We start from the raw sequence: 57,671 nt of genomic DNA on the forward strand, positions 1-57,671 counted from the left end.
TCACCACCTGCGTTACCACCAGCCCTTCCTGCCGATACTGCTGTTGCTGGCCGTGATCGGGATCCACGGGGCGAGCCGACTGCTGCGCGACCGGCGCAACCGGCGGTTCGTGCTGCACGCGGGCCTGGTCACCGCGCTGCTGTTCACCGTGGCGGAAATGCCGTCCTGGGCGATCCGGTTGGGACAGCAGTCGGCGGGCATCCGCGGCCAGCAGGTCTCGTTCACCGCGTTCCTGGAGCGGGAGCTGCCCCCGAACGCCGTGCTCGCGGTCAACGACGTGGGAGCACCCGCCTACCTCGGCAGTCACCGGATCGTCGACCTCGTCGGACTGACCACCAACCGGTTCACCAGCGCCAACAACCACGGCGCGGGAAGCATCTACGAGGTGCTGCGCGACATGCCCGCCGAGCGGCGCCCCGACTACTTCGCGGTGTTCACGGAGTGGAAGGTGCACGACCTCGACCACGGTGGCGTGTTCGCGGCGGAACCGCTGGCCACGTTCCACTCCAAGTCACCGACCTTCTCGTACCGAACGGTCGGGTCGGCGGGGGCGTGCCAGGCGTCGAAGCTCTGTGACGAGGTGGTGATCCACGAGGCCGACTGGAGTTCGCTGGGCTCCGGGGACCGGCCGGTGGAGAGCGAAGCGCCGGGGCGGATCCGCGACCACGTCAACGTGGCCGATCTGCGGAGCGAACAGCGGCACGACTACGACGTGCTGCCCGCGCACCGGGAGTTCCAGCCCTACACCGACCTGCGCACGGTGAACTCGCCGGACGGCGAGGTCGTCGACAGCGGCAGGCACGTGATCGGTGGTGAGGCCCTCACCGCCCGGAACCTGACCCCCGGTGAACCGGTCACGGTCACCGCACGCTACGCCCGCAACGAAGAATCACCCGATCCGACGAAAATGTCGGTCTTCGCCAACGGCCGGAAGTTGCGGGACCGAACCCTGCTACCGGGTGGGAACGGTTGGCACGAGGCCACGTTCACTGTTCCCGGTGAGCTGGTCACCGACTCGACGCTGCGAGTCGAGTTCCGTCCCCGCGCCGGTTATCTGGGCCCCTACCCGGACTACATGTCCTACGGCTACTGGTTCAGCCAGTGACGCACCGAGCCCGGTGGATTCGGCCGCTGGAACCGGGGCCGCTCGGATGGGGCCGTTCGATGCGGATCCGGTCCGGGGCCGCTCCGGGGCCGGCCTGAACGGCCCCCGAGCAGAACCGGCTCGCCCGGGAAACGAATCGGGCCGCCGCGAGAACGAACCGGGCCACCCCTCGGAGGGGTGGCCCGGTCGCGGATCACACGCTGAAGTCCCCGCGGCCCGAACGGCCGCGGGAACGGGCGGTCATGCCGCCGCTGTCTCGAGCATGTTGCGGGTCCGGTTCGCGTCCACCGCGATACCCGGGCCCATCGTGGTGGTGAAGCTGACCTTCTTGAGGTAGCGGCCCTTGGAGGTGGCGGGCTTGGAACGCAGCACCTCGTCCAGCGCGGTGGCGTAGTTCTCCAGCAGTGCCTCCGTGGAGAACGAGGCCTTGCCGATGACGAAGTGCAGGTTGGCCTGCTTGTCCACCCGGAAGCTGATCTTGCCGCCCTTGATGTCCTGCACGGCCTTGGCGATGTTCGGCGTCACCGTGCCGGTCTTCGGGTTGGGCATCAGGCCACGCGGGCCCAGCACGCGGGCGATCTTGCCGACCTTGGCCATCTGGTCCGGGGTGGCCACGGCCGCGTCGAAATCGAGCCAGCCGCCCTGGATACGCTCGATCAAGTCGTCGGAGCCGACAGCGTCGGCACCGGCGGACTCGGCCTCAGCGGCCTTGTCGCCGGAGGTGAAGACGACGACGCGGGCCGTCTTGCCGGTACCGTGCGGCAGGTTCACGGTCCCGCGGACCATCTGGTCCGCCTTGCGCGGATCGACGCCAAGCCGCAGGGCCACCTCGACGGTGGGGTCCATCTTGGTCTTGGAAGTCTTCTTCGCCAGCTCGACAGCTTCCTTGGGGGAGTAGATCCGGTTGCGGTCAACCAGTTCGGCTGCCTGCTGGTATGCCTTGCTGCGCTTTGCCATGTCTGTTCCTGTTCAACGGATCAGTTGTGGTCGGGGCCGCGCTGCGAGCCCTCCCACACTTTCGGTGGATCAAGGGGTACGACCCCGGCGCGGGGCCGGGCCGCACGGAGCGCCGTCAGTCCTGGATACGAAGACCCATGGAGCGGGCGGTACCGGCGATGATCTTCTCGGCCTCGTCCATCGAGTTGGAGTTGAGGTCGACCCACTTGGTCTGGGCGATCTCGCGAACCTGATCGCGGGAGACCGAACCCACCTTGGTCTTGTGCGGCTCGCCACTGCCCTTCTGCACGTTGGCTGCCTTCATCAGCAGCTTCGCGGCGGGCGGGGTCTTGAGCTTGAAGTCGAACGACCGGTCCTCGTACACGGAGATCTCGACCGGCACCACGTCACCGCGCTGGTTCTCGGTCGCGGCGTTGTAGGCCTTGCAGAACTCCATGATGTTGACGCCGTGCTGACCCAGCGCCGGACCGACCGGCGGCGCGGGGTTGGCCTGACCGGCCGAGATCTGCAGCTTGACGATCGCTGCGAGTCGCTTCTTCTTGGGCGGCATTTCGTTCTTCCTGTCCTCGTTACTGTGGTCCGTGCCGGGCGCGCGACGCACACCGACACGCGCACGGGCGGTCGGCAACACCGAACCGCCCGCCGAAGAGCCGCGGCGCGCCCCTGCCGGCGACCGCGGCAACCACACTCCCGAAAAACCGGGAGTGGGTCAGATCTTGGATACCTGGTCGAAGGACAACTCGACCGGCGTCTCGCGGCCGAAGATCGACACCAGTACCTTCAGCTTCTGGGCCTCGCCGTTGACCTCGCTGATGGTGGCGGGCAGCGTCGCGAACGGCCCGTCCATCACCGTCACCGACTCGCCTTCCTCGAAGTCCACCTCGACCGCGGCGCTCTTGCCCTGCTCCGGCTTGGCGGCGGCCTTCTTGGCGGCGGTCTCCTTGGCCTCGCGCTCGGCCTGCGGAGCGAGGAACTTGAGGACTTCCTCGGTGCTCAACGGCGAAGGCTGCGAGGTCGCCCCGACGAAGCCGGTGACGCCCGGAGTGTTGCGCACTGCCGACCAGGAGGCGTCGTTGAGCTCCATCCGGACGAGAACGTAGCTGGGAAGTACCTTGCGCTGCACGAACTTGCGCTGGTTGTTCTTGATCTCGGTGACCTCTTCGGTGGGCACCTCGACCTGGAAGATGTAGTCCTCGACATCCAGCGTCTGCGCACGGTGTTCGAGATTGTTCTTGACCTTGTTCTCGTAACCGGCGTAGGAGTGCACCACGTACCAGTCGCCCGGCGCGCGCTTGAGCATGGCGCGCAGCTCCTCGACCGGATCCGCTTCGGCTTCCTCGTCATCACTGGCCTCGGAAGCCGATGCACTGTCCCCGGATTCGGCACTGTCCTCGGAGTCGGCGGTGTCCGCGGAGCCGCTCGCCTCGGCATCTCCGCCGGAGTCCACCTCGGGACGCTCCTCGGCCGGGTCCGACGACCCCGTGGCGGAGTCCTCCGCGGTCACGGCGTCCTGCTCATCGGACAGGCCGGTCAACTCCTGGCCGTCATAGGAGGTCACAGTGGGTCTCGCTTCCTCTCGTGCGTTGCGTGCCCGGTGGATGGCATCCGCCACCGCACGAAGTCCGTGCGGGCGTCTAGCTGCCCACGGTCGGCATTCAGTTGCCGAACAACTGGAGCACACCCTGCGCGAAGAGCAGATCCAGACCGGCTATGAACGCGACCATGATGCTGACGAACACCAGCACCACCGCAGTATAAGTCAATAGCTGCTTGCGCGTCGGCCAGATGACCTTGCGGAGCTCCGCGACCACCTCTCGGAAGAAGCGGCCGATCCTGCGGAACAGCGAAACCCGTTCTCCGCGGCCGTCCCTGGCGGGAGTCGGCCTGCCCTTGGGAGCGGTCGCGTCCTTCGAATCACCACCCGCGCCCTTCCGGGCGCTGGAACGCCCGGAGGCCCGGCGGCTACGGCGTGCGGCGGCACTGGAAGGCTGGGACTCCTCGTCCCGGTTACCATCCTGGTCCTGCTCGCGGTCCTCGCTCACGCCTCCTCCTAGATGGCGCTCGTCGGACGCGTGAACTCGTCAGTGGTGGTCACCGAGACTCGCACGGCCGACACCGTCCACTTCCTCCGCTCACCGTCAACATCGACGCAGGGGTGACAGGACTTGAACCCGCAACCTGCGGTTTTGGAGACCGCTGCTCTGCCACTTGAGCTACACCCCTCCGCGATCGGTCGTCCCGACCACATCGGTACACCCTACGTCCCGACCGACACCGCACCGTGAGCGGGTCCGGCACGATCGATCCGTGCGGGCTTCCCGAGTACGAGAGTGTACGACATCACCGAAGTGGATTTCCAACCCCGTCCCAGAATCCGACATCCTCGGTGGGCACGGTTCGTACGACGCGGCACGCGTCTGCGACGATGCGGACATGGCCGCACCCGGAACACAGGCAAGCTCGACCACCGAATCCCGCGTCTCGGCCCGAGTCGGCGCGATCGCCGAATCGGCCACCCTCGCCGTGGACGCGAAGGCCAAAGCACTCAAGGCCGAGGGACGCCCGGTCATCGGATTCGGCGCCGGTGAACCGGACTTCCCCACCCCGGAGCCGATCGTGCGCGCGGCGACGGAGGCGTGCTCCGATCCGCGCAACCACCGCTACAGCCCGGCGTCGGGACTGCCCGAACTGCGTGAGGCGATCGTCACCAAGACCGCACGCGACTCGAACCACGTGATCCAGCCGAACCAGGTGCTGGTGACCAACGGCGGCAAGCAGGCCGTGTACCAGACGTTCGCCACCCTGCTCGATCCCGGCGACGAGGTGCTGCTCCCCGCGCCGTACTGGACCACCTACCCGGAGGCCATCAGGCTGGCGGGCGGGGTCCCCGTCGAGGTCCCCACGGACGAGTCCACCGGTTACCTCGCGACGCTGGAACAGCTCGAAGCCGCTCGCACCCCGCGCACCAGGATGCTGCTGTTCAACTCGCCCTCCAACCCGACCGGGGCGGTCTACCCGCCCGAGCGGGTCGCCGAGATCGGCCGGTGGGCGGTGGAGCACGATCTCTGGGTCGTCACCGACGAGATCTACGAACACCTGGTCTACGGCGACGCCAGGCACGTCTCCATGCCGGTGGAGGTACCGGAACTGGCCGACAGGTGCGTGGTGCTCAACGGGGTCGCCAAGACCTACGCGATGACCGGCTGGCGCGTCGGCTGGATGATCGGCCCGACCGACGTGATCAAGGCCGCGACCAACCTGCAGTCCCACCTGACGTCCAATGTGTCCAACGTCTCGCAGCGGGCCGCGCTGCGGGCCGTGAGCGGACCGCTGGACGCGGTGGCCGAGATGCGCGAGGCATTCGATCGACGCAGGCGCACCATCGTGGAGATGCTCGGTTCGATCCCCGGTGTGAGCTGCCCGGAGCCGAAGGGCGCGTTCTACGCCTACCCGTCCGTCAAGGAACTGCTCGGCAAGGAGATACGCGGGGTCCGGCCGCGGACCAGCACCGAACTCGCCGAGCTCGTCCTGGAGCAGGCCGAGGTGGCCGTGGTGCCGGGTGAGGCGTTCGGAACGCCCGGCTACTTCCGGATGTCCTACGCGCTCGGCGACGAGGATCTCGCCGAGGGTGTCCGCCGGATGGCCGCCCTCCTCTCCGAAGCCAAGTGAGGCATCAGAGCAGAGCCGCTCGGTCTACGTAGCCGGTTGCTCGGCGGAACCTCTGGCACGGCTCTCGCTCCGGGGAGGCCCGACATCGGGTAGCGACCTACACAACGTCGGGCCTTCCTCACGAGAGCCGCACCCGAGAACCCGCGGCGGCGCCGATCGCGTAAGTGGTGGGGGCTCGGCCTGCGGGAGTGGTGGGAATGTGGCTGATCGTCGGCTCTGTTGGCCCGGAGACCGCCATCGGGAAGCGACCATGAGCGACGCCGCGCGGGTGTCCCCGGTGCGTGAGTCGGATGCATTGCGAGGCCGGGCCGCTCGCCGCGTAGGTCGCTACTCAAGAGCCGGCCCAACACAGCAAGGCGCCGACTCACGTGCCGGCTAACCGACCACCACGCCAGAGCGGGTCACAGCCGCACCAGGGCGTAGGCGCCGCCGAGCACACCCTGGTCGGCGCACTTGGCGGTGATGTTGATCTTCGCGGTGCCGTCCTCGCCCACGTCGGCGACCTTGCCGGAGAGCTCAACCGTGGCCCCGTGCCCGTCGTCGGGAACTTCGACCGGACGAGTGAACCGGACCCCGTGTTCGATGATCCGCCCGGGATCGCCCGACCAGTCGGTGACCAACTTGGTGGCCAACGCCATGGTGAGCATGCCGTGCGCGATCACCTCCGGAAGACCTACCTCACGGGCGAACGAGTCGCTGTGGTGAATCGGGTTGAAGTCACCCGAGGCCCCCGCGTACCGCACCAGATCCGTCCTGGTGATCGAAACGCTGGACTCGGGCAGCCGGTCGCCCTTCGCGACCGGCGACAGCGTCGTCGTCACGCCTGATCTCCCTCCTCGGCCGTGCCACGAGCCACCAGCGTGGACGTGGCGGTACAAACCGGCTCCCCCTCGGCCGTGCCGATCTCGGCACGCACGGTGAGAAAGTCGTTGCCCGCACGTGCCTTGATGTCGTCCACGTGGGCCACGGCCACGAGCACGTCCCCGGCACGGATCGGCCGGTGGTGCCGGAACGCCTGGTGCCCGTGCACGACGCGGCTGTAGTCCAGCCCCAGCTGCTCGTCCTCGACCACGGCTTCCTGCGCCAGCACGGACAGCCGCATCGCGAACGTGGGCGGAGCGATCACGTCCGGGTAACCGGCGGCCTTGGCGGCCTCGGTGTCGCGGTACAGCGGCGAATCGTCCTTGATCGCCTCCGCGAATTCGCGAATCTTCTCCCGCCCGACCTCGTAGGGGTCGCTGGGCGGGTACTCACGTCCGATGAATCCTTCGTCGAGCGGCACAACCCGCAGGTTACCGCAGCACGAAAAGAAACCCGCCCCGGCGGGAGCCGGAGCGGGTTTCCCGAGTCCTCTCGACCCCTGGTCGAGACGCCCGATCACCGAAGCGGTCAGGAGGATTTCCGAGAAGGTCGTCGACCCGGGCACTACTCGACCGGCTCCGGTCGAGCGGTTCCGGGGACACCGTTCCGCGAGCGATCCCGGCCCGAACCCCGAAGGGCTCGGCGAGAACTCAGCGGGTCTCCTTGTGCTCACGGTGAGCATTGCAACGCGGGCAGTGCTTCTTCAGCGACATGCGATCCGGGTCGTTGCGACGATTCTTCTTGGTGATGTAGTTGCGCTCCTTGCACTCTTCACACGCAAGAGTGATTTTGGGGCGAATATCGGTGGGCGTCTTAGCCACGGGGAGACCTCTCTCTCGTGTCTGGAACCGGACGAGGATGCCGTCCGGTTCACTCCACGTGTATACCGCCCCGGGCCGGGCGGCATCTCAGCCGCAGGAGTAGCGGTGGCCGGATTCGAACCGGCGACACAACGATTATGAGCCGTTTGCTCTGCCCCTGAGCTACACCGCCTCGCGGACATCCGCTGGTACACAGTACCTTCACAAGACAGCCGCAGCACCCAGTTTAACCGAGTGCCGCGGCCATCCCACAGAGCCCCAATACGGACTCGAACCGTAGACCTTCGCCTTACCATGGCGACGCTCTGCCGACTGAGCTATTGGGGCGTGCCCTCGCGGAGCGATTACTACTCTACACAACATCCGCACCGCCGCCGCACCGGGGGTGGTTTTTGGTATATCCGCAGGTCAACAATGCTCTCGACGCCTAGGAGCGAACTCACCGCACGACCGGGAGCCACCGACCGAACGTTCGGACAGCTCATTCGGAGGAATCCGATCAGTTGACCCGAAGCACCGTCTCGCCCAACTCCGGAGCCCCCTTCGGGTATTCCCGCGTGGTCCGTGCCCACAGCCACGACTCGAACCGCTCCTCGGAGAGCGGACGGGATATGAGGTATCCCTGCGCGGTGTCGCACCCCATCCGCACGAGCTGGTCCCTGGCGGCGTCGTCCTCGACCCCTTCCGCGACCACGCTCAGCTCCAGCGAGTGCCCCAGCTCGACGATGGAACGCACCACCGCCATATCGCTGAGATCGGTCCCCATGCCGAGCACGAAACTCTTGTCGATCTTGACCTCGTCGACCGGGAGTTGTCGGAGATACGCCAGCGAGGAATAGCCGGTTCCGAAGTCGTCGACCGCCAGTACCACGCCCAGCGCCCGCAGTCTGCGCAGCACCGGCAACGAGCGGTCCGGATCGGCCATCACGCTGGACTCGGTCAGCTCGAAGGTCAACAACCCGGGCGGCACATCGTGCCGGTCGAACGCCTCCCGCACCCGCTCGGGAAACGTCTCGTCGGCGAGGTTGCGCACCGAGAGGTTGACCGCCACCGAAAGCCGCAACCCCCGGTCCAGCCAGTCCCGGATGCGGATCAGCGCGCGTTCCAGCACGAACTCGGTGAGCGCGTCCACCAGCCCGGTGGCCTCCACGACCGGCACGAACTCGTCCGGTGAGAGACGCCCGTACTCCGGGTGCGACCAACGCACCAACGCCTCGGCGCCGACGATGCGCTTACCGGGCAGCGCGACCTTGGGCTGGTAGTGCACCTCGATCTGACCGCTCTCCAGCGCCTGCCGGAACTGGGTCACCAGCTGGAAGCGTCGCAGGAAGATCTGTCCCATGCTCGGGACGTAGCCCCGCACACCGTCCTCGCCGGTGCGCGCGGCGCGCACCGCCACGTCGGCACGTTGCAGCAGCACGTCCACATCGCCCTCGGTGTCCTCCTCCGCGGGCACGGAGGAGACGTAGCCGGCCACGGCCGTGGCCTCCACCACCAGTTTGTCGAGCGGGTAGGGCTCGGCTATCAGCTCGCGCAGCGCACCCGCGATCTCCGCGGCCTGTACCTCGGTGTGCCCCCGCAGCAGTACCGCGAAGGAGTTCGCCTCCAGCCGTGCGACCGGCACGTGCGCCCCGAGATACTCGCGCATCCGCCTGCCCGCCGCGACGATCATCCGGTCGCCCCAGGCATAGCCGAGTGCCTCACTGACCGTGGTGAGCAGTTCGAGGTCGACGCGCAGCACCACGGCGGTGCTCTCCTGCAGCGCTTCCGCGGACATCTCGCGGAAACCGGTGCGGTTGAGCAGCCCGGTGAGCGGATCGTGATAGGCGTCGTGGCGCAACCGGGCCAACAACCTGCGGTTGTCCATCGCGGTGGCCAGATGGCTCGCCAGGGTGTGCAGCAGCCTGATGTCGGCGCGCCCGAATCCGCGCCACCGACTCACCCTGTCGTGCACCTCGATGGCGCCCAGCAGCTGGTTCGTACCGCGCAGCGGCACGACCAGAGCCTCGTGCGCCGCCCTGCGGTTCAGCGCCCCGCGGATGTCCTCCGGGGCGTCGACGCTGCGGAAGGAACGAACGTGCGTCCCCGGCAGTTGCAGCATCGAGCACTCGCGCAGCAGCGTTGCCCCGTCGGTGTTCATCTCCTCCGGCTGCGGACTGCCCGCCACCAGGGTGCTGACCTCTCCCCTGGGGTCCAACGAGAGGCGCAGCACCACACGGGTGGCATTGAGCTGTTCCCTGATCCGTTCGGCCACCGGTTCCCACTCGTCGACCGAGACCTGCTCACCGATGGCGCTCACGGCTGGTGCGTCCGAATCGGACAGTACTCGTGCCGCGTGCTGCCCGGAACGTGCGACCCGCAGACTCACGTCGCTGAGCGCCTCCAGGTCGCGCTGTTCGCGCAGCAACCCGGAGTAGGCGCGGTAGAGCGCCAGCACGCCGGCCATGAGCACCGTCACCAGCGCCCAGCCCCAACGGGTGTTGACCGCGAGTTCGTAACCGACGAGTCCGATGGAGGTGTTCAGCAGCCCGACGACGAGGGTACGGCCGCCGAGCAACAGCCCCGCGGACACGCGCATTCCGTTGCCCAGCGCGTACAGCGCGGCCACGGCGCAACCACAACTGATCAGCGAGGAGCTGGCGGCGCCGATCCCGGCACAGAGCCAGAGCGGCACCACCTCACCGAGCGCACCGCGACACGTGCCCGCGATCAGGAACGGGACGGCGATCTCCCAGCACAGCACCCCGGCGTTGTACGCGACATGACTGGCCGCGCGTTTGCGTACCTGCATCGCCAGTCCCGCGACGAGGTTGGCCGCCAGCACCACTTCGAACGGGGCGGTCAGCAGCCCGAGAATGAGCGGGATCTCGGTGAAGGAGATGGTCCAGCCGACCCGCTTGGCGTCCACGTCGATCGTGAGTTGCTCGGCCAGCAGGAACCCGACCGCGAGCAGCGGACCGATGAACAGCAGATCGGGGTCCCGGGGGAACGGCAGCCACAGTGCTACCAGCAGCGAGACGAGCATCCCGCTCAACAGCACGGAAAGTGAAAATCCCAGGAAGATGCGCCGCCTTCGCGGCGACACTTCGGAGCGAACCGGAGGGCGGGGAACATCGGCGGTCAACCCCGACTCCGAAGAGCGGTGATGCTCGATCATCCACGCTCCTCCCGCCAAGCGACCCGTTTCGTGGTCGCGTTACTCAGCGTCGATCGTGACGCACGACAACCCTGCTTGACCAGTCTTCGATTGGTGCCATCGTGGATGGACCATCGAGCAGATTACTAAACCCCACCACTAAATGTGGCCGCTTCTTCCTCCGAAGTACACGGAAAGATCAGCGAGGGACACACAGCGCACCGGGAAACAGAACCAGGAAGAGATCACGCACAGCAACCGAAAACCGCTGTGAACCTTGCCGCAGCAACCCATTCGAGCGGGCACGGTACGTGTCGATCGAACACTTTCGGTAATAATCGCTGTTTCGGGCACTCGACGTTGGTGTTACCCACTGGCCGGTCTTCGGCGAAGAACGGAGCGCACCGCCCCTTCTCCGCGCGGCCGGCTCCGGACTCGGGCCCGTCAGTGCGGTATCCGGAACTCCTCGAAGAAGTACCGCACCGCTCGGTCCAGTTCGGCCAGTGCGGGTTCCGCTCCGGGCAGGTGACCGGACTCGGGCAGGAGAACCGAGCGTTTCGGTGCGTTCAACCGCCCCAGGAAGCGTTCGGAATGCACACCCGGAGTCCAGCGGTCGGCCTCGGGAGAGGCGAGCAGCAACGGTGGCGCGGTGAAGTTCGCGGGCGAAACGGCGGGCGGCAGACGTAGGTAACTCCGGAACAGCCGCAACGGAATCGCGGCGGCACCGCCGAGTTCGTCGGCGGAGTAAGTGGCGGCGAGCCGCGCGTTGCCGGAAACCGCGGTGATGTCGAGCAGCCAGTGCAACGGAACCCGGTGCGGTGCGGGCAGCACCGGTATCCGTGCCAATGCCTCCGACAACAACCCCGCGCCGGGATTGGCGACCAGACCGTCACGCACTTCCGGACCGCGCGGATCGGCCAGGCTGGTGACGACCAACCCGACCACTCGGTCCGGCACCCTGGCGGCGACCTGATAGGCCAACCAGCCGCCCAGTCCCATCCCGAACAGCACCACCGGTCGAGGGTCCGCGACGCGCTCGGCCGCGATCAGGTCGATCACGCAGTCCACCCAGTGCCGATAAGTGAGGCGGGAACCGACCGCGGAACTCAAGCCGTGCCCCGGAAGATCCGGTGCCACGTACTCCAATTCGGCCAGCGAGGGCAACTTGGCGTAGGGCGCCAGCATCCTGCCGTAACCGCCGATACCGTGCAGCATCAGGAGTTTGGCCGCCGCGTCGTCCCGCCGGACGACGTCCAGGTGCAGCGGGACACCGCGCCAGGACCACCAGTGTTCGGTTGGCGAGTCCGTGGTGGTGCTGCGCAGCGCCCCGGGGAAGAATTCCTGGTAGCGCAGCCAGTACGTGTGCTCCAGATACCCGGGGACGGCTTCGACCGGACCGATGGGAGGCCTGGCTCGTGAACCCGAGAACACATTACGAACATACGGAGCGAATCGCCACATGCGCATCGACCGGGAGCAGGCAATCCGACTGTTCGACCGGGCGCGCGTCGCTCGGATGGGTACCGTGGGCCGTGACGAGCAGCCACATCTGGTTCCCGTGACATTCGCGCTGACCGATGAGGGGCGGATCGCCACGGCCGTGGACCACAAACCCAAGACCACCACCTCGCTGCGCAGACTGCGCAACATCGAACGGAACCCGTTGGTCTCGGTGCTGGCCGATCACTACTCGGAGAACTGGGACGAGCTCTGGTGGGTACGCGTGGACGGCACGGCTTCGATCCACTCGGCCGAAACCGTTCCGGAAGCCGTGCGAGCGCTGGGTGACAAGTACGAGCAGTACCGACGGCGGCCACCAGTCGCGAGCCTGATACTGATCGAGATACAACGGATCACCGGCTGGGCCGCCACGGCCGACTGACGGCGGATGCTCCGAGCCGCGGCGATTTCTCGCGAAATCGACACCCCCTCTAGGCGGTGCGGCCCCGGTTGCCGTCGATTTCTCGCGAAATCGCCGCGCCGCTGGGGTGGCACGGTGCCGCACTCCGACCACCCTGGCAGTCGGCACCGCCGCGGGTTCTCCCGTGCGGCTCTCGCGAGGACGCCGGAGACGTTGTGTAGTACCTACCCGATGTCGCCGGACCCGCGGCGAGAGCCGTGCGAGAGGTTCCGCCACAGCACCACCCACGATCACCGGGCCGAGGAATTCATCATTCGGGGTTACACAACGCGGGCGTCCCCGGTGCGTGAGTCGGATGCATCGCGAGGCCGGGCCGCTCGCCGCGTAGGTCGCTACTCAAGAGCCGGCCCAACACAGCAAGGCGCCGACTCACGTGCCGGCTACCCGAGCACCCCTACGGGGCCGAGCACTGCCGCGGATTCGAAGGCGTCCCGCGCTCAACCGGCCTGGGGGTCACCGGGAGCGCGGGACGCGTAATCGACACTACTGATCGGCCGCAGCTGCTGTCGAGTCACCGATGGGCCGGGTCACTCACTTTTCCGATTCCGAACCTGTGGCTTCGGACCTGCGACGCATCCGGACACGCCCGGAGTGAAGATCCAGCGGTCCCGCACCGCTCTCCCTGTCGTCCTCCTTGGCGACGGCCACCCATTCGGCCCGTTCCAGCCGGTACTTGCTGCCCGCCTCGAACAGCCCGTCCACGCCGGTGACGGTCTGTCCCGAGCCGTCGAAGCGACGCGCGTAGGAGTCGCGACGCGCCTGGCGCCGCCTGGCGCGACGCAACCGGTCTATGCTCACACCGCCACGCTAACGGCGCGTGCCGCGCTTGCGCGGAACGGTGAGAGACGGGCCACAGTATCCCGCCGTGCCACCGACGACTCCGCCATGCCACCGACGGCAGCGGCTGTGACGAGAAACACCGAACGACTCCGAGTGCGGAGCCACCCCGCGACCCGGTCGAAGAACTTCAATAGGGTTTCGGTGTGCAGCAGGATCCGTATCAACTCCGCGTGCGGACAGCGCGGTTGTCCCCGCTGGCCGAGGCGTTCGAGGTCGTGGATCGGTACGCCGAGATCAATCACCGGTACCGCAAGCTGATCCACGACTCACGAGAGATGCTGGCGGCCACGGATGTGCGACTCACTCAGGCGAGGGGGATGGGCAAGAAGCTCATGGTGCTGGTGCGGGCAGCCGGTTCGGACTTCAGGGAACGGCTTCCCCAGGAGCAGCGGCACCTGTTGGACGCGGGGCTGCGTCAGGCCGACGACCTGGTGTACGGCGACAGCACCGGGCAGGACTGAGCGAACCGTCGCGGGCCACCGAACGAGTCGGCGGCCCGCGAGACGGCGGCTGGTCCTCCGGGACCGGAAACGGCGCCGGGAGCTGCTCAAGCGCTGCGGCCCGAGGCCACCCACTTGCTCATGGCGTACTGGACCAGCGCGATCAGGGCCTCCTTGGTGGAGGACTGATCGCGCGCGTCGCAACTCAGCAACGGAACGTCCGAGCTGACTGCCAGTGCCTCACGCACTTCTTCGATGCTGTGCTGCAGCTTGCCGTCGAAACAGTTCACTCCGATGACGTAGGGAGTACCTCGGTCCTCGAAGAAATCGATCGCCGAGAAGCAGTCGGCCAGCCTGCGGGTGTCCACCAGCACGACGGCACCGATAGCACCGCGCACCAGGTCGTCCCACATGAACCAGAACCGTTGCTGTCCCGGCGTGCCGAACAGATAGAGAATCAGATCGGCATCCAGCGACAACCGGCCGAAGTCCATCGCCACGGTCGTGGAGTTCTTGCCCGGGGTGGCGGCCAGGTCGTCGATCCCTTGGCTGGCCTCCGTCATGACCGCTTCCGTGGTGAGCGGAACGATTTCGGAGACCGAACCGACGAAGGTCGTCTTACCCACGCCGAAACCACCGGCCACCACGATCTTGGCCGAGCTGGTGGAGGATTTTCCGGTCTGCTGGGGCGCCTTAAAGCCGGCGGAGTCCACTCAACACCCTTTCCATCAACATCATGTGCGGTTCACTGCCGCTGTCGGTCACGGTCTGGTGGATATCGACCAGACCCTGTTCGGCCATATCCGCCAGCAGGACCTTGGCCACACCGAACGGCACACCAAGCAGCGCCCCGATCTCGGCAACCGACCGGGGCTGACCGCACAGCTGTACCACTGACTGGTACTCCTGCCGCAAGGGTGTGCCCGGACGGTACTGCGCGCTGGTGGAAATAAGTGTCTCCAGCTCCAGTTCTACATTGGATTTGGTACGTCCCCCCGTCCACGCGTAGGAACGGATGCTGGCCGCTGGAGTGTCCTCCCCCTCTTCGGCCCGGTTCATCGGTTCGTTCTCCCAACCGACCGACTCCTCGGACCGGGCGCTGTCGGAACGCGTGCGCTCGGATCGCCGTGGACGCGGTGCGTCCTCCTGCTCCTCCGACCTCCGTTTGCTCCGGCCGCGCCCACTGCCGAAATTGAGCCCGTTGTAGACGTCGGCGAAAGTCGCCTCGTCGACGTCCTGCTCCTCATCCCGCCCGTACCACCGCCCGACCTCGTCGGAACGACGCTCGTTGTAGCCGGAATCCCTGCTCATGGTGGCCTCACACCAATTGCTCTGAAACGGAGTTGTCAGCACCCTGCAACTGCGAACGCAGCTCGGGCGTGAGAATTCGACCGACTCGCTCGACCAGCATCGCCATCTCGTAGGCGATCAGGCCCATGTCGCATTGCGGTGCCGCCAGTACGGTCAGGCAGGAACCGTCACTGATGGACATCTGCAGCATCATGCCGCGGTCCATCTCGACTATGGTCTCCTTGACCTGCCCCGCTTCGAAGCATCGAGCGGCGCCCTGGGTGAGGCTTAACAAGCCCGAAGCCACCGCGGCGAGCTGTTCGGCCCGGTCTCGCGGCAACTTGTCCGAAGACGTCAACAGCAGCCCGTCCGCCGAAACCACGATCGCGTGCGCTACTCCGCTGACGCGCTCCGTGAAATCGGTGACCAACCAATTGAACTGGTCGATCTTCGCCTGCTGAGATGACATGTCGCCTCCTTTTGCTTGGTTCGGCGGTGGCTGAGCGGGCGGAACTCGGCCCCACCTATCTATTCCCCAGCGCTGTGCCTGCCCCGACGCACACCCTGCTGGAAACTCGACAACCGGCCACGGGTCTCGTCCGGCGCCGGCGTGTTCTGGGCCCCGGAACTCTGACCGCTCGGTGGTGGGGCGCTTCCGGGGGCGAGATGCTGTTTGGGCACTCGCCTGGGTAAGCCCGCCGAGGTGTAGTCCGAGGGCTGTGGGTCCGCGGCCGCGTCCGCTTCCTGCTGTGCCTGGTCGGTTTCGAAGTTCCACGCGGAGGACTCGTTCACCGGAGACTCCGATCGAGTGATCCAACTCGACGAATCCCGCTGCTGTCGAGCTCGTCCGTCGAGCTGATGGTTGGCTTCGGCTCCGGGGGCATCGGCATGCTGTGCCGTCGAGGGCGACTGGTCGTGCCGCGGCCCCTGGTCGGGGAAACCGCCGCCGGGGATTCCGGAGGCGGCGCTGTCCGAGGACTTCTCGAACTCGGCTTCTTCCATCCAGCTGAGTCCTCTGCCACCGGCGGCTGAACCGGGGTTCCCACCGGCCCGCGGACCGTCGGGAGCGGCTCCGGACCGACCACCGGAAGCGTTCGACTGGCCGCGCGGCGTGCGACGCGGCAGACCGGAGGGGGTGAAACCGCCCGGGTCCGCACGGGACTCGGAGGTGGGTTCCTCCACCCGGGGATGTTGTGTGGTCTCCTCCGTGCTGCCCGGCGGAACCGGCGTCCCAGCGGGGACTCCCCCGTCACCGGGCCTGTCGCTGGAGGGCCTTTCGCCGGGGAGCCTTTCGCCGAGGGTCCCCCTCTCGTGCGGGACTCGCCGGTCGTTGTCGTCCTCGCCGGTGGGCCAGGACCACTCACCGGTGCCGGACTGCCCCGAGGAGGTCTGGTGATAGGCGTCCTCGGGTGACGGGTGGAACCACTGTGGTGCGGAGTCGGTGAACATCGCGGATGAACCGGTTCGGGGTGCTATCGCGTGAACAACGGTCGGCGCGCTGTCCGAGTAACGCTGTTCCGGCCCCTCTTCCGACGCGAAGTCGTCGAAGTGCAGCGATGCCCCGAACGACTCGTCCTCCTCGGCGTTTTCCACGTACTCCTGACCCTCCGGAGGTTCGAAGAGACCGCGGAACCTGTCCGACGGCTCCGGATCCCGCTGCTGGCTCGCGGAGCGGACCGGCTCGGCAGCGGCCGGGTGTTCCGGTTGGGAAACCGGCGTGGGGGGCGGTGTCGGAGCCTGCGGCCGCGGGTTCCCCTGTTCCGGAGGCCGGGAACGGTCACCGGTCTGGGACGGGGGCTGGGTGGGAGTCGCCGGGGAACCGCCACGCTGCTGGGTCGGCAGCGAGGGGGGCTCTCCCAGATCGAAACGGGGCAGACCACCTTCCAGGATCTGATGACGGTTGGCCCCGTTGGCATTGGCCCCGTTCGCACGGGGAGCGGAGGTCTGTTCGTCGCCACTGCGGTGCTGTTCATCGCCGCTGCGGGGCCGCTCGTCGCCCTGCTGTCCCGGCTGCTCGGTGGCGGTGCTGCCGGAGCTGTCCTGACCGGGGGCGGACAGCCGCTGTTCGATGGTGGAAGGGCTCGGCTCGGGCGTGGACCGCACTGCGGACTGCGCGGAACCGTCGGGAATGACCAGGTCGGGCGGAATCCGGACCGTGGCGCGAACTCCGTCGACGTCGTCCCCGCCGTGCAACCGCACCGTGATGCCGTGCCTGCCCGCCAGCCGTGCGATGACCAGCAGCCCCATTCGCCGGGAGGTTGACAGGTCGTACTCGTCGAAGGAGGCCAGTCGGTCGTTGGCCTCGGCGAGTTCCTGTTCCCCCATGCCGATCCCGTGGTCGAGCACGTCGATGGTCAACGAGGAGTCCTCGGACTGATGGCTGGAGACCGTGACCGAGGTCTCGGGGGAGGAGAAGTTCGCGGCGTTGTCGAGCAACTCGGCCATCAACCGCACCAGGTCGCTGCCCGCGTAGCCGACCAACCGGGCCGCCGGGGGCGACTGCACCACCACACGGGGATAGTGCTCGATCTCGGAGATCGCGGCACGGAGCACGTCGGACAGCTGCACCGGCTGGGTGAACCGGCGTGCCATGTCGCTACCGGACAGCACCATGAGGTTCTCGTTGTTGCGCCGCATCCTGGTGGCGAGATGGTCGAGCCGGAACAGCGTCGCCAGCTGGTCCGGGTCGTCCTCATCGTGCTCGAGTTGCTCGAACAGTCGCAGCTGACGCTCCAGCAGGCTCTGACTGCGCCGGGAGACGTTGACGAAGGAGTCACTGTAACCGCGCCGCAGGTTCGCCTGCTCCGAGGCGAGGTAAAGGGCCTGGCGGTTGACCTCGTCGAAGGCGCGGGCCACCTGACCGACCTCCTCGGTGGTCCGCACCGGCACCGCGTCGACCTCCACATCGGATTCGGAGGAGCCGTGCCGGATGCGGTCGACGGCACGGGGCAACTGCTCGTCAGCGGCGTGCAGCGCGCCGCGGCGCAGCTGATCCAGCGACCTGAGCAGATTGCGCCCCATCACGACGATGATGGCCGCTGCCACGATCAGCCCCGCGACCATGATCACGGTGGTCAGTCCGGCCCGGTCGCTGGCTTCGTCGTACAACGAGTAAGCGCGCTGGTTGAACTGCTTCGACAACTCGTAGCGCACCTGGGTGGTGCTGTTGATCAGCTTGTCGGAGAGCTGGTTCCACTGGTCCAGCGTCAGGGAGGAGCGCACTTCGTCGACCCGGATCGCCCGCATGAGCTGATCCTCGGTCTCCAGCCACCGCTGCATGACATCGCTGTTGACGACCTCCCTGGCCTGTCTCGGCTCGGAGTTGGCCACGGACTCGAAACTGGTTATCCGCGAGTCCAGCCGGGCCCTGGAGTCGTTGAGCGCGTCGGTCAGGTCGGGAGTGAAATCGCTCCGGGGCAGCGCGGCGTCCACCAGGGCACGTTGGATCCGGATCTCGTCCTCGGCCCTGGAGAGTTCGTGCAGCGCGCTGATCGTGCTGTAGAGCCTCGAGTCGTCGATGGTGTTGATGACCGCGCGCTCCATCGACAGCAGCGAGCTGACGATCTCGTTGTAGGTTCCGATCGCGTCGACGGGCCGCAGCGAACGGGTCATCACTCCCTCGCGCAGTTCGCGCAGTTTCCCGAGCTGCCCGCGGAGTTGGTCGAACTGCGCCGAGGTCACCGGGCTGAACTTCTGCACGTTGTGCAGCACCTGCGGCGCCTGCTCCACGAATTCGGTGACCTTCTCGTACTGCTTCTGGTACTCCTGGCGTGCGCCGGGGGCCTCACCGAGCAGCTCGGCGGCCCTGGTGCGCTCGGTCTGCAGTCCGGTCAGCAGCGGCTGGATGCTGTCCCGCGCCTCGGTGAGCCTGCTGATCTCCTTGTAACGATTCGCCTGGGAAACCTCGTCGTTGATCTGGAAGACACCGAGCGCGAGCACGAACACGACCGGAACGAGCACGACGGCCCCGAGCTTGACCGGGATCCGCCAGTTCCGCCAGTCGCGGAGTGAGGCTCGCCGCGCACCACCGGGCCTGTTCCGCGCGGCTCGGGTGTCTCGGACCTGTTCCCGGTTCGCCCGTCGTGCCGCCGCACTCACGAAAGCTCCCGAAAGTCAAGCTGTCGTTCGTCCTGCTCTGTCACGGTGCGGTCCCTTCCGAACGAACAAATCGTAGGAGAACGGCGCCTGTGCCACCCGGCCGAGTGAAGGCTTATCCCCGTGTTCCCCGAGTCGCTCCGAGCGCATCCCGGATCACTTCGGTACGCGATATTCTGGGCGGGCGTGATCCCCACAATACGCTCCGTCACCAATAGTCGCGTACCGCGAGGGTCACTTCACCAGCCTTTTCGAACGGGCGACGCGCGGCTTGTGGCCATCTCGGATTGTAAAGATAGCGGACAAGGTACCGATCGCGGGGCGACTTTTCCACCCCGCCCGCCTGAACAGGACATCCGGGCACATACAAGATCATGTTTTGGGTTTGCCCGGCAGCGTGACACACGAAGGACGGAGAAAGTTCGCACAAGGTGTCGAACCGCATTACCCTAGCGTGTTCGACCGACTGTGAAAACCGGGACAGGTGCGACGCCGTCGAGCCACTGTGGTACTCATCGGTAATGGCCCATGAGCTGCGACACGACAGAGCGAGACCCCTCGGCCATGCCCCGTAGTCCGGACTGTACATCCGTCCGACTACAGCGGGGGGAGCAACAGGATTCCCCCGATAGCGGGAACAAGGACGTAGTATGTTGCGCTGACCGGACAGGCTCCGGCGGGCCGACACCACGGCCGGGAGGCGTCGCGATTCGCGTCGGCTGTCGACGTGGTCGCGCCGAACACACCGAATCGGCACAACCCCACCGACACAGTTCACCTGCTTCGGAAGAAGGGCGCATGAGCAACACGACGCCACCATCACTGCGCGCGCGATACGGGGAGCGAAGCGAGAAAACGCATGCTTCCTTCGGCGGTATCGAGAAAAGCGCGGCACTCGGCGGAAAAACCGGCCCCGATTTCGCCGGAATTGCGGGATCGGCGGAATTCGGTGAACTGCGTTCACGGCTGAAGCGCTTCGTGTTGCCGATGACCGTGTTGTTTCTCGTCCTGTATCTCGGGTACGTACTACTGGCCGCCTACGCGCCGGACTTCATGGGCGAACCGGTCTTCGGCAACATCAATGTCGGCTTGTTGTTCGGGGTCGGACAGTTCGTTTCCACGCTCCTGATCACCACGCTCTACGTCAAGTTCGCCGAGCGGCGGGTGGATCCCGAGGTGGACAAGCTGCGGGAGACCGCCGGTGGTGGTCAGCCGTGAACACACTGGCGCAACAGCAGTCCCCGCTCGGCGACACCAGCCCCGTCGTCAACATCAGCGTGTTCGCCGGGTTGATTCTGCTCACACTGCTGATCGCCTACCGGGCCAGCAGCAGCGGGAACACCAACGACTACTTCGCGGCGGGGGGAACCTTCTCCGGTGCGCAGAACGGAGTCGCGCTTTCCGGTGACTTCCTGTCCGCTGCCTCGTTCCTCGGCATCGCCGGTGCCATCGCGGTACACGGCTACGACGGGTTCCTCTACTCGATCGGCTTTCTCGTGGCCTGGCTGGTGAACCTGCTGCTGGTCGCGGAGCGACTGCGCAACACCGGCCGGTTCACCATGGGCGACGTGCTCAGCTTCCGGATGCGCCGACGTCCGGTGCGTGCCGCGGCCGCCGTGTCCACCCTGTTCATCACGATCGCCTACATGGTCGCGCAGATGGCGGGAGCGGGCGATCTGGTGGCCCTGCTGCTGGACATTCACAGCGGCGCGGGACAAGCCCTGGTGATCGCCGTGGTCGGCGTGGTCATGGTTTTCTACGTGCTCATCGGCGGCATGAAGGGCACCACGTGGGTGCAGATACTGAAAGCGGTCATGCTGCTGCTGTCGGTGGCACTGATAACCCTTTTCCTGCTGGGCAAGTTCGGCTTCAACTTCAGCAGCCTGATGCAGCGCGCCGCCGAGAACAACCCGCTCGGTGAACGCCTGTTCGCCCCGGGCGCCCAGTACGGCGAAAGCGCGCTGACGAAGCTGGACTTCGTATCGCTGTCGATGGCCCTGGTGCTCGGCGTGGCCGGACTGCCCCACGTGCTGATGCGGTTCTACACGGTGCCGAACTCGCGGGAAGCGCGCCGATCGGTCGTGTGGGCCACCTGGTTGATGTCGCTGTTCTACCTCTGCACGCTGGTCATCGGATTCGGCGCGGCGGCACTGGTGGGCACCGAGACCATCAACAACGCACCGGGTGGCGAGAACTCCGCCGCTCCGCTGCTCGCCTACGAGATCGGTGGGACGGTACTGCTCGGTGTGATCTCCGCGGTGGCCTTCGCGACCATTCTCGCCGTGGTCGCGGGCCTGACCCTGACGGCATCCGCCTCGTTCGCGCACGACTTCTACGCCAACGTGATGCGCGGCGGTAAGGCCGATCCCGCCTCCGAGGTCAGGGTGGCGCGCATCACCGCGATGGTCATAGGTCTCGCGGCCATCCTGGGCGGGATCCTCGTCAACGGGCAGAACATCGCCTTCCTCGTGGGACTGGCCTTCGCGATCGCCGCCTCCGCGAACCTGTCCACTCTGGTGTTCACGCTGTTCTGGAAGCGGTTCAACACCAGCGGAACCCTGTGGGGGATGTACGGCGGGCTCGCGTCCTGCCTGCTGCTCATGCTGTTCTCACCGGTGTTCTCCGGGTCCGCCGACTCGGTCTTCCCCTCGGTGGACTTCAGTTTCTTCCCGCTGAGCAACCCGGGTCTCGTGTCGATCCCGATGTCGTTCCTGTGCGGTGTGATCGGCACCCTCGTACGGCCGCGTTCCGCCGATCCGGAGGACTTCGACGCGATGAAGGTGCGCTCGCTGACCGGTATCGGTTCGCGGGACGTGGTGCACTGACGAGTCGCCGTGGTCGACGGGATCTCGTCGGCCCGGTTTCCGCGGGGGTCGCTCGGTGCGGCCCCCGCCAGGCGTCGTTCCGCCACCTCTCGCGCCGGAACCGCACCGCCCTGTCCGCTTCCGGCACCGTCCGGTGCTGCCCGCGTTCGGCTCCGCCCGCGTTCAGCTCGAACGGCGGACGAACTCGGCCACCACGCGGCCCAGTTCGGCACCCGCGTCCTCCTGGAGGAAGTGACCGGCTTCGGCGATGGTCGCGTGTCGCTGTCCGGCAGCACCCGGCAGCAGTTTGCGCAGCACCGGCCCCATGTACGCGGTGATCGGATCACTGTCGCTGAACGCGGTCAGCACGGGTGTGTCGTCCGCCGCCAGCGCTCGCCACGCGGCACGGTTCGCCTCGGTGGCCGGATCGTCCGGGCTGGTCGGTACCAGGCCCGGCATGGCGCGCGGCCCGGCCTTGTAGGACTCGTCCGGGAACGGCGCGTCATAGGCGGCGCGCGCTTCCGGAGACATCGGCCGGGCGCAGCCGCTCGCCACCAGCCGTCCGACGTCGAGGGTTTCCGCCTGCTCCACGGCCCTGCGGAACCGCCACCACACCTCGGGCATGTCGTGATCGCCGGTGGGCATGCCGGTGTTGGCCGCGACAGCACCCGAGAACCTGTCCGGGTGCTCCGCGAGCAGCCGCAGTCCCAGCAACCCGCCCCAGTCCTGCCCCACCAGAGTGAGCTCACGCAGGTCGAGCACGTCGAAGGCGAACTGGCGCAGCCACTCGACGTGCCGCGCGTAGCTGTGGTCGCCGATCTCGGACGGCTTGTCCGAACGACCGAAACCGACGAGATCGGGAGCGATGGCCCTGATGCCCGCCTCCGCCAGCACCGACATGACGTCGCGGTAGAGGAAGGACCAGCTCGGCTCCCCGTGCAGCAGCAGCACCGTCGGGCCGTCCGCCGGACCGGCCGCGACGTAGGCCATGCGCAGCGTTCCGCCGTCCTGATCGGACAGCTCGACGTAGTGGGGACGGTGCTCGAAGCCGACGACGCCGGCGAAACCCTCTTCGGGGGTGGTCAGTACACGCATGCGGTGACGCTACAACCGCTTTCGTGACGGCGTCCACGGAACCGCTCCGTTCCGCAAGAGAACCGGAACCGGGAACACCCGGTGCTTCCGAACCGCCACACGAGGTGTCGGAGCGGTGCCAGTCTCGGGTACGGCTCGGTTCCGAGTTCTCGCCGGATCAGCAGGAGCGAGCGGCTCCGACGCCAGGTACGACGCCACCGAGCGGCACGCGGCACACCAGCCGGGCGCGGCGGCTGATCTGGTCACACCTCCGACCGGATCCGGACACGAGCGGGGAGCCGACCAGTCCGAAATTCTGGCACGACATCAGTCTCGACCTGACCACCGCGACCCTGCAGGACTGGAACCTGGTGGACTGCCGGACGCATCACGTGCGGCTGGACCGCACGGAGTTCCACGCCGAGGCCGATTTCGACCGGGCGGTGTTCGAGGAGTGGCTGAGCCTGACGGGGGGCGGTGTTCCACGGGTCGTCCTAGTTCCGGGACGTCCGGACGGCGGGTTCGGACCGGGAAGCGCCGTCGAAACCTTCCTCCGGGGAAGGTCCGCCACTTCCCGGCAGTGTGCCGGGAGAGTCGGATAGTCGCGACACGATCCGGCGGATGCGGGGCTGAACCCAACGAAACGACCCAACGAAATGCGTAGAAATGCACCTCGTTGCATCACTATGCTCAATCCGTGATCTCACTCGCCGAGCTGGAGACGCTCATGCGACGGGGATGGCCCGCGATTCGGGAGACGACGGTCGACGGTTGGATCGCGCGGCTTTCCGACGGAGTGACGCGGCGGGCCAACTCGGTCCTGCCGGTCCACTGCCCGAACGACCTCGCCGACGCCATCGGCCGCGTCGAGGAGCTGTACCGCGGCCTCGGACTGCCGCCCGTGTTCCAGCTCGGCCCAGCCGCGCGACCCTCCGGTCTGGACTCCGCACTGGCTCGGCGGGGATACGAAGTCCGAACGCCGACGATCGTTCAGGTCGCGCCGATCGCGGACGTGTTGCGCCGGACTCCACCGCCCCACCGCGAAGTACGGGTGTCGAACCGGCCGGACTCGTCCTGGCTGGATCTGTGGTGGGAGGTGGACGGCCGGGGCGGACACGAGTCGCGGGCGATCGCCCACGAGATACTCACCGGTGGTGAAGCGTTGTACGCGGCGAGCGAGGACCGGCACGGCACCGCCGCGGTGGGACGGCTCGCCCTGGTCGGTTCCTGGGCAGGGGTGTACTGCATGGCGGTCCGGCCCGACGCGCGACGTCGCGGCCACGCGAGCGCGATCCTTCACGGCCTGTTGGAACGTGCCGTCGAGCTGGGAAGCGAGCACGCCTGGCTGCAGGTGACGGCCGACAACGTCGCCGCACGCGACCTCTACGAGCGGTTGGGCTTCGTTACGAGATCGAGCTATCACTACCGCTGTTTCCGATGAAACGAGCGACCTCCTCCGCTGCGGAGCGGCCAGGCGCGGTCTCGTTCGAGCATGGGCGAAAGATCACCGCCCTCTGACCCGTCTTCGCGGGTCAGAGGGCGGTGTTCCCAGTGGTGCCGGGTAGAGGATTCGAACCTCTGAAGCTTGCGCGGCTGATTTACAGTCAGCTCCCTTTGGCCGCTCGGGCAACCCGGCTTTTGCCAGTCATCGCTGGCTCGTGCCGGACGATCATACCTACCGGTGATGCCGAGCGGCACACCCCCCGGCTGCCGAACGAGCACAGCGGTAATGCGCCCAGCGGCAACGAACACCGGGGCACGGCGGAGCAGCTGTGAAGACTCATCGGATCCGATGCGGCGAAGCCGCATACCGCACCGACGAGCGCTCGAACACCGCTGGGGTGGGAACAGGCGGGCCGAGCCGTGGCCAAAAGAAACCGCCCCCTGCCCGTCTTCGCGGGTCAGAGGGCGGTGTTCCCAGTGGTGCCGGGTAGAGGATTCGAACCTCTGAAGCTTGCGCGGCTGATTTACAGTCAGCTCCCTTTGGCCGCTCGGGCAACCCGGCATAGCAGCCATTCGCTGTTGGCTTGTACCAAAATCCTACATACCGGCACCCGCGCTCGTGTAAGGGGGCCGGGGTAGCGTATTCGCTCACCAAACCAGCGCTCGTGAGGAGTTGCCGACATGGCGGACCCGTCGTTCGACGTAGTGAGCAAGGTCGACCGGCAGGAGGTGGACAACGCACTCAACCAGGCTGCCAAGGAGCTCGCGAACCGGTTCGACTTCAGGGGAACCGGCACGAAGATCAGTTGGACCGGAGAGGAGGCCGTGACCCTGGAGTCCGAGACCGAGGAGCGCTGCAGGGCCGCGATCGAGGTTTTCAAGGAGAAACTGGTAAAGCGGGGAATCTCACTGAAGGCGGTAGAGCTGGGCGAACCGGTCAGCTCGGGCCAGGTGCACCGGGTCTCCGGAACCCTCAAGCAGGGGATCGCGCAGGAAACCGCCAAGAAGATCTCCAAGAAGATCCGCGACGAGGCCCCCAAGGGGGTGCAGGCGCAGATCCAGGGCGACCAGTTGCGGGTTTCGGGCAAGAAGAAAGACGATCTGCAGGCCGTGATCTCGCTACTGAAAAGCAGTGACTTCGACGTGGCGCTGCAGTTCGAGAACTACCGTTGAACGGGGTGCGGGACGAGCCCGCTCGCGGGGTAGTCACGCCGCACGCACAGCACTCGTAACCGTCGACGGGAGAGCTCGGTGAAGGGAATCGTGTTGGCCGGGGGAAACGGTACGCGGCTGCACCCGGTCACCCAGGTGGTGTCCAAGCAGCTTCTCCCGGTCTACGACAAACCGATGGTGTACTACCCGCTCTCGGTGCTGATGCTGGCCGGGATCCGTGACATCCTGCTGATCTCCACGCCCGAGGACCTTCCGCTGTTCCGTCGCCTGTTCGGCGACGGCAGCAGCCTCGGGCTGCGCATCGAGTACGCGACCCAGACCGAGCCCAACGGACTGGCCGAGGCGTTCCTGATCGGCGCGGACTTCATCGGCGATGACTCGGTGGCGCTCGTGCTCGGCGACAACATCTTCTACGGCCAGGGGTTCTCGAAACTGCTGCAGCACAGCACCGCCGAGCTGGAAGGCTGCACGCTGTTCGGCTACTCGGTGCGCAACCCGCAACGCTACGGCGTCGGCGAGACCGACGGCGCGGGCAAGCTGGTCTCACTGGAGGAGAAACCGGTCGCGCCCCGCTCCAACAAGGCGATCACCGGGCTCTACCTCTACGACAACGAGGTGGTCGACATAGCCCGTACGCTGCGTCCCTCGAGTCGTGGCGAGCTGGAGATCACCGACGTCAACACGACGTACCTCGAGCGGGGGCGCGCACACCTGATCGAGCTGAATCGTGGTTACGCCTGGCTGGACACGGGCACGCACGAGTCGCTGCTGGAAGCGGGGCAGTTCGTGCAGGTGCTGGAACACCGCCAGGGAGTGCGTATCGCCTGCCTGGAGGAGATCGCGCTGCGCATGGGTTACATCACACCCGAGGAGTGTCACGAGCTGGGGTGGCGGCTGTCCAAGTCCGGTTACGGCCAGTACGTCATGGAGATCGCCGAGGCCATCGCCGGGCGGGAGCTGGACGCCGGGGGCGAGTGAGTCGGCTCCGGTATCCCTGCGACATCGATTTCCGGGTGGCGTCGATTTCTCGCGAAATCGCCGCGCCAGTACGGCGTTGTGGCCCGGTGGCGTCGATTTCTCGCGAAATCACCGCGCCGTTACGACGCAGGGCCGAGCTCCCGCCACCCACGCAGCCCGACCACCCGTGGGTTCTCCGGTGCGGCTCTCGCGAGGACGGCCCCGACGTTGTGTAGGTCGCTACCCGATGTCGGGGCACCCGCAGCGAGAGCCGCACGAGAGGTTCCGCCAAGTAAGTGGGTCCGCCCGCTCGCGCCGGGAACCTCTGTCAGTAACGAGTGGGTAGCTTGCGCCCTGCCAGACCCTCCAACCGTCGAACCCTGTCGGAGATGGGCGGGTGGGTCGAGAACAACCGCGTCATCCGTTCCCCGGAGCGGAACGGGTTGGCGATCATCAGGTGGGACTCGCTGACCAGCTTCGGCTCGGCCGCGAGCGGGGCCTGCTTGGTCCCCCGTTCGAGTTTGCGCAGTGCCGAAGCCAGGGCCAGCGGATCTCCCGTCAGCTCGGCCCCCGATGAGTCCGCCTGGTACTCGCGGGAGCGGCTCACGGCCATCTGGACCACGGCTGCCGCCACCGGCCCGAGCAACGACACCAGCAGCAGCGCGATCAGATTGGGGCGTTCCTCGTCGTCCCCGCCGAAGCTGGCGAAGATCAGCCCGAAGTTCGCGATGAAGGTGACCGCGCTGGCCAGCGCGCCCGCGACGCTGGAGATCAGGATGTCGCGGTTGTAGACGTGGGAGAGCTCGTGCCCCAGCACGGCGCGCAGTTCCCGCTCGTCGAGCAGCTCCAGGATCCCGGCGGTGGCACAGACGGCCGCGTTGCGGGGGTTACGCCCCGTGGCGAACGCGTTGGGCGCCACGGTGGGACTGATGTAGAGCGCGGGCATCGGCTGCTTCGCGGATGTGGCGAGTTCACGCACGATGCGGTACATCGCGGGCTGCTCCGCCTCGGAAACCGGCCGAGCACGCATCGACCGCAACGCGAGGTTGGCCGAGTTGAAGTACGCGTAGCCGTTCATTCCGAGCGCGATCAGCAGCGCCACGACCATGCCGGACCGCCCGAACAGCGACCCGAGCAACACGATGAGTGCGCTCATGGCACCGAGCAAGAGCGCCGTTTTTACTCCGTTCCAATGCCTGTGCAAGGTACTCCCGCCTCCGCCCGGTTTCCGGACCAGTTTCCGGGGACCGGCCACCTTCGACGGTGACCGGGAACCACGCACGGTGAGCGGCGATTCACGCCGGCCGGGCGCCCCGTGAAGAACTCACTCGGACAACGTCGCGCGAGGACCGCCAGTTCCTTAACACGCCACGCCGAACACGTCACAGAATCGGTGGAGACCGAGCTCATAGCCCCACCGATCAACTTTCTCTCGCGAAGAAACTAAACTGAGGGACACTTGTAAACGACTCACGCGCTCGGCCCGTGCCGACACGCGAGGCCGCACCCGGCGGCGAAACGTTGTCGAACCGGCTGCTGTGGTGGCTACGCGGTGGAGCTCTCGGCCGCGCTCCCCGCCGGATGAGACATCGGGCGCGGTGAGGCTGCTCGTTCGGGCCCGTGGCCGGAGGACGGGCTCGGAGCGTACTGCCGCCACCGGCATCCGGGAGGCGGCGGAGAGGATTCGGATTGGTCTTGTCGAAACTGCTCGGCCGTGGTGCCGCGCGCAAACCCGCCCGAGAAGGCGCCAGCAACGCGCTGCCTCCCACCCCGCTGGACGGCGGGACGCTGAGCTGCCAGGTACACGACGAAGCCGATCGCCCGCTCCCCGAGGCCACCGTGACGGTGGTGAACCGACTGAATCAGCAGGTCGCCAGCGGAACCACCGACGGGTACGGCTTCTTCCTCGCCACGGTGCAGCCGGGCACCCACAAGGTCTCGATCACGGCGGGCGGCTACCAGCGGACGGGCACCAGGGCCGAGGTCCGCACGAACCGGCACACCGCGATCGGCTCGGTGCGCCTGGAGCGGGACCCGGAGAGCACGCTCCCCGAGCCCGGCGTCTGGACGTTCGATCCGGACCACACCGAGATCAGGTTCATCGCACAGCACATCGGTATGTCGAAGATCCACGGCGCCTTCCGCGAGCTGGAGGGGCGCGTCACGGTCCGGGAACCGTTCGAGAAGTCCGTGGTCGAGGTCGCCATCGACGCGTCCAGCATCGACACCGGAGTTCGCATGCGTGACGATCACCTGCGCTCCGCCGACTTTCTGGACGTGGCGAACCACCCGAGGCTGTACTTCCGCAGCGACAGGTTGACCCAACTGCGCGGTGACCGCTGGGTGGTCGGCGGCCAGCTGACGCTGCGCGGCAGGAGCAGTCCCGTGCAGCTGGACACCACCTACCTGGGGACGCGCTCCTGGAACGGCACCCGAACGGCGTGTCACTCCACCACGGAACTGCGCAGGGAGGACTACGCGGTCAACTGGCAGCAGCTGCTGAGCAAGGGAATCGGCGTGGTCGGTCCGACGGTACGGATCGAGCTGGACGTGCAAGCGGTGCTGGAGGAGTGACCCGAGCGGTCGCACCGGAACTCGCGTTCCCGCTCGGTCGTCGTCCCGCACCGAATCGGGCACGCGCCTCCGGTGGCGGAGACGCGGCGGCTGCGCCACCGCTCCGCCACCGTTACTCGTGCAGTTCCATGGTGCAGCACTTGGGACCGCCGCCGGACTTGCGCAGCTCCGAGATGTCGGTGAGCAGCGGCTCGTAGCCGTGCGCGCGCAGTCGTTCGGCGAGACCGGTGGCCTCGCTGGGCAGCACCACGTGCTTGCCGTCGGAAACCCCGTTGAGCCCGAGGCACTCCGCGTCGGCTGAGTCGGCGATCACCGCGTCGGGGAAGAGCCTGCGCAGTACCTGTCGGGAGCCCTCGGAGAACGCCTCGGGATAGTAGGCGACCTGCGGTCGATCGCCCTTGCGGAGGACGAACAGCGCGGTGTCCAGGTGGTAATAGCGGGGGTCGGTGAGCCGTAGCGATACCACCGGGACGCCGAGCACCTCCTGGGCCTCGGCGTGGGCCTGCGGATCGGTCCGGAAACCGCTGCCCGCCAACAGCAGCTGTCCGGTCCAGGCGAAGTCGCCCTCGGCCTCGTTGATCCGGGAGGGCATCACCAGATCACGATAGCCGCTCGTGGAGAACCACCTCCGGAAGTGCTCGGCCTCGGGAGCGCGTTCGGATGACCTGAACCGGGCACCGAGCACTCGGCCACCGATCACCGTGGCGGAGTTCGCGGAGAAGACCATGTCGGGCAGTCCCGGCTGCGGCGGCACGGTCTCGACGGTGTGACCGAGCCGACGGTAGATACCCGCGAGCTCACGCCACTGCGACATCGCCAGCTCGGTGTCGACGGGCTCGTCCGGGTCCATCCACGGATTGATGGAGTACTCCACCGTGAAGTGTTCCGGGGGACACATCACGTAGTGACGCCTCGTCGGCACGTTCCCGGCCGTGTCGTGCCGTTGAACGGGATCGGGCGCTGCCACAGTGGAGACCGACATATTACGTAATCTAATCCCTGCTTTTGCAGCATTCAATGCGCCTTCATTGCGGCGAATACGGCAGAATGTTGCACATGGACCCCCTGGATCAACGAATCGTTTCGCAACTGGTCACCGACGCCAGGGCCAGTTACGCGGAGATCGGCGAGGCGGTGGGACTCTCCGCGCCCGCTGTGAAACGACGTGTGGACAAACTGCTGGACAACGGCGTGCTGCAGGGCTTCACCGCCGTGGTCGACCCGGAAGCGCTCGGCTGGGGGACCGAGGCCTTCGTGGAAGTGCACTGCCACGGCAACGTGCCCACCGACCGGCTGCTCGCGGGGCTGGAACCGCTGCCGGAGGTGGTTCGCGCCTACACCGTCTCGGGAGAGGCGGACGCGATCGTGCACCTGCGTGCGGCCGACATCCACCACCTCGAAACCGCGCTGGAACGGCTGCGTGCGGTCGAGTTCATCAACCGGACCGTTTCCACCGTCGTGCTGTCCCGGTTACTCGACAGACCACCCCAGGCATAGAACTGTGCTCGGCGTGCGGGGCGTAGCTGGTTGAAGTGGCGGAACCTCTCGCACGGCTCTCGCTGCGGGTGCCCCGACATCGGGTAGCGACCTACACAACGTCGGGACCGTCCTCGCGAGAGCCGCACGGGAGAACCCGCGGGTGCTCGGGCTGCGTGGGTGGCGGTTCGGCCTCGCGATGCGTCCGACTCACGCACCGGGGACACCCGCGCTGCGCGAGCCGCATGGTCGCGTCCCGACGGCGGCTGCGGGATGGTTGGAGCGCGGCCCTGCCCGACGGCCTTCTCCCAGCGGCCCCGCGATTTCGCGAGAAATTTACGCAGCACGGGGCCACTCCACCGCACAGCCAATCGGACACCGCACGGGCCGTTCAGGAGCGCGAGCGGCCGTCCCAGGCGACGAAACCGGCCTGCTCGGCGTCCGCCGGACCGCGGAACCACACCTCCGCGACCACCCGATCGAAGTAGGGCGAATCGGCGGTGTGGTACTGCCGCGAGCCGAACTGCCCCTTGACCGTGTAGCTCTCGTCCGGCCTCGGTTGTTCCGGATACCTCTCGTCGGGGTACCACTCCTGCGGTTCGTTCCCGGCATCACTGCCGGGATCGCCTGCCGTCGCGTCCGAGGACCTCCCCCAGCTCGAGTTGTCGAGGACGTTTCCGCTCAGCACGGAGTGGGCGTTGGTGGCGGAGCCACCGCGCCGGGTGTTGGCCCCCGGAACTCTTCTGGGAAGCCCTTCGGGGGTCTCGTCGACACCCGCGGCACCCGGCGCGGAGTCGGTGGGCCCGGCGGGAGTGGTCCCACCCGTGGTTCCCTCGGGCTCCGGGGCGGAACCCGCACCGTCGGTCACCGGCGAGGACGAGCTGTCAGGCAGTTCGGCGCCGCTGCGGTCGGGGTCGATTCCGGGCGTCACCATCGGCTCGAACAGCGAACGCAGCCTGCCGGTGAGTTCCCCCTCGGAGGACTCGCCGGAGCGCTCCCCCGCCTGCTCACCGGCTGCCGTCCCCTGGTGCTGCTCGCCCGGTTCCGAACCCGAACCGGGAAGCTCGGAACCGTCGAACTGCCGCGTGGTCTCCGAGGCGACGTTGTCGGTGTCGTACATGTCGAACTCCGCGGCCGAGAACCACGCGCGGTCCCCGGCAGAGCCGGAGAGTTCCGCACCGGAGCTCACCTCGGCGGGTGCGGTGGGGGTCGCGGACCACTCGGCGTCGCCCGGCGCGGGGGCCGACTCGGGGGGTTGTCTGCGCGGATGTTCCTCGCGCAGCTCGCGTTCCCGCTCCAGCCGCAGCTCGGACTCGTCGAAGGAGGCGGTGTCGGCGCCGTGCGGTCTCTCCTGGACGGGCTCCCACTCGTCCGTCGGGGAGGTACGCGCGCCTTCCGGCCCGGGCGCGGCCGCGAAGACGGACCCGCCGAAGTCCTCGGAGGCGGCTTCCATCCAGCGCGCGCGCTGGCTCCCCAACGGCCGGGGCACGTGCTCGGTCGGCCATTCGGCGGCACCCGATCCGGAGGAGGTGGCCGCGTCCGAGCCCTCGGGGCTATGCGCGGCGGCTTCGGTGCCGGATTCCGGGACACGGTCGCGCAGTGTCCCGTTCTCCGGAACCGGCTGGACCGCGGTGTCGCGGGTCGTCCCGGTCTCCCGGTCGAGCTCGGGATAACGGTGGAACTCGCTGTCCGGGACCGATTCGGAGTCCCACAGCGGGATGTCGCCTTCGGCGGACGAACGGTCCCGCGACTCACGCAGCCGCTGGTGGGCGGGCCGCACGAACAGCAGCCAGGTGGCCGCCACACCTGCCGCGAACGCGGCCAGGCTCCACAGCCACACCTGGGTAAACAGCCACGTCACCGCTGCGGTCCTTTCTCTCGCGAAGTCAACCGGCGACGAGTGCGACCACGACCGACACCGGCACCGTGGCGAGCGACACGCCGGGGCATCTCATCGGGTGCGGGCCACGACGTAGTCGACCAACGCGAACAGCCCCTGTCGTGCCGGGCAGTCCGGCAGTCGGGCGAGCTCGACCCTCGCCTGTTCAGCGTAAGTATCGAGGGTTCGACGGGCACGAACCAGTCCGGACGAGTCGCGCAGCCGTCGCAACGCCTCCTGCACTTCGGCATCAGTCGTCAGTGATCCCGAAAGCAGCTCGCGTAACCGTGCGTCGGAGTCGGAAGCGGTCAACTCGTAGAGCATCGGCAGTGTACGAACTCCCTCGCGGAGATCGGTACCGGGCGTCTTGCCGGACTCGTCCGGCGGGGAGGCGATGTCGATGACGTCGTCCGAGATCTGGAAAGCGGTGCCGACGATCTTTCCCACCCGTTCCAGCACACCGATCTGCTCCTGCGGCGCGCCCGAGAACAAGGCACCGAACCGGCCGCAGGTGGCGATCAGCGATCCGGTCTTCTCGTCGATCACCTCGAGGTAGTGCGCCACGAGATCCTCACCGCCCTCGACGCCGACGGTCTCGCGCATCTGACCGGTCACCAGGGACTCGAAGGTACGAGCCAGCATGCGGACCGCATCGCTGCCCAGATCGGCCGCCAACTGGGACGCCTGCGCGAACAGGAAGTCGCCGGTGAGAATGGCGACCGAGTTGTCCCACCTGGCATTGGCGCTGCTCGCGCCCCGCCGCATGGTGGCCTCGTCCATCACGTCGTCGTGGTAGAGCGTGGCCAGGTGGACCATTTCGAGGATCACGGCCGCCTTGGTCACCTCTTCCCGCTCCGGCTCCCCGAACTCGGCGGCCAACAGCGTGAACAGCGGCCGGAACCTCTTGCCCCCCGCATCGACGAGATGTAGGGACGCGCGGGTGGCGAAGTCGAGATCGCTGTGCACCGATTCGTGCAGCAGTCGTTCCACCCGCGTCATCCCGGCCCGCACCGATTCGGCGAGCTTCGGATCGGCAATGTCGAAACCGCCGACCGCGGTGCCCGTGTCCCACGGCACACCGCCGGTCGGCTCACCAACTGGGCTGGTCACGTCACCGTCGCCTTCGTCTCCCCCGGAAATGCCCTGCGAGGGACACCTTACGACACGAAGCCACCGACACTCGCCCAGTCCAGCGCCAGCTGCGGTGCCAGCCCGAACAGCAACGTGACAACCACCCCGAGCGTGATGGCCGCGGTGGTGAAAGCCCCGGGCACGCTGACGGTGGGGCCGTCGGGTGCCGGATCGTTGAAGAACATCAGCACGATCAGGCGCAGGTACAGGAAGGCGGCCAGCGCGCTGGCCAACAGCGCTATGACCACCAGTGGCCCCATACCCGCGGAGAACGCGGCGGAGAACACCACGAACTTGCCCATGAAACCGCTGGTCGCGGGAATACCGGCCAACGCGAGCAGCAGGAAGGTGAACACCGTGGCCAGCAGCGGCGAACGCTTGGCCAACCCCGCCCAGTCCGAGAGGTGAGTTGCCTCACCCTCCGAGGTGCGGACCAGGCCGATGATGCCGAACACGGCCAGCGTGGTGAACCCGTAGGCGAACAGGTAGAACAACGTGGCGGACAGGCCGCGCTCGGTCAGCGTGATCGCCCCGACCATGAGAAATCCCGCATGCGCGATCGAGGAGTAGGCGATCATGCGTTTGACGTCCCGCTGCGTCAGACCGGACACCACTCCGATGACCATCGACAGCACCGCGACGGTCCACAGCACCCAGTGCCACTCCCAGCTGGAGGCGTCGAAGGCCACGTGCAGCAGGCGCAGCATCCCGCCGAAGGCGGCGACCTTGGTGCAGGCCGCCATGAAGCCGGTCACCGCGGTGGGCGCACCGTGGTAGACGTCCGGGGTCCAGAGGTGGAACGGCCCCACCGAGCCCTTGAACAACAGCCCCATGATCACCAGCCCGAGGCCGGCGAACAGCAGTGTGTCCGAACGCAGGCTCCCCGCCGTGGCGTCGGCGATGTCGGAGAACTTCACCGAGCCCGCGTAGCCGTACAGCAGGGCCAGCCCGTACAGGAAGAACGCGGAGGCGAAGGCGCCCAGCAGGAAGTACTTGACCGCGGCTTCCTGCGAGAGCAGCCTGCGCCGCTTGGCCAGCCCGCACAGCAGGTAGAGCGGCAGGCTCAGCACCTCGAGCGCGACGAACATCGTCAGCAGATCGTTGGCCGCGCAGAACACCATCATCCCGCCGAGGGAGAACAGCGTGAGCGGGAAGACCTCGGTACGCATCCCGGCCACCGAGGCGGTGGCCCGGTTCATCACCTCGGCGGAGGCGGCTCCCGGCGCGTCGGCGGGGCGCCGGGACGCCTCGGGATTGGTCTCGGCGACGAACGCACCGCCGGGTTCGATCGAACGATCGGCGATCAGCAGGATCGCCCCCAGCGCCAACGCCAGCAGCGTTCCCCACAGGAAGAGGGTCGCCGGTCCCACGGCGACCGTGTCCGACAGGGTGGTTCCGCCGGTGTTGATCTCCCTCGCGTGCCGGAGTACCTGCGCACCCGCGAGGATCACCGCCAGCAGGCTCAGCACCACCTGCGCGATCCAACGCTGCCGTCGGTGCACGAAGGCCTCGATCAGCACACCGAGACAAGCCGCGACCAGCACGATCAACACCGGCGCGATGGCGGCGTAGTCGATCGGCGGCATGTCGGTGGTCTGCTGGGCCAGCAGTTCGGAATGCCGGTCCGGGGCACCGGTTCGCGCTACCACTCCCACTTTCAGTTACCTCCCTGAGAGGTCACGGGATCGGTGACGCCGACCTCGCTCATCGTTGCTTCCACCGAGGGGGTGATCACGTCCAGCACCGGGGCGGGGTACAGCCCCAGCAGGACGATCAGCACCACGAGCGGAGCCAGGACGCCGATCTCCCTGCCGTCGAGATCGCGGAGGGTGAGCCGACTGGCCCCGGATCCGGAGCCGCTGTCCACCGCGACCTCCGGATCGGTCGCGGCTCCCGGGCCGCCGACCGAGTCGAGCAGCGCGGTTCCCGAGAGCGGCCCCTGCATCACCCGCTGGTAGAGGCGGAGCACGTAGACCGCCGCCAGCACCATCCCGATGGTGGCGAGTATCGCGAACACCGGTCGGGTGGCGAAGGAACCGATCAGCACGAGGAACTCGCTGATGAACGAGTTGGTTCCCGGCAGCGACAACGTGCTCAGTCCCGCGATCAGCAGCATCCCGGCCAGCACCGGGGTCACACGCGCCATGCCGCCGTAGTCGGCGATCCTGCTGGAACCGCCGCGCGCGATGATCATTCCGATCACCAGCACCAGCATCCCGGTGGCGATACTGTGGTTGACCATGTAGGAAGCCGCGCCGACCTGCGCCTGCGAGGTGAACGCGAAGATTCCCAGCGCGATGAATCCGAAGTGGGCGATCGAGACGTAGGCGATGAACCGTTTGAGGTCGGTCTGCCCGAACGCCTGCAGCGAGCCGTAGAGCACGCCGATCACGCCCAGCGTGAGCACCAGTGGTGCCAGCAGCTGGGACGCCTCGGGAGCCAGCGGCAGGCTGTAGCGCAGGAATCCGAAGGTCCCCACCTTGTCCAGTACTCCCACCACGATCACAGCCACTCCGATGGGGGCCTGTTCGGTGGCGTCGGGCAGCCAGGTGTGCAGCGGAACCAGTGGTGCCTTGATGGCGAACGCCGCGAAGAAACCGAGGAAGATCCACACCTGCACCGAGGTCGGCGCGTCGGCGAGCACTCCGCGCAGCGTGGCCCAGTCGAAGGTTCCCCGCCCGGTGACGCTCGCCGCGTAGGAGTAGGCCCCGATGGCCGAGGCCAGCATGATCAGTCCACCGAGGAAGGAGTACAGGAAGAACTTCACGGCCGCGTACTGCCGCCTGCTGCCGCCGTAGCCGCCGATCAGGAAGTACATCGGGATCAGCATGATCTCGAACAGCACGTAGAACACGAACAGGTCGGTGGTGGCGAACACCGCCACGGTCAGTGCCTGCTCGACGAGCAGCAACGCGAAGAAGCCACCCCGGCTGCGCTCGGCCGGGAGCCGTTCCCGCCAGCTGAATCCCAGCACCAGCGGCATCAACAGCGCGATCACCGCGACCATGACGAGCGCGATGCCGTCCAGCCCGAACGAGAGGCTTATGCCGTACTGGGGGATCCACTCGACGGAGCCGTTCAGTTGCAGCCTGGCCCCGCCGGGTTGGTAGCTCAGCCAGGCCACCGCCGCGAGCACCAGTTCGACCAGCGAGAAGCCCAGGGCTACCGGTTTGGCCACGCGTTCGTTGCCGCGCAGCAGCGCCACGACGATCGCGCCGAGCAGCGGCAACAGAATCAGCGCGAGGAGCAGGTTCATCGCGTCTCCTCTTCTCCGGCTATTTCGCGGGAATTCGCACAGCGGGTCGTCATGGGGTTCCCACCGAGAGCAGGGCGGCCACCAGCAGGACGCCGCCGACCAACATGGACATCGCGTAGGACCGGACGAAGCCGGTCTGCCAACGCCGCAGCACCTGCGAGGCGGCGCCGAGGGTCGTGGCGACCCCGTTGACCGCGCCGTCGACACCGACCCGGTCGAACCGCGCCAGCCCGTCGGCCAGCCCCACGGTCGGACGCACCGCCACCGCGCGGTTCAACGCGTTGCCGTAGAGATCCGCACGGGCCGCGCGCACCAGCGGCGAGACCCGGGACGGTGCGGTCTCGGGAACGGGACGGCGCCCCACGACCAGCCAGGCCACCAGCACACCGAGCGCGGAGAACCCGAGCGTGAACACCGGGATCACCGAGTGCGGCAGCACCGTGTGTCCCTCGTGGAGTTCACCGAGTGCGGGGCTCAGGAAGTGCACCAGCCGCTCGCCGCTGGTGAACAGGAAACCCGCTGCCACCGAGCCGACGCCGAGCACGATCATGGGACCGGTCATCACCGGCGGCGACTCGTGGGGGTGGAACTCCCCGCCGTCGGAGGCCGTCCGGTGTTGCCAGCGCCGTTCACCGAAGAAGGTAAGCAGCATCAGGCGGGTCATGTAGAAGGCGGTGAGCCCGGCACCGAGTACCGCCGCGCCACCGAGCGCCCAGCCCTGCCAACCGGGCTCGCCGAAGGCCGCCGCGATGATGGCTTCCTTGGAGTAGTAGCCGGAGAGGAAGGGGAAACCGATCAGCGCCAGGTAGCCGACCGCGAAGGTGGCGAAGGTGATCGGCATGTAGCGGTAGAGCCCGCCGAACTTGCGCATGTCGACCTCGTCGCGCATGCCGTGCATCACCGAGCCCGCGCCGAGGAACAGAGCCGCCTTGAAGAAACCGTGCGTGAGCAGGTGCATGATTCCCAGCGCGTAGCCCGCCGGCCCCAGCCCGACGGCGAGCATCATGTAGCCGATCTGGCTGACCGTGGAGTAGGCCAGCACCTTCTTGATGTCGTCGTAGGCGCAGCCGATCACGCAGCCGACCAGCAGGGTGGCCGCTCCGACGATCGCGACCACCAGCTGACCGGTCTCGGTCATGGTGTAGAGCGGGTTGGCCCGCGCGATCAGGTAGACCCCCGCGGTGACCATGGTGGCCGCGTGGATCAGCGCCGAGACCGGGGTGGGGCCTTCCATCGCGTCGGGCAACCACGCCTGCAGCGGCACCTGGCCGGACTTGCCGCAGGCTCCCAGCAGCAGCAGCAACGAGATGGCCAGCACCGTTCCAGTCGAGAGCTCCCCGGCGCGGGCGAACACCTCGGAGTACTGGGTGGTGCCGAGCCGGGCGTACAGCAGGAAGATCGCCAGCGCCAGTCCGACGTCGCCGACCCGGTTCATCACGAAGGCCTTGGTGGCCGCCCCCGCGGCGCTGGGACGCTGCTGCCAGAAACCGATGAGCAGGTAGGAGGCCAGCCCGACGCCCTCCCAGCCGAGGTAGAGGGTCACGAAGCTGTTGCCGAGCACCAGGATCAGCATCGCCGCCACGAACAGGTTCAGGTACCCGAAGAAGCGGCGCCGCTCGGTGTTGCCCCGCCCGACGCGTCCCTGCTGGTCGTGGGCCATGTAGCCGATCGAGTAGATGTGGATCAGCGCGCCGACCCCGGTGATCAGCAGTACGAAGACCAGCGACAGCGGGTCGATGCGCAGCCCGAAGTCGACCTGCAGGGAGTTGACGGGGATCCAGGAGAACAGGTGCAGCGAACGCGCGGCCTGTTCCGCCCCTCCCACCGAGGTGAACAGTGCCAGGGCGTAGCCGAAGGAGGCGATCACCGTGGCGCAGCCCAGCAGGTGTCCCCACCCGTTGGCGCGCCTGCCCGCCAACAGCAGCACCGCGGCACCGAGCAACGGAATCGCGATGATCAGCCACGCATTGTTCTGAATCGCTCCCTGAGCGGCCTGTACCGGCTCCGGAGCGGCCAGCATGGAGGTTGTCACGCCGTCTTCCAATCCGTTCCGTTGGTCCATTCGCTGTGCGTTTCGTTCCGTCGGGCTAGTACTTCAGGAGGTTGGCGTCGTCGACGGAGGCCGATCGGCGGGTGCGGTAGACGGACATGATGATGGCCAGCCCGACCACGACCTCGGCCGCGGCGACGACCATCACGAAGAAGGCCATGGCCTGCCCGTCGATCGATCCCTCGATACGCGCGAACGTCACCAGCGAAAGGTTGACCGCGTTGAGCATCAGCTCCACGCACATGAACAGCACGATCGCGTTGCGGCGTATGAGCACGCCGACCGTGCCGATGGTGAACAGCAGCGCCGAAAGCAGCAGGTAGTAGGTGGGGGTCACTGCCTGACCTCCTCGGGGGAACTCGAACCGGCGTCCGGGTGCGCGGTGTCGTCCGGGGACTGCGCGTCGTCCGGGGACCGCGGGTCGTTCCGGGACCCCGTGGAACCGTTGCTCCCGGTGTGACCGCCGGAGCCGTTCTTACCGCCACCCTCGCCCGGCGTGCCGTCACCGGAACCGCCGTCGGGGGTCTCCTCCCCGTTCGAGTCCGAAGTGGACTCAGACGTGCCCCGATCGGTCCCGTGCTCCCGGTGGCCGGTTCCGGTCAGCGCGTGCGCGTCGGGCGGCGGGGCACTGCCGGAGACCGCGTCCCGGTCGGGGCGCAGCCGTTCCACGGGAGTGTTGTCCAGGATCTCGGACAGCGAGTCCTCCGCGACGGAGCCGTCCGGCAGCAGTGCCGGGGTGGCGACCGAGTTGGCCGTGGCGTAGACACCGGGTCCCGGCAGCGGGGACGGCCTGGCGTACCTCCCCTGGAACCTGGCCTCCACGGTTTCCCGCTGCGTCATGCGCGGCTTGCGCCCCTTGCCGCCGTAGGCCAGCACCATCGCCCCGATCGAGGCGGTTATCAGCAGCGCCGAGGTGAGCTCGAACGGGAACAGGTAGTCGGTGAAGATCACCTGCCCCAGGCCGCCGGCGGCCCCGCCGCCGGGTGACCACGGGTTCAGCGGCGCGGCGGGCACCACCGCGTCGAGCGAACGCGCCAACCCGGACACCAGTAGCACGGCCAGCGCCACCCCGAGCACACCCGCTGCCAGCCGCTGGCCGCGCAGCACCTCGACCACGGAGTCGGACGCGTCCCTGCCGACCATCATGAGCACGAACAGGAACAGCATCATGATCGCGCCGGTGTAGACGATGATCTGGGTGAATCCGAGGAACTGCGCGCTCTGGGCCATGTACAGCACCCCGAGGCTGAGCATGGTGAGCACCAGCCACAGCGCCGAGTGCACCGCGCTGCGCGCGAAAACCATCCCGAGCGCGCCCAGCAGCGCCAGCGGCCCGAGAATCCAGAACACCACCGTCTCTCCGGTGCCCACGACGCCCTGCTGCGCGGTCTGCGCGAGCGGCGTCCGCACGAGCACCTCGGTGGTAGCCGTCATGGTCATCACCGAACGGCCTCCTCGCCACCGGTCTCGACCGTGGTGCCGTCGGGTACTCCCTGCCCGCGGGCGAGTTCCGGTCCGTTGACGTAGTAGTCCTGCTCGTCCTCACCCAGCCGCATGTCGTGCGGCGGCTGTTCCATACCGGGCAGCAGCGGCGCGAGCAGGTCCTCCTTGGTGTAGATCAGGTTCTGCCTGTTGTCATCGGCCGTTTCGTACTCGTTGGTCATCGTCAGCGCCCGTGTCGGGCACGCCTCGATGCACAACCCGCAGCCGATGCAGCGCAGGTAGTTGATCTGGTAGTCGAAGCCGTAGCGCTCACCGGGCGAGTACCGTTCGTCGTCGGTGTTGGTCCCGCCTTCCACGAAGATCGCGTCGGCTGGACACGCCCACGCGCACAGCTCGCACCCGACGCATTTCTCCAACCCGTCCGGATGCCGGTTCAACTGGTGCTTGCCGTGGAACCGGGGAGCCGGGATCTTCTTGACCTCGGGGTACTCCTCGGTCAGCACCGTTTTGAACATCTTGGACAGGGTGACGCCGAAGCCCTTCAGGGGATCAGTCATTCCCATCGGGTGCCTCCTTCGTTGAGCTGGTGGGCTCTTGCCCGGCTTCCGGCAGCCGGGATCGCGTACCCGTGGTGGCCGAAACCCTGGTCTCCCTGGGGGTTTCGGGGACCTTGAGGTCGAGCGGCGGCACGGGGTGGCCGCCGCCGGACAGCGGTGCCCGCGGTTCCTCCTGCTCCTCCTCCGGCGGTTTCCGGTCCGGCACGAGGAAGGCCACGATCAGCAGCAGCACCACGATGCCGCCACCGATGAACAGGAACTGCTGCGAGCCGAGCAGGTCGGCGTTGCGTATGCCCCGGATGGCGGTGACCGCGCAGATCCAGACCAGGCTGAGCGGCACCAGTATCTTCCAACCGAGGTTCATGAACTGGTCGTAGCGCAGCCTCGGCAGCGTGGCGCGCAGCCAGACGAACACGAACAGGAAGGCCAAGGTCTTGCCCAGGAACCACAGCACCGGCCACCAGCCGGTGTTGAGGACCCCGTCGCCGATCAGGTACAGCGGCCAGGGAGCGTGCCAGCCGCCGAGGAACAGCGTGGTCGCCAGGGCCGAGACGGTGACCATGTTGATGTACTCGGCCAGGAAGAACAGCGCGAACTTCAGCGAGGAGTACTCGGTGTGGAACCCGCCGACCAGCTCGGACTCGGCCTCCGGCAGGTCGAAGGGCGCCCGGTTGGTCTCGCCGACCATCGCGACGGCGTAGACCAGGAAGCTGAACGGCAGCAGCGCGAAGAACCAGCCGTTCTGCTGCGCGGCCACGATTCCCGAGGTGGAAAGCGTGCCCGAGTAGAGGATGACCGCGATGAACGAGAGTCCCATCGCGATCTCGTAGGAGATCACCTGCGCGGCGGAGCGCAGCGCGCCGAGCAGTGGGTAGGGGGATCCGGACGACCAGCCGGCCAGCACGATGCCGTAAACCCCGACGGCGGCGCAGGCCAGCACCACGAGCAGGCTGACCGGCAGTTCCACCAGCTGTAGCGCGGTGGGCTCGCCGAAGATGGTGACTTCGCCGCCGATCGGGATGACCGAGAACGCGACCAGTGCCGGGGTGGCCGAGATGACCGGCGCGAGGATGTAGATCCACTTGTCGGCCATCACCGGGCGGATGTCCTCTTTGAACGCGAGCTTGAGCCCGTCGGCCAGCGACTGCAGCATCCCGAAGGGCCCCGCGCGGTTCGGCCCGGGCCGCTGCTGCATCCTGCCGATGACCCTGCGCTCGGCCCAGATGGTCAGCAACGTCATGACCACCAGGAAGGCGAACGTGGCCACGACCTTGATCAGGATGAGCCAGATGGGGTCGTCGGAGATCAGCCGTGCCGTCTCGTTCATGCGACACCCCCATCGGTGCCGGTGTGGCCGTTGCCGTTCGGACCGTGCCCGGCGGCACCGAGACCGCCCGCGCCGTGACCGTTGGCAGCGTCGTTGTGACCGTTGGCAGCGTCGCTGTGACCATTGGCAGCGTCGTTGTGACCATTGGCGCCGTGGCCGTTGGTCACCGCCGCCGAGACCGCCTCCCCGGCCGCGGTTTCATCCGGTTCCGGGCTTTTCGGTCCACCACCGGGCGGGGGCAGTGGACCGGCCGCGAGGCCGACCACCGTGCCGTGCCCAGCCCCGAGCACGCTCCGGACCTTGGCCGGTCCCGAGTTGCCCGGCAACCAGACCACGCCGTCCGGCATCTCGACGATCTCGGACTCCAGCGCGACGGTCCCCCGCTCGGTGCTGACGCGGACCGGCTGGTGCGGTTCGATGCCGAGCCGCCGCGAGGTGTCCCGGGAGATCCGCGCCACGGGTGGCCGGGCCGTACCCGCGAGATTCGGTTCGTCGTGCTGCATCGAACCGTTGTCCAGCAGGTGCCGCCAGCTCGCCAGCAGCGCTTTGTCCCCGACCGGTTCGTCGACCGGCTCGGCCGGTATGTCCGGTGGCTTCGGCCGGGCTCCGGGATTCGCACCCAACCGTTGGATCTCGGCGGCCACCGCCGCCGGGGTCTGGGTGAACAGGTCCACGTCCATCTCCACCGCGAGGGTGTCCAGCACCCGGCAGTCCGGCAGCGCGCCGGTGCCCTCGATGGTGATCTCGAACTCGCGGGCACGGCCCTCCCAGTTGAGGAACGTCCCGGACTTCTCGACCGTGGGCGCGATGGGAAGCACCACGTCGGCGTGCTCGGTCACGCCGGAAGGGCGCAGTTCGAGGCTGACGACGAATCCGGCCGACCGGAGCGCGCGGCGCGCCTGCTCGGGATCCGGCAGATCGTCGGGATCGACCCCGCCGACCAGCAGGCCGGACAGCTCACCGGACTCCGCCGCGGCGAGGATGCCGTCGAGCTCCCGGCCGGGGATGCTGGGCAGGCTGCCCTCCGGGACACCCCATGCCCGCTCGATCCCCGAGCGCACCACCGAGTCGGAGACGGGTCGGCCGTTGGGAAGCAGCGTCGGGAGCGTCCCCGCCTCCACCGCACCGCGTTCCCCGGCACGGCGCGGGATCCAGGCGATGCCCGCGCCGGTGCGTTCGGCCACCCGCATCGCTGCGGTGTAGACCCCGGAAACCTGGGAGCACCGCTCGCCCAGCAGCAGGACGGCACCCGGTTCGGACAGCGCCTGTTCCACTTCGGGCGGAAGTTCGTACAGCGCGGCGGCCTCACCGCCCGGCAGGCAGGGCAGCAGTCCCCCGCTGTGGATGGGGCTGCCGGAGTCGACGATGTCGGTGGTCTTCTCCACACCGGGCGAGTCCCACTGTCCGAGGTGGAACACCCTGGTGCTCCCGTCGCGGGCGGCCTTGCGCAACCGGAGGAAGACGATGGGCGACTCCTCCTCGGGCTCGAAGGCCACGCACAGCACCGTGGGGGCCGCTTCCAGCGAGGAGTAGCTGACGCCGTCCTCCGGCCCGGTTCCGACCACCGAGGCACCCAGGAAGTCGAGCTCCTCGGTGGAGTGCGGCCTGGCGCGGTGATCGATGTCGTTGGTGCCCAGCGCCATCCGGGCGAACTTCCCGTAGGCGTAGGCGTCCTCACGGGTGAGCCTGCCTCCGGGCAGCACCCCGACGCCGCCCGAGTCGCGCGCGGTGAGCAGCCCGTCCGCCGCCCGGCGCAGCGCCTCGGTCCAGGAGGTCTCCCGCAGCTCACCCGACTCCGCGTCCCGCACCATCGGGCGGGTGAGCCGGTCGCTGGCGGTCGCGTACCGGAACGCGAAGCGCCCCTTGTCGCAGTTCCACTCCTCGTTGACCTCGGGGTCCTCACCCGCCAGCCTGCGCATCACCTTGCCGCGGCGCCAGTCGGTGCGCTGCGAGCAGCCCGAGGCGCAGTGCTCGCAGACACCCGGGGTGGACACGAGGTCGAACGGGCGGGAGCGGAATCGGTAAGCCGCGCTGGTGAGCGCTCCCACTGGGCAGATCTGAATGGTGTTGCCGGAGAAATAGGACTGGAACGGCTGCTGCTCGCCGATGCCGATCTGCTGCGTGGCGCCGCGTTCGAGCAGTTCGATGAACGGGTCACCGGCGATCTGCTTGGAGAACCTGGTGCAGCGCTGGCAGAGCACACAGCGCTCCCGATCCAGCAGGATCTGCGAGGAGATCGAGACGGGTTTGGCGAAGGTGCGCTTCTTGTCCACGAAACGCGACTCGCTGCGCCCGTGCTTGAGCGCCTGGTTCTGCAGCGGGCACTCCCCGCCCTTGTCGCAGACGGGGCAGTCCAGCGGGTGGTTGATCAGCAGCAGCTCCATCACACCCTGCTGGGCCTTGTCGGCCACCTGCGAGGTCTGCTGGGTGTTGACCACCATCCCGTCGGCCACCGCCGTGGTGCAGGAGGCCGCGGGTTTGGGCATCGGTTTGCCGTTGACCTCGACCTCGACCAGGCACTGCCTGCAGGCACCCGCCGGGTCGAGCAGCGGGTGGTCGCAGAACCGGGGAATCACGATGCCCAGCCGCTCGGCGGTACGGATCACCAGCTCGCCCTTCGGGGCGTCGACCTCGATACCGTCGATGGTCAGCCGGACGTGCCCTTCCGGTACCGGACGGGACTGCGCGGTGTCGTTTCCGGAAGCGGATGCCACCGTCATCGGGCCACTCCTGCCAGTGCGGGTTCCTCTGTCGTGTCCTGCCCGCGGTTGCTCTCGCACAGAGCGAGGAACTCTTCGCGGAAGTACTTGATGCCGCTGGTGATCGGGCTGACAGCGCCGTCACCCAGCGCGCAGAACGAACGGCCGAGCACGTTGTCGCAGACGTCGAGCAGCGTGTCGATGTCCTGCTCGGTGCCGTGCCCGTCCACCATTCGCTCCAGCACCTGCGCCAGCCAGAAACACCCCTCGCGACACGGGGTGCACTTGCCGCACGACTCGTGCTCGTAGAACTGGGTCCACTTCATCACCGCCCAGGGCACGGAGACCGTCTCGTTGAAGATCATCAACGCGGTGGTGCCCAGCATGGATCCGGCCTCGGTAGCCCCCTCGAAGTCGAGCGGCACGTCGAGGTGGTCGGCGGTGAACAGCGGGGTGGAGGAGCCGCCCGGAGTCCAGAACTTCAGCGGGATCCCGTCCTTCATGCCGCCCGCCAGTTCCAGCAGTTCCCGCAGCGTCGTGCCCAGCGGAGCCTCGTACTGCCCGGGACGTTCCACGTGCCCGGACAGCGAGAAGATCTTCGGCCCGGGGGACTTCTCCCGCCCCATGGCGCGGAACCAGTCCGAACCGCCGTTGACGATGTAGGGCACCGAGGCGATCGTCTCGACGTTGTTCACGGTGGTGGGAGACGAGTACAGCCCCGCCTGCGCGGGGAAGGGCGGCTTCAACCTGGGCTGGCCGCGCTTGCCCTCCAGCGAGTCGAGCAGCGCGGTCTCCTCGCCGCAGATGTAGGCACCGGCTCCGGCGTGCACCACCATGTCCAGGTCGAACCCGGAGTCCAGGATGTTCTTGCCGAGGTAGCCCGCGTCGTAGGCCTCGCGCACCGCGTGGTGCAGCCTGCGGATGCAGTGCAGCGCCTCACCGCGCACGTAGATCATGCAGGTGCTCGCCCGCATCGCGTAGGCGGCGATGACGCAGCCCTCGATCAGCGAGTGCGGGTCGGCCATCATCAGCGGGACGTCCTTGCACGTCCCCGGTTCACCCTCGTCGGCGTTGATCACCAGGTAGTGCGGCCGGGAACGGTCCTTGGGCATGAAGCCCCACTTCACCCCGGAGGGGAAACCCGCACCGCCCCTGCCGCGCAGTCCCGCGGTCTTGACCAGTTCGATGAGCCGGTCGGGCTCGGCCGAGAGCGCGGTGCGCAGCGCGGTGTAGCCCTCCAGCTGCTCGTAGGTGCGCAACGACCAGGACTCCGGGGACAACCAGCGCCGGGTGAGCACGGGAGTCAGCGGACTCACCGCGGCCCGTTCCGGGGCGCTGCCGTCTGATGCGTTCGCTTCGGTCATCGCCTGCCCTCACTTCTTCTCCGGGATGGGCGGAAATTCGACCTCGTCGGGCATCGGTGGTGCGTTCCAGCCCTGTTCACGGGCGAGCTCGGCACCGCGCACCGTCTCGGGGGCCGCGGCCGACGACTCGGCGGCCTCCTCCGCGCCGGGTCCGTCGAAGAACCCGGCGAGCTGGCGCTCGGTGTCCCGGAAGTCGGTCAGCGGCGCGCCGCGGCTGGGCAGTGGCCGTTCACCGCGCCGCAGCGCCCGAACCGTCTCCAGCGCGCTCTCGGCCGTCTGGTTGTCGAAGTACTCGTAGTTGACCTGCAGCACCGGCGCGAAGTCGCAGGCCGCCAGGCACTCGGCGTGTTCCAGCGTCACCGAGCCCTCGGCACCGGGGGTGCCCGCGGTCTCCTCGTGTCCGGCGCCCAGCTCCTCGGACAGCGCACGGTAGATGCCGTCGCCGCCCATCGCGGCGCACAGCGTGTTGGTGCACACGCTGACCAGGAACTGCCCGCACGGTTGCCGCTTGTACATCGTGTAGAACGTGGCGACCGCGTTGACCTCGGCGGTGGACAGCGCGAGCCGCTCGGCGCAGAACCGCATTCCCTCGGCGGTGACGTGCCCCTGCACCGACTGCACCAGGTGCAGCATCGGAAGCAGCGCCGAGCGGGCCTCGGGATAGCGCTCGATGATGCTTCGCGCCTCGGCCCGGACGCGTTCGCCGAACACCGCCTCCCCCGCCGCGGCTTGCTCCGCCGACTCGGCCGGGGACTGCCCACCAGGGGTGAGCACGTGCTCGGTGGTCGTGTAGTCGAACTGCTCGGTCATCTAGCGGTCCACCCCACCCATCACAGGATCGATCGAGGCCACGACGGCGATCACGTCGGCGACGAGCCCGCCTTCGGCCATCGCCGGGAACGCCTCCAGGTTCACGAAGCTGGGGTCACGGACGTGCACCCGCATCGGGCGGGTACCGCCGTCCGAAACGTGGTGGTAGCCCAGCTCGCCCCTGGGAGCCTCGACCGGCGTGTACGTCTGGCCCGGCGGGACGTCGAATCCCTCCGTGACCAGCTTGAAGTGGTGGATCAGCGACTCCATCGACTGACCCATGATCTTGCGGACGTGGTCCAGCGAGTTACCCATGCCGTCCGGCCCGATGCTCAGCTGGGCGGGCCAGGCGATCTTGGGATCGTCGACCATGACCGGCCCGGGCTCCAGTTTGTCCATGCACTGCCGGACGATCCGCAGCGACTGCCGGATCTCCTCCACCCGCAGCAGGAACCGCGAGTAGCAGTCGGCATCGGTGCTGGTGGGAACCTCGAAGTCGAACTGCTCGTAACCACAGTAGGGCTCGACCTTGCGCAGGTCCCAGGCCAGTCCGGCCGAACGCAGGATCGGACCGGTGGTGCCCAGCGCCAGGCAGGCGTCCAGCGGCAGGTAACCGACGCCCTTGAGGCGTTGTTTCCAGATCGGCTGGCCGCTGAACAGCTTGTCGTAGTCGGGCAGCCGGTTCTCCATGACCTTGCAGAACTCCAGGACCTTCTCCCTGGAGTTCTCCGGGATGTCCTGGGCGACCCCGCCCGGCCGGATGAAGGCGTGGTTCATCCGGAGCCCGGTGAGGAACTCCAGCAGGTGCAGCACCTCTTCGCGGTCGCGGAACCCGAAGGTCATGCCGGTGGTGGAACCGAGTTCCATCGCGCCGGTGGCCAGGAAGACCAGGTGCGAGGAGATCCGGTTGAGCTCCATCAGCAGCACCCGGATCGTCTCCGCGCGTTCCGGCGCGGACACCCGCAGCAGCTTCTCCACGCCCAGGGAGTAGGCGGTCTCGTTGTGCAGCGGGGCCAGATAGTCCATCCGCGTGACGAACGTGACGCCCTGGGTCCAGGTGCGGTACTCGGTGTTCTTCTCGATACCGGTGTGCAGATAGCCGATCACCGAGCGGGCCTTGGTGACGGTCTCGCCCTCGAGCTCCAGAACCAGCCGCAGCACGCCGTGGGTGGAGGGGTGCTGCGGCCCGAGGTTGATGACGACGCGCTCCTCCTGCTGCGTGTCGTCCAGGAAGTCCTCCCAGTCACCTCCGGTGACCGTGTAGACCCTGCCCTCCGTGGTCTCCCGGGCGGAGGCGGCGAACGGGTCGCCACCGGACCGATCACCGCCGGACCCGTCGCCACCCGGTCGGGAACCGGTGGGGGTTTCGGCGTCGATACTCATGCTGCCTCCTCGAACAGCGCGACCGCCCGGCTCCGAGTCCGGAGGCCGCACCCGATGGATCCAGGCCCGCTCACGTGTAGGACCTGCGCTGGTCGGGCGGTGGAACCTCGGCTCCCTTGTACTCCACCGGGATGCCACCGAGCGGGTAGTCCTTGCGCTGCGGGTGGCCGTCCCAGTCGTCCGGCATGAGGATCCGCGTCAGGGCCGGGTGGTCGTCGTAGACGATGCCGTACATGTCCCAGGCCTCCCGCTCCTGGAAGTCGGCCGTCGGATAGACGTCGACCACCGAGGGAACGTGCGGGTCGGCCACGTCCACGGCGACCTCGACGCGGATCCGACGCCGGTAGGTCAGCGAGGTGAGGTGACAGACCGAGTGCAGCCGCTGCGGCACGTCGGGACCGTAGTCCACCCCGGACAGACTGCTGCAGAGCTCGAACCGCAGCGCGGGCTCGTCGCGGAACGTCCGGCAGATCTCGACCAGATGCTCCCGGTCGACGTAGAAGGTGATCTCGCCGCGGTCCACGGTGATCCGCAGTACCGCCGAGTCCGGGATACCGCGCCGCTTCATGCCCTCGAACAGCTCGTCGGCCACCTCGTCGAACCAGCCCCCGTAGGGCCGTTCCGCCTCCGGTGGCACGTAGGCCGGCACCCGGAGACCGCCGTAGCCCGAGGTGTCCCCGCTGCCGGTCACACCGAACATGCCCTTCCGGGCGCGGCCCGCCACCATCCGCTCGGCGGCCACTTCCTCCGTGGGACCGGTGTGCTCGGCCGCCGTCTCCGGGAGTCCCCCGCTGGATTCGTCACCGCTCATCGCCGAATCACCTGCCCGCCGTCGTCTCGTTCGGTTCCGCGCGGCCGCGGGAGTCACCGGGTGGCAAACTCTCGATCCCGGCGGCGCCCAGCTCGCCCTCCGCGCCCATCTCGCGGCGCTGCGCGTCCTGCTGCCGCTCGGCCATGCGCCGCTTGGAGCCGCTGCGGGGTGCGTACTTCTCGGAGGAGGCGGGCAGTTCCGTGCGGTGCCCCTGCTCCACCTGCTCGGCCGCGCGCTTGCCGTTGATGGGCTCGTCCATGACCTTGGCGTGCAGCTTGAGGATCGCGTCGAGCAGCATCTCCGGGCGCGGCGGACAGCCGGGCAGATACATGTCCACCGGAACCACGTGGTCCACGCCCTGCACGACCGCGTAGTTGTTGAACATCCCGCCGCTGGAGGCGCAGACCCCCATCGCGAGCACCCAGCGGGGCTCGGGCATCTGGTCGTAGATCTGCCGCAGCACCGGGGCCATCTTGTTGGTGACCCGACCGGCGACGATCATCAGATCGGCCTGCCGGGGCGTGGCCGAGAACCGCTCCATCCCGAACCGGGCGATGTCGTAGCGGGAACCACCCACGGTCATCATCTCGATGGCGCAGCAGGCCAGCCCGAACGTGGCGGGCCACATCGAGGTCTTACGGGTCCAGTTGACGAGTTTTTCCACATTGGCCAGCAGGATGCCGTTGGGCAGGCTTTCCTCAAGCCCCATCTCGGCACTCCTTCCCACGAGTCGCCCCGGCGAACGGGGCACCACCGATCCCGACGCGCCCGCACCGGGCGGCTGTCGTACTCACTTCGCCGGTCAGTTCCAATCGAAACCACCACGCCGCCACACGTAGAGATCGGCGAAACCGAAGGTCAGGATGAACAGAATCACCGCGACCACGCCGTAGAGCCCGAGAGCGTCCGCGGAAACGGCGTAGGGGAACAGAAAGACCATCTCGATGTCGAAGAGGATGAACATCATGGCCGTCAGGTAGTAGGCGACCGGCATCCGGCCACCGCCACCGACCGGCTGCGGCGAGGGTTCGATCCCGCACTCGTAGGCGTCGAGCTTGGCCTTGTTGTACCGACGCGGACCGACCAGCGGCGCGATCGCGACGGAGAACGCGGCGAAGCCGAACGCCAACGCGAACATCAGCACCAGCGGGATGTAGGGATCCAGCACTGTGCCTGCCTCCTTAATCCAGTTCCCGCTACGCCCCGAGCGAACTCGGCGACCACACTCAGCACTTTATGCGCCCGGTTGTACGCACCTCGTATTGAGGTGAACCTAACTTTATGAATTACGGCACAAAGTCGCCGAAATCTGATCAGACGGGCGCCCTCAGGCGCTAGGTGTGAGCCGAGTAGTGGTACTTATCACACGGTCCACGGCGTCACCTCCCCTGCTGTCGTAGAGGTTGGCCAGCAGCTTGAGCACGAAGCGCATCAGCGACTCGCGGGGGAGTCCGTACTTGGTGGCGGTGCGCATCACCGTCGGATGACCGATGATCTTGCTGAACAGGTTTCCCATCCGGAAGTAGCCGCCCAGCGACTCGGCGACGGCACCGGGGTAGCGGGCCAGCGCGCGCTCCCTGGCCGCGGCGTCCGTACGAGACCTCGCCTGGATCACGCACTCGGCTGCCAACCGGGCCGCCTCCATCGCGTAGGCGATCCCCTCGCCGTTGAACGGGTTGACCATTCCGCCGGAGTCGCCGACCAACAACAGGCCGGAGCTGTAGTGCGGCATCCGGTTGAACCCCATCGGCAGCGCGGCACCGCCGATCCTGCCGGTGGCGTTGGCCTCCCGAAGTCCCCACTCCTCCGGGGTGCCGTCCAACCAGGTGCGGAGCAGCGCACGGTAGTCGGTCTTGCCGTACGCCTTCGAGGTGGACAGCACACCCAGCCCCACGTTGACGGTGCCGTCGCCCATGCCGAAGATCCAGCCGTAGCCGGGCAACAGCTCGGCGCCCTTCGGATTCGAGTTGTTCCAGAGCTCCACGTGCGACTCCAGGTAGTCGTCGTCGGCGCGTGGGCTCTCGTAGTAACGCCGGACGGCCACCCCCATCGGGCGGTCCTCCCTGCGCTGCAGGCCCATGGACAGCGCCAGCCTGCCGGAAACCCCCTCGCAGGAGATGACCAGCGGGGCCCGGTAGCTGACCTCGGCGCGCTCCGGTCCGGACTTGGCGTGCACGCCGGTGATACGACCGGTTCGCTCGTCGGTGATGGCCTCGGTCACCGAGGTCCGCTGCACCAGCCTCGCTCCCGCCCGCTGCGCGTGGCGTATCAGCAGGTCGTCGAAGTCGTTCCTGGGCCGGACGACGCCGTAGGGCGGGTACTCGGCCAGTTCCGGCCAGTCCATCTCCAGCCGCACGCCGCCCCCGACGACCCGGAGCCCCCGGTTGTGCAGCCAGCCCGCTTCCGGGCGGGTGTCCACCCCGAGGTCGATGAGTTCCTTGACCCCGCGCGGTGTGATTCCGTCGCCGCACACCTTCTCCCGGGGGAAGGCGCTCTTCTCCAGGACGAGAACGTCCAGCCCCGCCTTGGCGAGGTAGGTGGCTGCGGTGGCCCCCGCCGGTCCCGCTCCGACGACGATGACCTCGGCGTCGTCGGTGGCCCGGCCTCGGATGGGGGTGGTTGTCATGGTGCTCCTTGTCCAGCCTTGCTGTTCGGATCGACGTCGTTCCCCTCCGATGATCCCGGCGGAACACGCCGCCGCACCGCCCGAGCGACATCGGCGACCTTGTGAATAAGTTCACTAACGAGTCTAGGACGGACATCCCGCGCGATCGAGACATCGCGAGCGAAAGAAACTCACGGCCGCGGCGGAAGCAGCGCGGGAGGCACGAACGCGGGCAGGCACGGAACACGGCATCGTCCGCCCGAAACAGTGACGGTCACTGCTTCCTTCGGGGGATCCGAGTACGCCGTTCGGGGGTGTCGATTTCTCGCGAAATCGCCGCGCCGCTGGGGTGGCACGGTGCCGCACTCCGACCACCCTCGCAGGCCGAACTCCAGCCACCTACGCAATCGGCACCGCCGCGGGTTCTCCCGTGCGGCTCTCGCGAGGACGCCGGAGACGTTGTGTGGTACCTACCCGATGTCTCCGGCCCCGCGGCGAGAGCCGTGCGAGAGGTTCCGCCGAGTGAGCAGTCGAAGCAACCCGACCGGAAGAGTTCGATCAGTAAGGTTTGCGGGCGTGGTGCAGGGCTACGATTCCTCCGGTGAGATCCCGCCAGGCCACCTCGGACCAGCCGGAGCGGGCGATCGTAGCGGCGAGCTCCCGCTGATCGGGCCAGGCGAGGATCGACTCGGCCAGATAGACGTAGGCGTCCGGATTGCTGGCGACGGTCCGTGCGACCGGCGGGACCGCGCGCAACGCGAGGTTGCGATAGGCAGCGCGCAACGGCCTGTTGGTGGGGGTGGAGAACTCGCAGATCACCAGCCTGCCACCGGGACGGACCACGCGGGCCATCTCCCGCAGCCCGGCCTCGGTGTCGGCCAGGTTCCGCAGTCCGAACAACATGGCGACTCCGTCGAAAGCACCATCGGCGAACGGGAGCCGCAGCGCGTCGGCGGCCACCATCGACAGCTCCCGGTGCTCCCCGGCCGCGAGCATCCCCAGTGAGAAGTCGGCGGCCACGCAGTACGCACCACTCCGGGAGAACTCGGCGGTGGAGACGCCGGTGCCGGCGGCCAGATCCAGGATCCGCTCCTCGGGAGCCGGAGCGAGCGCCCGACGGGTGGCGTCCCGCCAGTGGCGGTCGAGCCCGAAGGAGAGCACCGTGTTGGTGCGGTCGTAGCCACGGGCGACGCCGTCGAACATCGCCGCTACCGCACGGGGATTCCTGTCCAGGCCGGCTCGAGACACACCCGCACTTTACTAGTAGGAGTCGGCGACCCGGTTTCCGCAGGTGTCCACTCGGCGGAACCTCTCGCACGGCGGTGCCGAGTGCGTGCATGGCTGGGATTCGGCACGCGTACGTGGTCGGAGTTCGGCTCTGCGTAACAACGGCCCGGCGATTTCGTGGGAAATCGACGGTAACCGGGCCGCGTGGTGGTGACCGCTATCCGACCCGGTGCCGCCGCACCGTGGGACCGGCGATTTCGTGGGAAATCGACGCCGTTGCCCCCGAAAGCGGTACCGCGTCCCGGGTTGAGCGATTAGAATCCCTCTCGGCCGATCGGGCGTGGCACGCACTGCGTGTGGGCCAGTCGGCCCGGACCACCCGCACCGCTCCGTACGCCACCCGGGATTCTTGACCGGAGCATCGCCGCGCGTCCACACGCAATTGGTCTGCCGGTTACCCATAGCGACCACAATGGTGCGGTATGAGTGTTTCGCCTCCCCCGAAGACCGGCCGTGCGGAACAGGCCCTGATCTCACGCGCCTTGGAGACCGCGGGGCGGCTGGCCAACGAAGCGGCCGATGTCATCACGGCAACGGCGGGACACGACACACCACCGTCGGAGCCGGACTCCCCCTTCGACTGGGTCACCGATGTGGGACGCACCCTGGAACGCCACACCCGGAGAATCCTGGCGGAGCACTTTCCGGGAATACCGGTGTACGGCGAGGAGTTCGACGCGGCCGCGTTGGGCGGGGGACAGGGCGGTTTCCGCTGGGTGGTCGACCCGGTGGACGGCACCGCGAACTACGTCGCCGGAGTGCCCTGGTGTGCCTACAGTCTGGCGATGCTCGACGCACAGGGGCCCGTGGTCGGTGTGGTGGCCGATCCCTACCGGGCGCAGATATACGCGGCCGCTCGCGACCGGGGGATGCGGGCGAACGGAAAACCGGTGCGGTTGACGGAAGCGCGTTCCCCCAGGGCGAGCATCGTCTGCACCGAGTTCACCAGGTACGGCCCCTGGCGGGGTATGGACAGGTTCATAACCAACGCCGCTGCCGATCACGTGGGGGTTCGGGTTCTCGGCTCACCCGCGCTGGCGATCACGCAGGTGGCGCTCGGGCAGGCGGTGGCCGCCGTGCTTCCCTCCTACGGGGAGTGGGATGTGGCGGGAGCGCTGGCCCTCGCCGTGGAGTCCGGGGCCAACGTGCTGGACAGCTACGGAAGGCCCGCCTCGCTGCCGCACGACGGTCTTCTGGTGGCCGCTCCCGGGATCACCGAGACCGCGTTCGGCTGGTGGTGGCACGCATCGGGAGCGGGCTGATCAACAGTCCACCGTTCAGACCCGCGCCCTCACCAGCGAGGGCGTCTCGGGCGTTCCGCCCGAACCGGCCCTTCCCTCCAGGATCGCCGACATCGCGGGCAGCAGGGGGAATCGCTCCCGCAACGCGGCGATTCGCCGCTGTGCGTGCTCCTGGTCGGCCCCCGCGGCCAGCTCGGCGACCACACCTGCCAACTGGTCTCCCAGTTCGGTGAACCGCGATACCGCCATCACGACACCGCCCTGGATCCTGCGGAGCGCGACGCGCCGTGTCGAATCGGCGGTGGCGACCGTGGAGTCACCGGCGTCGAGCTCACGGGCGAGCTGCACCAGCGTTCGTACCGTGGGCAGCTCGGCGTCCATGCGGTAAACGACCTGCCGCAACCCGCGACGCACCGGTAGCGAGGAGACCGTGTCGGCGGCTCGAACCGCCCGGTGCACGGCCTGCTCGCACCGGTTGAGTTCGCACAGCCACGCGTCGCGGTGCTCGGTCAGCGCGTGTTCGAGCCCGCCACGGGCGTCGGTGCTGGTGCCCGACGTGGTCTTCGGCGGCTCTTCGGGGACCGGAGGCGCGCTCGACGAACGTCGAGCCAACACCCCCAGGAGCACACCGAGCACGCCGGCGGCCAACGCCACGATCAGGTGCGTCCAGAATCCGCCCATTTCCCGCGGTGCCCTTCGCTCGAACTCCCCCTGGCCGTGTACCGGGGTTCCTCCTGATCGGAACGGATGGAACGCTCCGCTCCACGAGGACTCCCGAGGCGCGCACTACGCCACTCGAAGAGTGTGCCCGGAGAACGGTCCGGTTCGCTTGGGGGAAAGTACTCAAATATCGACCGGTGGAGTCCCCACCGGTTCTCGGATTCCCGACGGGCTCTCGGGTTCCGAACGGCCGCTCAGGCCTCGACCGTCTCGTACTGCCGCATCTCGGCGAGCAGGAACTCCAGCGCGGTGGTGTGCACACCGGTGCGTCCCAGCGGCTCCACGTCGTCGTGGAAGACCCGCGCGTCGGGCGGTTCCAGTCGCGCCACCGAGAGCACTTCGTCGAGCAACGCCGCCACTTCGGTGCGCAGCCCGGCCGGATCCACCGCGAAGCCGAGGTCGGCCAGCCTGCGCTCCACGGGGTGTGGGACGAACAGTTCGCCGGTCATCGGCCAGACCCGAGCCAGCCCGGTGCTCATCCGCTCCCGCGAGGCGGACGTGCCGTCGCCGAGGCGGATAACCCACTGCGCGGCGTGATCGCGATGTCCGCGCACTTCCGGCAGCGCCACCCGCGCCAGTTCCGAGAGCACCGGATCACGGCTGGCGACGAGCTTGCCGAACAGGGCTGTTCGCCAGGCCGCGCAGACCATCAGCCTGGCGATGGAGACGGCGAAGTCCCCACCCGCTCCGGGGCCGCAGTCGAGCTCGACGAGCCGGACGTTGCGGAACTCCTCCACGCCTCGTTCGTGCGCGAGCAGGTTCTCGTCGCGCCCGCTGTCCTCCACGGTCGCGGCGCGGTGCAACAGCTCCCTGGCGTGGCCGAGCGACTCCAGCAACATGCCGACCTGAACACAGTCCTCCTCCAGGTCGGGAGAGTGCTGGCACCAACCGACCTGACGTCGTGCCAGCACGAGAGCGTCGTCGCCGAGCATCATGCAGTAGACCGAGAGGTCGGCAGCGGAAACATCGTCCGGAACCCCGCGATCCGTCGACGTCAGTGGGGTGCCCGCGGCCCGCACGGTCCAACGCTGCTGTTCACCGAGGGGATTGGAAATGCTTTCGGGCGTGGCGGTGCCCCCGCCTTCACGAGCTCCCCGCCGTTCGGGGAACCACCTCGGTGCGTCGCCGATTCCGGAAGTAACCATGGCCGCCCCCGTTCCGCCCCGGTCCGCTCGGCTCCGGTCCACTCAGCCCGAACCGCGGGATGCCACTTCGGCCGTCAGCACTGGTTGGGCTGTCAGCGCCGGGTCACACCGCCATTCTCCCACCGCAACGCGATACCCCCAATAGAGTGAAGAACAGTGGGGCGCCTCAAGCGCGGACAGTGCGCCGCGTCAGCCAGTAAGCGGGCAGCACGATCGCCCACAGCACCGCCAGCGCGCTGCCGACGGGCAGCAGCGCCACCGACATGTTCCTGCCCGCCACGCGCACCAGATCCGGGTTCCCCCTGTCGAACTCGACGCTGACCAGCTGCCCCTCCTGCAACCCCACGGGATAGAGCACGCCGTTCGGCGGGGTGTACACCCGGCCACTGTCGGTGTTGAACCGGACCACGGTACGCAGGTAGGACTTCTCCACGACCTCGGCCGAGGCGGTTCCCATGTCCTGTTCGATGCTGCGGTCGTCGATGTGGCAGGCCAGCAACAACGCCAACCCGAGGGCGGTGAAGAAACCACCCACCGCCAGCACCAGCGACGGCGCGAGGCGCCGGAACCCGCGTGGAAACCACCGCGTTCCCGAACGGTTGTCGGCGCTGTTCGGTTCCGCGGTGCCGACCGTCCGCTCCGATTGCGTCTCGCCAGTCACGACCAGTGATTGTAGTGCGCCCGGCGAACCGGATCACGAGACGACCCGTTCGAAAACCCGGGGCGAGGCCCGCCCTCCCCGGTCCGAGGACTTTCCCCGCGGAGCTCCCGCTCGCTCGTGCGGGTATTCGAAGACACTGTTCCGAGCAGGTCACCGGCTCGCGCGACCAGGCGGTTCCGTGACGCGCTCCGCGCGTCAGGACCGACGTCACGTGCGCGCCACCCCGTTTCGCGTCGCGATGTACGGCGCGCGTTTCCCGTGACGGCCGACACCTCCGAGGTGGCGGCGGGCACGCGCGAGGCGGGTGTCACCCGACAGAGTCGCAGGACACCTACCCTCGAAACGTGGACCACTTCCAGCAGAATCTGACTGTCCGCACACGTAGGGTTCCGTCTCCAGAGGGACACTACGATCTTTTGGACCTGTTGCCCGAAGGGATATCACCCGATTCGGGGCCGCTTTGCTGGACGCGACACGGTGAAGGGGTGGTCGGCTGGGGAGAAGCGCTGCGCATCGAGACGGAGCGCGAGGAGCGGTTCGTGGCGGCGGACGAGCGGTGGCAACGGCTCGCGGCGCGGATGGAGGTCGACGACGAGGTGAGGCTGCCGGGGACGGGTCCGGTGGCCTTCGCCAGCATCGCCTTCGGCGACGATCCCGGTTCGTCGG

Annotated in this window: 52 protein-coding genes and 5 tRNA genes (2 of these 57 only partly in view); 14 read left to right on the plus strand and 43 right to left on the minus strand. The window is 67.8% G+C overall.

Translation table 11 applies throughout. The annotated features are described in order from the left end of the window. A protein-coding gene (locus BM394_RS08865; RefSeq protein ID WP_092976575.1) for a hypothetical protein crosses the window boundary here: on the plus strand, positions 1-1,105 show its final stretch. The gene continues 1,130 nt to the left of window position 1, outside the view; only the last 1,105 of its 2,235 coding nucleotides appear in the window; its start codon lies beyond the left edge, outside the window; the stop codon is at positions 1,103-1,105. Positions 1,106-1,345: 240 nt separating this feature from the next. On the opposite strand, the gene rplA is transcribed toward BM394_RS08865, so the two are convergent. The 5 genes from rplA to BM394_RS08890 all read right to left on the minus strand — a co-directional run bounded on the left by rplA (position 1,346) and on the right by BM394_RS08890 (position 4,285). Next, complete coding sequence (gene rplA / locus BM394_RS08870; protein ID WP_092976578.1) at positions 1,346-2,062, minus strand: 50S ribosomal protein L1; 717 nt, start codon at positions 2,060-2,062, stop codon at positions 1,346-1,348. A 115-nt stretch (positions 2,063-2,177) separates the two neighbouring features. Beyond that, entirely contained in the window at positions 2,178-2,612 is a 435-nt protein-coding gene (rplK, locus tag BM394_RS08875; RefSeq protein ID WP_092925910.1) for a 50S ribosomal protein L11, read from the minus strand. A 159-nt stretch (positions 2,613-2,771) separates the two neighbouring features. Continuing rightward, positions 2,772-3,620, minus strand: a complete 849-nt coding sequence (nusG, locus tag BM394_RS08880) for a transcription termination/antitermination protein NusG (protein WP_092976581.1) — start codon at positions 3,618-3,620, stop codon at positions 2,772-2,774. Between the two features lie 97 nt (positions 3,621-3,717). Beyond that, complete coding sequence (gene secE, locus BM394_RS08885) at positions 3,718-4,104, minus strand: preprotein translocase subunit SecE (RefSeq protein WP_092976584.1); 387 nt, start codon at positions 4,102-4,104, stop codon at positions 3,718-3,720. A 108-nt stretch (positions 4,105-4,212) separates the two neighbouring features. Further along, positions 4,213-4,285 (minus strand) — tRNA-Trp (locus BM394_RS08890). 210 nt (positions 4,286-4,495) lie between these two features. Between BM394_RS08890 and BM394_RS08895 the strand changes: the two genes are divergently transcribed. Next, positions 4,496-5,731 (plus strand): pyridoxal phosphate-dependent aminotransferase, encoded by a 1,236-nt coding sequence (locus tag BM394_RS08895; RefSeq protein ID WP_092976587.1) that lies wholly within the window; start codon positions 4,496-4,498, stop codon positions 5,729-5,731. A gap of 401 nt (positions 5,732-6,132) precedes the next feature. Here the strand turns inward: BM394_RS08895 and BM394_RS08900 are convergent, their stop codons facing one another. From BM394_RS08900 to BM394_RS08930, 7 genes are all read right to left on the minus strand, one after another. After that, a complete protein-coding gene (locus BM394_RS08900) occupies positions 6,133-6,552 on the minus strand; it encodes a MaoC family dehydratase (RefSeq protein ID WP_092976590.1) in 420 nt (139 codons plus the stop codon). Then, positions 6,549-7,013: a MaoC family dehydratase N-terminal domain-containing protein gene (locus BM394_RS08905; RefSeq protein ID WP_092926267.1), complete on the minus strand. Its 465-nt coding sequence runs from the start codon at positions 7,011-7,013 to the stop codon at positions 6,549-6,551. The genes BM394_RS08900 and BM394_RS08905 overlap by 4 nt, the downstream gene beginning before the upstream one ends. 229 nt (positions 7,014-7,242) lie before the next feature. After that, a complete protein-coding gene (rpmG, locus tag BM394_RS08910) occupies positions 7,243-7,413 on the minus strand; it encodes a 50S ribosomal protein L33 (RefSeq protein ID WP_084133824.1) in 171 nt (56 codons plus the stop codon). A gap of 100 nt (positions 7,414-7,513) precedes the next feature. Beyond that, positions 7,514-7,585, minus strand: a tRNA-Met gene (locus BM394_RS08915). Between the two features lie 82 nt (positions 7,586-7,667). Next, positions 7,668-7,740: transfer RNA gene (locus BM394_RS08920), tRNA-Thr, on the minus strand. Positions 7,741-7,912: 172 nt separating this feature from the next. After that, positions 7,913-10,570 carry a putative bifunctional diguanylate cyclase/phosphodiesterase gene (locus BM394_RS08925; protein ID WP_092976593.1) on the minus strand — a complete coding sequence of 886 codons (2,658 nt, stop codon included), beginning with the start codon at positions 10,568-10,570 and terminating at the stop codon, positions 7,913-7,915. A 423-nt stretch (positions 10,571-10,993) separates the two neighbouring features. Further along, positions 10,994-11,980 (minus strand): alpha/beta fold hydrolase, encoded by a 987-nt coding sequence (locus BM394_RS08930; RefSeq protein WP_245780064.1) that lies wholly within the window; start codon positions 11,978-11,980, stop codon positions 10,994-10,996. 28 nt (positions 11,981-12,008) lie between these two features. Between BM394_RS08930 and BM394_RS08935 the strand changes: the two genes are divergently transcribed. After that, positions 12,009-12,431 (plus strand): TIGR03668 family PPOX class F420-dependent oxidoreductase, encoded by a 423-nt coding sequence (locus BM394_RS08935; protein ID WP_092976599.1) that lies wholly within the window; start codon positions 12,009-12,011, stop codon positions 12,429-12,431. Positions 12,432-13,001: 570 nt separating this feature from the next. Here BM394_RS08935 and BM394_RS08940 read toward each other — a convergent pair. Beyond that, positions 13,002-13,268, minus strand: coding sequence for a hypothetical protein (locus tag BM394_RS08940; protein WP_092976602.1), 267 nt, complete (start codon positions 13,266-13,268; stop codon positions 13,002-13,004). A gap of 185 nt (positions 13,269-13,453) precedes the next feature. Between BM394_RS08940 and BM394_RS08945 the strand changes: the two genes are divergently transcribed. Next, a complete protein-coding gene (locus BM394_RS08945) occupies positions 13,454-13,771 on the plus strand; it encodes a hypothetical protein (protein WP_092976605.1) in 318 nt (105 codons plus the stop codon). A gap of 86 nt (positions 13,772-13,857) precedes the next feature. Here BM394_RS08945 and BM394_RS08950 read toward each other — a convergent pair whose 3' ends face one another. From BM394_RS08950 to BM394_RS08965, 4 genes are read right to left on the minus strand one after another with little or no spacing between them, the layout of a single operon-like run. After that, the gene (locus BM394_RS08950) at positions 13,858-14,463 is read right to left on the minus strand and encodes a GTP-binding protein (protein ID WP_092925931.1); all 606 of its coding nucleotides are present in this window, start codon (positions 14,461-14,463) and stop codon (positions 13,858-13,860) included. Beyond that, entirely contained in the window at positions 14,444-15,061 is a 618-nt protein-coding gene (locus BM394_RS08955; protein WP_092976608.1) for a DUF742 domain-containing protein, read from the minus strand. Before BM394_RS08955 ends, BM394_RS08950 begins: the two co-directional genes overlap by 20 nt. A 7-nt stretch (positions 15,062-15,068) precedes the next feature. Further along, positions 15,069-15,509 (minus strand): roadblock/LC7 domain-containing protein, encoded by a 441-nt coding sequence (locus BM394_RS08960; protein WP_092925935.1) that lies wholly within the window; start codon positions 15,507-15,509, stop codon positions 15,069-15,071. Between the two features lie 59 nt (positions 15,510-15,568). Then, a complete protein-coding gene (locus tag BM394_RS08965) occupies positions 15,569-19,138 on the minus strand; it encodes a nitrate- and nitrite sensing domain-containing protein (RefSeq protein WP_092976611.1) in 3,570 nt (1,189 codons plus the stop codon). Positions 19,139-19,933: 795 nt separating this feature from the next. Here BM394_RS08965 and BM394_RS08970 point away from each other — a divergent pair. Both BM394_RS08970 and BM394_RS08975 read left to right on the plus strand, forming a co-directional pair. Then, entirely contained in the window at positions 19,934-20,353 is a 420-nt protein-coding gene (locus tag BM394_RS08970; protein ID WP_092976614.1) for a DUF485 domain-containing protein, read from the plus strand. Continuing rightward, entirely contained in the window at positions 20,350-21,960 is a 1,611-nt protein-coding gene (locus BM394_RS08975; protein WP_092976617.1) for a solute symporter family protein, read from the plus strand. The genes BM394_RS08970 and BM394_RS08975 overlap by 4 nt, the downstream gene beginning before the upstream one ends. A 162-nt stretch (positions 21,961-22,122) precedes the next feature. Here BM394_RS08975 and BM394_RS08980 read toward each other — a convergent pair whose 3' ends face one another. Continuing rightward, positions 22,123-23,034 (minus strand): haloalkane dehalogenase, encoded by a 912-nt coding sequence (locus tag BM394_RS08980; RefSeq protein ID WP_092976620.1) that lies wholly within the window; start codon positions 23,032-23,034, stop codon positions 22,123-22,125. 23 nt (positions 23,035-23,057) lie between these two features. On the opposite strand from BM394_RS08980, the gene BM394_RS08985 reads away from it, so the two are divergent. Next, positions 23,058-23,615 carry a hypothetical protein gene (locus BM394_RS08985; protein WP_139235179.1) on the plus strand — a complete coding sequence of 186 codons (558 nt, stop codon included), beginning with the start codon at positions 23,058-23,060 and terminating at the stop codon, positions 23,613-23,615. A 95-nt stretch (positions 23,616-23,710) separates the two neighbouring features. After that, positions 23,711-24,454 carry a GNAT family N-acetyltransferase gene (locus tag BM394_RS08990; protein WP_217643418.1) on the plus strand — a complete coding sequence of 248 codons (744 nt, stop codon included), beginning with the start codon at positions 23,711-23,713 and terminating at the stop codon, positions 24,452-24,454. Positions 24,455-24,565: 111 nt separating this feature from the next. Here BM394_RS08990 and BM394_RS08995 read toward each other — a convergent pair. Both BM394_RS08995 and BM394_RS09000 read right to left on the minus strand, forming a co-directional pair. Continuing rightward, positions 24,566-24,649: transfer RNA gene (locus BM394_RS08995), tRNA-Tyr, on the minus strand. Positions 24,650-24,934: 285 nt separating this feature from the next. Next, positions 24,935-25,018 (minus strand) — tRNA-Tyr (locus BM394_RS09000). Positions 25,019-25,137: 119 nt separating this feature from the next. On the opposite strand from BM394_RS09000, the gene BM394_RS09005 reads away from it, so the two are divergent. Both BM394_RS09005 and rfbA read left to right on the plus strand, forming a co-directional pair. Beyond that, positions 25,138-25,629 carry a YajQ family cyclic di-GMP-binding protein gene (locus tag BM394_RS09005; RefSeq protein WP_092976626.1) on the plus strand — a complete coding sequence of 164 codons (492 nt, stop codon included), beginning with the start codon at positions 25,138-25,140 and terminating at the stop codon, positions 25,627-25,629. A gap of 78 nt (positions 25,630-25,707) precedes the next feature. Continuing rightward, positions 25,708-26,607 (plus strand): glucose-1-phosphate thymidylyltransferase RfbA, encoded by a 900-nt coding sequence (rfbA, locus tag BM394_RS09010; RefSeq protein WP_092976630.1) that lies wholly within the window; start codon positions 25,708-25,710, stop codon positions 26,605-26,607. A gap of 307 nt (positions 26,608-26,914) precedes the next feature. Here the strand turns inward: rfbA and htpX are convergent, their stop codons facing one another. Continuing rightward, positions 26,915-27,790, minus strand: a complete 876-nt coding sequence (gene htpX, locus BM394_RS09015; RefSeq protein ID WP_092976633.1) for a zinc metalloprotease HtpX — start codon at positions 27,788-27,790, stop codon at positions 26,915-26,917. 485 nt (positions 27,791-28,275) lie between these two features. On the opposite strand from htpX, the gene BM394_RS09020 reads away from it, so the two are divergent. Further along, positions 28,276-29,160: a YceI family protein gene (locus BM394_RS09020; protein ID WP_092976636.1), complete on the plus strand. Its 885-nt coding sequence runs from the start codon at positions 28,276-28,278 to the stop codon at positions 29,158-29,160. Positions 29,161-29,272: 112 nt separating this feature from the next. On the opposite strand, the gene ddaH is transcribed toward BM394_RS09020, so the two are convergent. Then, positions 29,273-30,142 carry a dimethylargininase gene (gene ddaH, locus BM394_RS09025; protein WP_092976638.1) on the minus strand — a complete coding sequence of 290 codons (870 nt, stop codon included), beginning with the start codon at positions 30,140-30,142 and terminating at the stop codon, positions 29,273-29,275. 74 nt (positions 30,143-30,216) lie between these two features. Here ddaH and BM394_RS09030 point away from each other — a divergent pair, with 74 nt between their 5' ends. Continuing rightward, positions 30,217-30,657: an Lrp/AsnC family transcriptional regulator gene (locus BM394_RS09030; protein WP_165400710.1), complete on the plus strand. Its 441-nt coding sequence runs from the start codon at positions 30,217-30,219 to the stop codon at positions 30,655-30,657. 370 nt (positions 30,658-31,027) lie between these two features. Here the strand turns inward: BM394_RS09030 and BM394_RS09035 are convergent, their stop codons facing one another. From BM394_RS09035 to BM394_RS09120, 18 genes are all read right to left on the minus strand, one after another. Next, complete coding sequence (locus BM394_RS09035; RefSeq protein WP_092976641.1) at positions 31,028-32,497, minus strand: sunset domain-containing protein; 1,470 nt, start codon at positions 32,495-32,497, stop codon at positions 31,028-31,030. 90 nt (positions 32,498-32,587) lie between these two features. Next, positions 32,588-33,625 (minus strand): polyprenyl synthetase family protein, encoded by a 1,038-nt coding sequence (locus BM394_RS09040; RefSeq protein WP_281246429.1) that lies wholly within the window; start codon positions 33,623-33,625, stop codon positions 32,588-32,590. Between the two features lie 47 nt (positions 33,626-33,672). Then, positions 33,673-35,232 carry an NADH-quinone oxidoreductase subunit NuoN gene (nuoN, locus tag BM394_RS09045; RefSeq protein ID WP_092977198.1) on the minus strand — a complete coding sequence of 520 codons (1,560 nt, stop codon included), beginning with the start codon at positions 35,230-35,232 and terminating at the stop codon, positions 33,673-33,675. A gap of 71 nt (positions 35,233-35,303) precedes the next feature. Further along, a complete protein-coding gene (locus BM394_RS09050; RefSeq protein WP_092976644.1) occupies positions 35,304-36,902 on the minus strand; it encodes an NADH-quinone oxidoreductase subunit M in 1,599 nt (532 codons plus the stop codon). 49 nt (positions 36,903-36,951) lie between these two features. Beyond that, complete coding sequence (gene nuoL / locus BM394_RS09055; protein ID WP_217643434.1) at positions 36,952-38,922, minus strand: NADH-quinone oxidoreductase subunit L; 1,971 nt, start codon at positions 38,920-38,922, stop codon at positions 36,952-36,954. A 67-nt stretch (positions 38,923-38,989) separates the two neighbouring features. Continuing rightward, positions 38,990-39,289 (minus strand): NADH-quinone oxidoreductase subunit NuoK, encoded by a 300-nt coding sequence (gene nuoK / locus BM394_RS09060; protein ID WP_092976647.1) that lies wholly within the window; start codon positions 39,287-39,289, stop codon positions 38,990-38,992. Continuing rightward, on the minus strand, positions 39,286-40,386 hold the full coding sequence (locus BM394_RS09065) for an NADH-quinone oxidoreductase subunit J (protein ID WP_092977200.1): 1,101 nt from the start codon (positions 40,384-40,386) through the stop codon (positions 39,286-39,288). Before BM394_RS09065 ends, nuoK begins: the two co-directional genes overlap by 4 nt. 5 nt (positions 40,387-40,391) lie before the next feature. Next, positions 40,392-40,958 carry an NADH-quinone oxidoreductase subunit NuoI gene (gene nuoI / locus BM394_RS09070; protein WP_092626359.1) on the minus strand — a complete coding sequence of 189 codons (567 nt, stop codon included), beginning with the start codon at positions 40,956-40,958 and terminating at the stop codon, positions 40,392-40,394. Beyond that, positions 40,945-42,279, minus strand: coding sequence for an NADH-quinone oxidoreductase subunit NuoH (gene nuoH / locus BM394_RS09075; protein ID WP_092976650.1), 1,335 nt, complete (start codon positions 42,277-42,279; stop codon positions 40,945-40,947). The genes nuoI and nuoH overlap by 14 nt, the downstream gene beginning before the upstream one ends. After that, a complete protein-coding gene (locus BM394_RS09080; protein WP_092976653.1) occupies positions 42,276-44,999 on the minus strand; it encodes an NADH-quinone oxidoreductase subunit G in 2,724 nt (907 codons plus the stop codon). Before BM394_RS09080 ends, nuoH begins: the two co-directional genes overlap by 4 nt. Continuing rightward, positions 44,996-46,342, minus strand: a complete 1,347-nt coding sequence (gene nuoF, locus BM394_RS09085; RefSeq protein WP_092976656.1) for an NADH-quinone oxidoreductase subunit NuoF — start codon at positions 46,340-46,342, stop codon at positions 44,996-44,998. Before nuoF ends, BM394_RS09080 begins: the two co-directional genes overlap by 4 nt. A 9-nt stretch (positions 46,343-46,351) precedes the next feature. Next, positions 46,352-47,152, minus strand: coding sequence for an NADH-quinone oxidoreductase subunit NuoE (gene nuoE, locus BM394_RS09090; protein ID WP_092976659.1), 801 nt, complete (start codon positions 47,150-47,152; stop codon positions 46,352-46,354). Further along, complete coding sequence (locus BM394_RS09095; protein WP_175530030.1) at positions 47,153-48,535, minus strand: NADH-quinone oxidoreductase subunit D; 1,383 nt, start codon at positions 48,533-48,535, stop codon at positions 47,153-47,155. It lies immediately after the preceding gene. Between the two features lie 70 nt (positions 48,536-48,605). Further along, on the minus strand, positions 48,606-49,346 hold the full coding sequence (locus BM394_RS09100; protein ID WP_092976662.1) for an NADH-quinone oxidoreductase subunit C: 741 nt from the start codon (positions 49,344-49,346) through the stop codon (positions 48,606-48,608). A 7-nt stretch (positions 49,347-49,353) separates the two neighbouring features. Beyond that, complete coding sequence (locus tag BM394_RS23310) at positions 49,354-50,055, minus strand: NuoB/complex I 20 kDa subunit family protein (protein ID WP_092976665.1); 702 nt, start codon at positions 50,053-50,055, stop codon at positions 49,354-49,356. A 93-nt stretch (positions 50,056-50,148) separates the two neighbouring features. After that, on the minus strand, positions 50,149-50,514 hold the full coding sequence (locus BM394_RS09110; RefSeq protein ID WP_092626373.1) for an NADH-quinone oxidoreductase subunit A: 366 nt from the start codon (positions 50,512-50,514) through the stop codon (positions 50,149-50,151). Between the two features lie 159 nt (positions 50,515-50,673). Beyond that, complete coding sequence (locus BM394_RS09115) at positions 50,674-51,972, minus strand: geranylgeranyl reductase family protein (RefSeq protein ID WP_092976668.1); 1,299 nt, start codon at positions 51,970-51,972, stop codon at positions 50,674-50,676. Between the two features lie 537 nt (positions 51,973-52,509). After that, complete coding sequence (locus BM394_RS09120; protein WP_092976671.1) at positions 52,510-53,199, minus strand: demethylmenaquinone methyltransferase; 690 nt, start codon at positions 53,197-53,199, stop codon at positions 52,510-52,512. A gap of 461 nt (positions 53,200-53,660) precedes the next feature. Between BM394_RS09120 and BM394_RS09125 the strand changes: the two genes are divergently transcribed. Further along, a complete protein-coding gene (locus BM394_RS09125; protein ID WP_092976674.1) occupies positions 53,661-54,500 on the plus strand; it encodes an inositol monophosphatase family protein in 840 nt (279 codons plus the stop codon). Positions 54,501-54,515: 15 nt separating this feature from the next. On the opposite strand, the gene BM394_RS09130 is transcribed toward BM394_RS09125, so the two are convergent. The 3 genes from BM394_RS09130 to BM394_RS09140 form a co-directional block, all read right to left on the minus strand. Next, complete coding sequence (locus BM394_RS09130; RefSeq protein ID WP_092976676.1) at positions 54,516-55,160, minus strand: hypothetical protein; 645 nt, start codon at positions 55,158-55,160, stop codon at positions 54,516-54,518. A gap of 233 nt (positions 55,161-55,393) precedes the next feature. Then, positions 55,394-56,344 (minus strand): 1,2-phenylacetyl-CoA epoxidase subunit PaaC, encoded by a 951-nt coding sequence (paaC, locus tag BM394_RS09135; RefSeq protein WP_092976679.1) that lies wholly within the window; start codon positions 56,342-56,344, stop codon positions 55,394-55,396. Positions 56,345-56,510: 166 nt separating this feature from the next. After that, positions 56,511-57,005: a DUF3592 domain-containing protein gene (locus BM394_RS09140; protein WP_245780068.1), complete on the minus strand. Its 495-nt coding sequence runs from the start codon at positions 57,003-57,005 to the stop codon at positions 56,511-56,513. A 425-nt stretch (positions 57,006-57,430) separates the two neighbouring features. Between BM394_RS09140 and BM394_RS09145 the strand changes: the two genes are divergently transcribed. Continuing rightward, positions 57,431-57,671, plus strand: the start of a protein-coding gene (locus tag BM394_RS09145) for an isochorismate synthase (RefSeq protein ID WP_425427652.1). The gene runs 965 nt beyond the window's last position; the window shows 241 of its 1,206 coding nt (coding positions 1-241); its start codon is at positions 57,431-57,433; its stop codon lies beyond the right edge, outside the window.

Source organism: Actinopolyspora lacussalsi subsp. righensis, from assembly GCF_900116555.1.
Lineage (GTDB): Bacteria > Actinomycetota > Actinomycetes > Mycobacteriales > Pseudonocardiaceae > Actinopolyspora > Actinopolyspora lacussalsi.

Excerpts from the sequence above, each read along its gene's own strand:
- ddaH (WP_092976638.1), bottom strand. The coding sequence starts at position 30,142 with ATGTCGGTCTCCACTGTGGCAGCGCCCGATCCCGTTCAACGGCACGAC.
- BM394_RS08970 (WP_092976614.1), top strand. The coding sequence starts at position 19,934 with ATGAGCAACACGACGCCACCATCACTGCGCGCGCGATACGGGGAGCGA.
- paaC (WP_092976679.1), bottom strand. The coding sequence starts at position 56,344 with ATGGTTACTTCCGGAATCGGCGACGCACCGAGGTGGTTCCCCGAACGG.
- BM394_RS09005 (WP_092976626.1), top strand. The coding sequence starts at position 25,138 with ATGGCGGACCCGTCGTTCGACGTAGTGAGCAAGGTCGACCGGCAGGAG.
- rplA (WP_092976578.1), bottom strand. The coding sequence starts at position 2,062 with ATGGCAAAGCGCAGCAAGGCATACCAGCAGGCAGCCGAACTGGTTGAC.
- BM394_RS23310 (WP_092976665.1), bottom strand. The coding sequence starts at position 50,055 with ATGGGGCTTGAGGAAAGCCTGCCCAACGGCATCCTGCTGGCCAATGTG.
- BM394_RS08935 (WP_092976599.1), top strand. The coding sequence starts at position 12,009 with ATGCGCATCGACCGGGAGCAGGCAATCCGACTGTTCGACCGGGCGCGC.
- BM394_RS09030 (WP_165400710.1), top strand. The coding sequence starts at position 30,217 with ATGGACCCCCTGGATCAACGAATCGTTTCGCAACTGGTCACCGACGCC.
- BM394_RS09100 (WP_092976662.1), bottom strand. The coding sequence starts at position 49,346 with ATGAGCGGTGACGAATCCAGCGGGGGACTCCCGGAGACGGCGGCCGAG.
- nuoE (WP_092976659.1), bottom strand. The coding sequence starts at position 47,152 with ATGACCGAGCAGTTCGACTACACGACCACCGAGCACGTGCTCACCCCT.
- BM394_RS09050 (WP_092976644.1), bottom strand. The coding sequence starts at position 36,902 with ATGAACCTGCTCCTCGCGCTGATTCTGTTGCCGCTGCTCGGCGCGATC.
- BM394_RS09130 (WP_092976676.1), bottom strand. The coding sequence starts at position 55,160 with ATGGGCGGATTCTGGACGCACCTGATCGTGGCGTTGGCCGCCGGCGTG.
- BM394_RS08955 (WP_092976608.1), bottom strand. The coding sequence starts at position 15,061 with ATGAGCAGGGATTCCGGCTACAACGAGCGTCGTTCCGACGAGGTCGGG.
- BM394_RS09125 (WP_092976674.1), top strand. The coding sequence starts at position 53,661 with ATGAGTGTTTCGCCTCCCCCGAAGACCGGCCGTGCGGAACAGGCCCTG.
- nuoH (WP_092976650.1), bottom strand. The coding sequence starts at position 42,279 with ATGAACGAGACGGCACGGCTGATCTCCGACGACCCCATCTGGCTCATC.
- BM394_RS08895 (WP_092976587.1), top strand. The coding sequence starts at position 4,496 with ATGGCCGCACCCGGAACACAGGCAAGCTCGACCACCGAATCCCGCGTC.
- BM394_RS09095 (WP_175530030.1), bottom strand. The coding sequence starts at position 48,535 with ATGAGTATCGACGCCGAAACCCCCACCGGTTCCCGACCGGGTGGCGAC.
- rplK (WP_092925910.1), bottom strand. The coding sequence starts at position 2,612 with ATGCCGCCCAAGAAGAAGCGACTCGCAGCGATCGTCAAGCTGCAGATC.
- BM394_RS09115 (WP_092976668.1), bottom strand. The coding sequence starts at position 51,972 with ATGACAACCACCCCCATCCGAGGCCGGGCCACCGACGACGCCGAGGTC.
- BM394_RS08960 (WP_092925935.1), bottom strand. The coding sequence starts at position 15,509 with ATGTCATCTCAGCAGGCGAAGATCGACCAGTTCAATTGGTTGGTCACC.
- BM394_RS09065 (WP_092977200.1), bottom strand. The coding sequence starts at position 40,386 with ATGACGGCTACCACCGAGGTGCTCGTGCGGACGCCGCTCGCGCAGACC.
- nuoL (WP_217643434.1), bottom strand. The coding sequence starts at position 38,922 with ATGCTGGCCGCTCCGGAGCCGGTACAGGCCGCTCAGGGAGCGATTCAG.
- nuoI (WP_092626359.1), bottom strand. The coding sequence starts at position 40,958 with ATGGGAATGACTGATCCCCTGAAGGGCTTCGGCGTCACCCTGTCCAAG.
- BM394_RS09080 (WP_092976653.1), bottom strand. The coding sequence starts at position 44,999 with ATGACGGTGGCATCCGCTTCCGGAAACGACACCGCGCAGTCCCGTCCG.
- BM394_RS08925 (WP_092976593.1), bottom strand. The coding sequence starts at position 10,570 with ATGATCGAGCATCACCGCTCTTCGGAGTCGGGGTTGACCGCCGATGTT.
- BM394_RS08980 (WP_092976620.1), bottom strand. The coding sequence starts at position 23,034 with ATGCGTGTACTGACCACCCCCGAAGAGGGTTTCGCCGGCGTCGTCGGC.
- nuoF (WP_092976656.1), bottom strand. The coding sequence starts at position 46,342 with ATGACCGAAGCGAACGCATCAGACGGCAGCGCCCCGGAACGGGCCGCG.
- nuoN (WP_092977198.1), bottom strand. The coding sequence starts at position 35,232 with ATGCCGCCGATCGACTACGCCGCCATCGCGCCGGTGTTGATCGTGCTG.